Consider the following 57,671-nt stretch of genomic DNA (forward strand, 5'->3'; position numbering starts at 1 on the left):
TTTAAATCGTTTACTTCGTTGAAATAATTGATTTTGTCTTTCTTCAAGACTTTTATAAGTTTATCATTTCTTTTATATTTTGTCAAGAACTTTTTTATAATTTCTTAACATTTGATATTTCGAAATGTTCGATTGTTCGTCTTCTTCTTGAGAAGACTTTTACTATTCTATCATCTGTTTTAATTTATGTCAATAAATTTTTTAAAAAATCTGAGGAAAAGATTAACTCTTCCTCAGATATACATTACATTTCTATTTGCTTTATTTTCTTAGTAGTGAAATATTTAATTCTAATAGTTGCTCTAGATCTACTGGTGATGGTGCTTGAGTCATTGGATCTGCTGCATTCGCAGTTTTAGGGAACGCAATTGTATCACGTAAGTTGTCACGGCCAGCTAATAACATAACGAATCTATCTAATCCCAGAGCACAACCTCCGTGAGGTGGTACACCATATTCAAATGCATCTAATAAGAATCCAAATTGTTCTTGAGCTTGTTCTTGTGTGAATCCTAATGCTTTAAACATAGAAGATTGAACTTCTTTATCGTAAATACGGATACTTCCTCCACCTAACTCATATCCATTAAGTACTATATCATAAGCTTGTGCATATGCTTTTTCTGGTGCTGTTTCTAATAGTTCAACATCTTCTACTTTTGGCATTGTGAATGGGTGGTGAGCTGCACTGTAACGACCTTTTTCTTCATCATACTCTAATAAAGGCCAGTTTACTACCCATAGATAGTTGTATTTATCTTTACCGATTAGGTCTAAATCAGCTGCTAATTTTTGACGTAATGCACCTAATGATGCGTAACATACTTTCTTACTGTCTGCAGCAAATAAGATAATATCTCCAACTTCTGCATCTACACGAGCTACTAATTCTTGAGCTACTTCATCTGTAAAGAATTTAGCAATTGCTCCATTTAATCCTTCTTCTGTTACTTTAACCCACGCTAATCCTTTAGCTCCATAGTTCGCAACATATTTACCTAAAGCGTCGATATCTTTACGAGAATATTGCTCTGCACATCCTTTAGCTACGATACATTTTACTGCTCCACCTTGTTCTACTGCATTTGAGAATACTTTAAAGTCTAAGTTTTTAACAAGATCACTAACATCTTTTAATTCCATTCCAAAACGAGTATCTGGTTTATCACTACCAAATCTTTCCATTGCTTCTTCGTAATCAAGGCGTGGGAATGGTAATACTACATCAATTCCTTTTACTTCTTTCATTACGTGTGCAATTAAACCTTCTATCATAGTAAGAATTTCTTCTTGTGACATAAAGCTCATTTCCATATCAATTTGTGTAAAGTCTGGTTGTCTGTCTGCACGTAAGTCTTCATCACGGAAACAACGAGCTACTTGATAGTATCTGTCAAATCCAGCTACCATTAGTAATTGTTTAAATAATTGTGGTGACTGTGGTAATGCATAGAATTCACCTGGATGAACCCTACTTGGTACTAAGTAGTCTCGCGCTCCTTCTGGAGTAGACTTAGTTAAAATTGGTGTTTCAACATCAACAAACATGTTGTTATCTAAATAATCTCTAGTTGCTTTAGTGATTTTTGAACGTAAGTGTAACACTTCAGCAAGTTCTGTTCTTCTTAAATCTAGGTAACGGTATTTAAGACGTAACTCTTCACTTGATAAACTTGCATCATCTAATACGAATGGTAATGTTTTTGCTTTTGATAAAATTTCTAATTTATCAGCGATAACTTCTACTTTACCTGATGCGATTTTCTCGTTTACAGTAGATTCATTTCTTAATACTACTTCTCCTTCAATAGAAACTACAAATTCGTTTCTTAAAGTTCCTGCTAGTTCATGTAATTCTGCATTTTTTTCTCCTGAGAATACACATTGAACTACACCCATTCTATCTCTAACATCGATAAAAATTAAATTACCAAGGTCACGACGTTTACTAACCCAACCTTTTAATGTTACTTTTTTTCCTACATATTTTTCATCTATACGACCAGCGTATTCTGTTCTTCCGTATGCACTCATTATTTTTCTCCTCTCAATTTCTCTTGTAAATAATCAACAATGTTGTCTAAGTTAATTATTTCTTGTTCAAATGATTTCATATCTTTTACGACAAGTGTTCCATTTTCAAGTTCACTTTGTCCGATTATTATAGAATATTTTGCATTATATCTATCTGCAATCTTCATTTGAGCTTTCATTTTTTTATCAAAATAATCATTTTGTACACTATATCCAGCTAATCTTAAATCATTAGTAAGTTTTACTCCAGCATTTGAAGCTTCTTCTCCCATAGCAACTACAAATACATCAATTGTATCATCTATAGGTAATTCTATATTTTCACTTTCTAGAGCTAATAATAATCTCTCAATACTTAGAGCAAAACCAATACCTTTTTTATCTTCCGGTCCATCTAACAATTTAATTAAACCATTATAACGACCACCTCCACAAAGTGTTTTTAATTCCACTTCAGGATTATCTATCATAATCTCAAACGCAGTATGAGTATAGTAATCTAGCCCACGAACTAAATTATGATCGATTTCATATTTTACACCTAATGCGTCTAAGTGTCTTAGAACTTCTGCGAAATATTGCTTAGACTCTTCACCTAAGTAATCTAATAGTTTTGGTGCTGATTTAATAAGTTCATGTCTTGCATCAACTTTACAATCTAAAATTCTCATAGGGTTTTTGTAAAGTCTATTATTACAATCCTCACAAAACTCGTTTATTCTAGGTTCAAAATGTTTTACTAACGCTTCATTATAAGCTTGTCTTTCTTCGGGATTTCCTAAAGAGTTAATACTCACTTTGATATTTTCTATACCAAACATTCTGTAAATATTATATGCTAAGCTTATTACCTCTGCATCAATCTTTGGACTTTCTTCTCCAATAACTTCAACTCCATATTGAACGAATTGACGATAACGTCCTTTTTGTTTTCTTTCATATCTAAACATCGGACCAACATAATATAATTTTTGTGGTTGAATTGTTTTAGCGAATAGTTTATTTTCTATATATGAACGAACTGTTCCAGCAGTTCCCTCAGGTCTTAGTGTTAAAGATCTATTTCCTTTATCTTGGAAAGTATACATCTCTTTTTGAACTATGTCAGTAGTATCTCCAACACCTCTACTGAATAATTCTGTTGATTCAAACATCGGTGTTCTAATTTCTTCATAGCAAAAGTTCTTGCTAATTTCTCTTAGTTTCCCTTCAATATACTGCCATTTAATACTTTCTTCAGGTAGTATATCTTGAGTTCCTCTCGGCATGCTAATTACCATTTCATTCTCCTTTCAATGATTTATCTACAAATTTTACTTCAATATAAATTAAAATCGCCCCATATAGCCTATACTATATGGGACGATAACTAAATTCGTGGTGCCACCCTAATTCATATCGAAATATCGATACCTTATTTTTCAAATTATTAAGTTTTACAAAAAGTGTTACTTATTTTAATCATTAATATTTAATCTTTCAGCCTAGGGATTAAGTTCTCTTTAATTAAAACATAAAATAAAATTCTTTTTACTTTTTTTGTCACGTTTCTTTTAAATATATTATACCAAACTACTGTCATTGTCAAGAAATTATTACATTTTTTAAATTTAATTTCTTTAAATTTTCACTTATCCCATATTACTTTATAAGATTATTTTTCTAGACAATTCAATATTAATAAGAACTATTTTTTTCACCATAATAAATAATATTTTACCGGTATAGTAGCTAACTTACGTATTTTATTTAATTACTTATCACTTAATTTACTTGATTTTTTTTTCTTAACATTATACAATAAATTATAGTTAAAGACATTAAAGAAAGGAGTATAGCCCTTTATGAAAAAAATAATCTCTGTTTTAATGCCTATATTAGCAATATTTTTCTTAGTAGGTGGTACTTACTACTACCTAAATGCAGGAAATAAAAATTTTAAAGAAGAACATTCAAAATATATATCATTAATTAATGATTCATATGATTTTAAAAATGGCTTGAATGGCCTTGAAACATTAACTACAGAAAAAGCTAAAGAAACGTTAAGAAATATAGATAATGAAATTAATACCGCTAGTGAATTAGTAAGAATTGATACTGCACTAAACAATGCAGATATCGAAAAAGCACATGATCACTTAAAACAAGCTAAAAAATTAGATGTTAATCATACTTTCTCTAAAGCAATTTCATATTTAGATGAGCAATTAGACCATTATGACAATGCTCTTACCGAGATTTTAGAATTAGACATTAGCTCAGCAACTTATGCAAATCAAATTCAAACTATTTTAGCTAAGTACGACTTCAAATATGAAGCTTTAAAAGAAAAACTGTTAAATTCTGAAACCTCAGAATTAGAACAAGATCATAAAACTAGCGTAACTAAAAAAGAGGAAACAAAAAAAGAACTAGGCAATAGAGAAAGTTCTAAAAAAGATACTACTTCTTCAAATAAAAATTCTAATAGTACTAAAAATAATTCTTATGATACTAAAAAAGTTTCATCTATTCCTAATACACAAAATCACCCACAAATTGTAGGACAACAAGTACCTGAAACATATAATACTATACGTTACACTCAAGAGGGTAGCACTAGTAGAAATATCATTGAAAATGAACTAAAAGGTGATATCTCTAACTTCACGAACGAAGAAATAAATGCTGCAATCGCAAATTATAACGCAAAAAATCAAGGATAGCTAACTTGCCATCCTTGATTCTTTATTTTTCTACAGCTATCACTTCTATTTCTATGTTCCCACCTAGTGGCAATGCAGCCACTTGAAAAGCTGATCTAGCAGGAAGTACATCATTGAATTGTTCTGCATATACTTTATTCACTTCAGCAAAGTCTGCAATATCTTTTAAAAGCACTAATGATTTTACAACATGATTCATAGAACTTCCAGCTTCTTCTAAAACTGCTTCAATATTTTTAAAAACTTGTTTTGCTTCTTCGATAACTCCACCTTCAACAATTTTCCCTGTTTCCGGGTTAATCCCTAATTGACCAGAACAAAAAATAAGATTTCCTACTTTATTTGCTTGCACATATGGTCCTACTGCTTTTGGTGCTTTTGGTGTATTTACTTCTGTAATTTTCATTTTATAAATCTCCTTTTTCTTGCATATTTTGATGCTTAAGAATAGAAAATACCTTTAACAGTACTCTAAAATTCGAGTTCAGTAATATCGGATTTATCCATTCCGTTATGTACTATACTATTATTGATATTACATATCTTTTCATATAATTATAGTTTATATACACTTATTTTTCAATAAAATCGTATTCGTTTTCATAATTAAATTTAAAAACTTACTTCCAATTGCAAATTAGAAAGAATTAATGGAATTTTCAATACCAATGATATAAAACAAATTTATATCTCCTCCCTATTTTTCTAAATCAACCATACTTGACAAAGAGCCATTATACATTAAACAACAAAAAAGCTATAACTAGATTCTAAATCTAGCTATAGCTTTCTTACATTTCTAATTAAAGAACAACTACGTTAGCTGCTTGTGGTCCACGAGCACCGTCTTCAACTTCAAATTCAACTTTATCGCCTTCTTTTAAAGTTTTGAATCCATCTTTTTTAATACTTGAGAAGTGAACAAAGATATCTTTTTCTCCTGCTACTTCGATAAATCCGAATCCTTTTTCCTCGTTAAACCATTTTACTGTACCTTGTTTCATAAGTTACAATCTCCTTTTTATTTTATATTTTATTATCAATAATCAATCGTATTCTTGCCGTTAAAGATAATAAATAAAATAAATGTGACATTGTGTTATTCACTTAAAAAACTTAGAACCTGTATTACAATTTTTACTATATGTTTTATTGACTTTCTCTATTATACTTCATATTAATATAATTTGCAAGTAAAAACTCAAAAAAATGGGCTGACCCAAAAAGTCTTAAGTTTTAACAAAGTGTATATGAGAACTCATAGACACAGTGGTTTATTGACATCTAAATTCGCTTTATAAAAGCTTTTTAGATATCTAATAAACTGTGCGGGGATGACTCTAAAAAATCGATTTCTCCGAAATCACGATTTTTGAGTCACTCCCATTAAAACTCTTCATCTTCAGTTGCAATGTTGAATTTTGATACAATACCCTCATTATCAAAATCAAAGACATCTTCACTCTCTTCTATATCTTCTTCTTCGATTAGAGCATCAACTTCATCATGGATATCTTCTTGTTCTTCTTCACCAAGTTCTTCAATGTCATCTTCATCGTCGATTTCAAATTTTTGTACACTTGGTTCAACAAAGTTTTTAATATCTTCTACAAATAAACTATCTCTTAATTTCCAACTACCATCTTCTACACAAACAAAACGTCCATCTAAATTTAAATCTGTGTAGAAATATGCAGCTTGTGCAGTAAATTCTTCCTCATCAACATTTCTTAATGGTTTAATATAATCTAGGAAATCATAAATATTTAATTTTTCAATCCCTTCTTCTACCATATATGCATAACATAAATCTATTAGTGACATTTCCTTAATTTTTTCTGCGCTTAAATCTTTTAACTTTACCATTTATATTAGATTCCCTTCTTTTTTATTTATTACATTTTTTCTGGAGCTGATACTCCGATTAAGTCTAAAGCATTTCTTAAAGTTATCTTAACAGCAGTGATTAATGAAAGGTAACTTTGAGTTTGTTCTTTATTTTCAGTTATTACTTTGTTATTATTATAGAATTTGTGGAATGAACTTGCAAGACTTTGTAAATAATTACAAATTCTGTGTGGTTCATAATTTTTAGCTGCTTGTGCAACTATTTCTGGATAATACGCTAAGTTTTTCAGTAAATCTACTGAGTACTCATCTGTCAATAATTCATAATCACAGTTATTAACATCATACTCACCTTGCTCAGCTGCTTGACGTAAGATTGAACAAATTCTAGCATGAGCATATTGAACATAGTATAGTGGGTTATCACTTGATTGTTCTTTCGCTACTGCAAAGTCAAAATCTAAATGACTATCTGCACTTCTCATTACTAAGAAGTAACGTGCTGCATCAGCACCTACTTCATCTATTAAGTCTCGAAGTGTAATTGCCTTACCTGTTCTCTTACTCATTTTCACAACTTCCCCATTATTTAGAAGTTGTACCATTTGCATTATTAACGCTTCTAATTGATCTGCTTTATACCCCATAGCTACTACACTAGCTTTAAGTCTAGCTACATAACCATGATGATCTGCACCAAGAACATCTAATAATAAATCAAATCCACGATCTAATTTATTTTTATGATACGCTATATCACTTGTTAAATAAGTTAATGAACCATCTGCCTTAATTAATACACGGTCTTTATCATCCCCAGTTCCTAACGCAGTTGTTTCTAGCCACAAAGCTCCATCTTTTTCATATACGAAACCTTGTTCTCTTAAAGATTCTAAAGCTTTATCTACTAGACCATTTTCATATAATGACTTTTCACTGAAGAATACATCATATTCTAATCCAAAGTCACCTAAATCTTTTTTAATATTTTCCATTTCATATGCTACTGCATACTCACGAATAAACTCATTTAAGTCTTCTCTTTCTAATAATGATTCACCAAATTCATCTTTTAGTTTTTGACCTAGAACTTTAATATCTTCACCGTGGTAAGCATCCTCTGGCATTTCAGCATCCATGCCTAGAGCCTGTTTATACCTAGTAATCGCTGAAATTACAAGATTATTAATTTGATTACCAGCATCATTGATATAGTATTCACGAGATAAATCATATCCAGATTTTTTCATAATTCTTGCTAATGAATCAGAATATGCAGCATTTCTAGCATGCCCCACGTGTAATGTTCCAGTTGGGTTGGCTGATACATACTCTAAAAGTACTTTTTTCCCTTGCCCAATGTTGTTTTCACCATATTTAAAATCATCTTCTAAGATTTTTCCAACAACACTTCCAAGGCTTGATTTTTTAACGAAAAAGTTAATAAATCCTGGTCCAGCTATTTCAATTTTTTCTACCGCTTCATCTTCTTCTATATTACTAATTATTTCCTCAGCAATAACTCTAGGGTTTTTACGTAAAACTCTTGTTAATTGCATCGCCACATTTGAAGAAAAATCACCATTTTCCGTGTTTTTTGGAGTTTCTACATGAATATCTACTCCATCAATTTCCAATTTGGTTAAAGAATTTTGTAATAATTCTACTATTTTATTTTTCACAAAAAATTCCTCCTAATTACCTACTATATATTTTTCACTAATATTTTCAATTTATTTTGCTGTTTATCATTTTTTCCGAAATATATATTGTACACTATCTCAAATAAAGTAAAATTATTTTTTCCTATCTTACTCATTTTCACAAGTTGTGTTTCCAATTTCATTTGACCATATTGCGTACTGTAATCATTACTTGTTTTCGTATATGCTAAGTACATTTTTGAATCGTCTTTTTCTATACTAACACTTTCTTTTATTTTGTCAATAAAAATCTCTATTTTTTTGTTATTTTTATCATTATAAATTATTTTCTGGCTATCTAGTTGTTCAATATATCTTCCTATACAAGATTCTTCATGTACTTTTTCAGCATCAACATAAGTCGTTATTTTAATTTTACTATCCATTAATACTCTCTAATTCCTCTTCAATTTCTAACCAAGAATCGTTTAAACCTTCTAGTTCAATTGTTAATTGTTTTAACTGTTCATTAAATTCTTGAGTTTTTAGCATATCAGTATAAACTTTCTCTTTGGCAAGTTCATTATTTACAGCTTGTATTTTTTCTTCTAAAGTTTCAATTTTATTCATCAATTCATCACGAGTTCTCTCTAATTTTCGAACACGTCTTTTTGCTTCTTTATCTAGAGTATAGTTATTTACTTCTTTTTCAACAACAACTTCTTCACTCTGTTTAGTTAGTTGCTGAGCTATTTTCTCTTGTTCTCTTTTTTCCAGATAGTAATCATAATTTCCTAAGTACATATTATAACCATTGTCAGTAATATCTAGCACCTTATTAGCAATCTTATTAATGAAGTACCTATCGTGACTGACAAAAAGAATAGTTCCCTCGTAGTTTTTCAACGCTTCTTCTAATACTTGCTTACTCGTAATATCGAGGTGGTTAGTCGGTTCATCTAATATAAGGAGATTGTTTTTTTCTAGCATCAATTTTGAAAGTTGCAATCTTGCCTTTTCTCCACCTGAAAGATCTCTTACTATCTTAAGAACATCATCACCTCTAAATAAGAATCTACCAAGCACTGTTCTTACTTCCGCCTCTTTCATTAAAGGATATTCGTCCCATAATTCATTTAATATTGTTTTTGAAGATTCGAATTCCGCTTGTTTTTGATCATAGTATCCTAATGACACTTTACTACCATATTGAACAGAACCAGAAATTTCTTTTTGTCTCTTCGCTATTGTCTTTATTAAAGTCGATTTTCCTATACCATTTCTTCCAACAACAGCTATTCTATCACCTTTATAAACAGAAAGATTATAACTTCGACCTACTTTCGTTCCATTATAACCTACCTCCAAGTCACTGATAGTCAGAACATCACGACCACTTTGCTCCTTAATTAGGAACTCTATACCTGCTGCTTTATCATCTTTTTTCGGATTATCAATAAGCTCCATTTTATCTAATACTTTTTGACGACTCTTAGCCATTTTACTAGTAGATGCTCTGGCAATATTTTTCTGAACAAATTCTTCTAATTTTTTAATATCCTTCTGTTGACTTGTATACTCTTTTAGTTGCTTTTCAAAATCTTCTTCGTATTGTACTAAAAACTTAGAATAATTACCTACGTATTTTTTTAACTTTCCAAATTCTAGATTATATACAACATTTACTACTTTATCTAAAAAATATCTATCATGACTGACTATAACAATCGCTCCATTATATGATGATAGATAATTCTCTAACCACGCTACATTTTCCATATCAAGGTGGTTAGTCGGTTCATCTAAAACTAGCAAATCCGGCTCACTTAATAGTAGTTTAGCCATTGATAATCTCGTCTTCTCTCCACCAGAGAAAGTACTTATTTTTTTATCAAAAACTTCTTTTGTAAAATCTAATCCATACAGAACACTTTCTATCTTACTTTTATAATGATAATCTTTGTGAGTTAAAACTTCATTTTGTAATCTATCGAATTTATTAAGTAGCACTGGATTATTCTCGATATTTTCTGGAGTCAATTCAAATGAAAGTTTTTCTAATTCTGCTTCTAACGTAATAATTTCATCAAAGCATGTAATCATCTCTTCATATATTGATAAATCTTCTCTTACAATAAATTCTTGAGATAAATATCCTACCGTTGTATTCTTAGAAATAGTTCTTTCTCCACTATCGAAACTAATAGCACCTGATATTATTTTTAATAACGTACTCTTCCCTGCACCATTTCTACCTACTATTGCAACACGGTCTTTGTCGTTAATTTCTAGTTTTACATTTGAAAATATTTCATTTACAACAAAATTCTTTGTTATATTATTTAATTGAATTAACATTTTTGCTCCTTTCTCTAATTTCTTAGCTTACTTTCATAAAACCCTATTAATTTCATATATAACTGGAATATTATATCACATTTCTTGTTTTTTCGCTAATAATTATAATGATCAATTTAATATAAACTACATCTATCGATAGTTGATAACAACTATCAATAAATAATATTTTATTCATTCTTAGTCTTATAATCTAGAATATAAAATTTTTATTAAATTATTTACTCACTATATATTTCTGTTTTATTATTTTTGTACATGCTGTATATTTAAAATAAAATAATATTTTCCATCGATTAAATGTACTTTTGCTTTACTATTAATTAAATTTATATAATATTTTATATAGATTATTGTTACCTTTTTATATAAATGTTATAATACAATTATATAAGAAATTTATTAATAAGGGGGATTCATTACATGAAACCAAAAAAAATATTATCAGTCCTTATGGCTGCTGGATTAGCATTTACTGCAGTTGGGTGTAGTAGTTCGTCTAATTCAACTTCGCAAAATTCAAATCAACCTGCAGACTACGTAGCAGGTGTATCATTAGATAAACCACTAAAAGTAGATAAAGAAGCAGGTACTGTAACAGTACTTACAAAAATCAATGGTAAATACTTCGGTGAAGCGACAAGACATAATTCTGTAGAACAAAGCGGTACAAATGGGGCTAAATCAATATTTACTGCATTTGCTAAACCCGATGAATTCTACAATGCTCTAATTGAGATTGGTGCAAAACCAGGAGAAAATATGAATCCAAATAATGCAACTACTACGCATGTTGAAGGAACTCCAATTAAAGCTGAAATCACTTGGAATGGAGCTGACAAAAAATACGACATTAACGAAGTAGTAAAAGATAGTAACGGTAAACAAATTGATTTCCGCTTCGGTGGTAACTTAAAACGTGCCATTGATAAAAACACAGGATGCTTATCTTGTTTAGATAGCTGCCCTGTTGGTATTATCTCAAATACTACTTACACTTATGGAGCTGTTGAAACTCGTAAAGAGGTTAAATTCACTGGTAACGAAGATATTCTTCCAGAAGATGGAACATATGCAGCTGTTATTTATAGCATTAAAAAATAATAGCTAATCACAAGGAGAGATTAAATGAATCGATTAAGACTTTTATTTTATTTTACGAGTGTTGGTATAGCAGTTGGTTACTTCTTCGCTTTCCTTCTGTTCTTCTTTACACAGTTCGAAATGTTAGCTGACCAGAGTCTTGTGATTTTTGTTTGGACTGTTTACGGTATAATGACAGGATTATATTTCAAGCGTATTAATCGCAAGTACACATTCTTTATAATTGAAGCGATAATACTTTTAATGGCTATTTTTTCAGGTAAAACTAAAACTTTACTATATATAGCTCGTGAAGTACTGCATGCTGGAACACTTAATCAAATTAAGGTTCCATTTATAGTTGGTGTTATTATCGTTAACTTAATAAATCTTTATATTATTTTCACACTCTCTAAATACCAAAAAGTTTACACTAAAGATGAACTTAAAGCATTAAAAGAAAAAGAAGTAAAACTTAGTGATTTAAGAGAAGTTGATCCTGAAGAGGAGAAAAAATTAAAAGCACAACGTAGAAAAGTAAGATATATTACACTTATTTGTTTTACAATCTTCTTTGCAATATACTTTACAGTGCCTAGTTTTAAAAATGGAATTAATACAGCCTTCGCAACACTGTCTCAATTCGATACAAATGCAGTAATCGAATATTTACGAGGATGGGGTGCTTGGGCTGCAGTTGTCTCTGGAGTACTAATGGTACTTCAATCAATAGCTGCGCCTATTCCAGCATTTTTAATCACGCTATCTAACGCTGCTATCTTCGGTTGGGTATTAGGAGCTGTATTATCTTGGTCTACAGCAATGATAGGAGCTGCAGTATGCTTCTATATCGCTCGTGGGCTAGGACGAGACGTAGTAGAAAAACTTACAAGTAAGGGTGCAATGGCAAGTATTGATGTATTCTTCGAACGATACGGAGATAAAGCTATTCTTATTTGTAGATTATTACCGTTCGTATCTTTCGACTTCGTTAGTTACGCTGCTGGTCTTACTAATATGAGTTTCTGGCGATTCTTTATCGCTACAGGAATCGGGCAACTACCAGCAACAATAGTTTACTCATACGTTGGTGGAACACTTTCTGGTGGGGTCAGAAACCTATTCATCGGACTAATGTGTTTATTCGCACTATCAATCGTAATTGGTATTATGAAAAAAATCTACAATGATAAACATAAAAAAGAAGAAGAGCTTATTGCATCTTCTAACTAATAAACAAAACAACTAGAAATGATACTTTTCATCTCTAGTTGTTTTGTTTATTTATAAAGCGGTGATCCCTACCTGGTTAAAATATTTCATAAATAGGAATTTTTCTACACCTATTTCTACCTTTTCTCCTATATTTAATCTATAGTCGATATAAACATCTATTCCATCAACTACATATTTTGAATATAATTCTTTATCAAATTTGCTTGCTATCGAAACCCCGATAACTTTATTTACTCTACCACCTCAACAAGCTTGCTGAAATAGTGATACTAATATATAGTTTTTATTTTTATCTTTTAATAATTTTTTCGCTTCGTCATTTATTATAATTGCCATTCTTTTCTCCTATTCTACTCTATTGCCTTAAGAGCTTCTACCATGTTTACTTTTTTAAGTTTTTTATGCATTACTATCATTACGACTATAGTAATCAATATTGTTATACCCGATGCTAATAAATAAACTACTAAAGGTACTTTACTACTAAACATCATATCTCTACCCGCGAGTTCTAGTATTATTTTCAAATACATTTTATAGCCTAGATAATTACCTAAAATAATACCTACCCCACTTAAGTAAAAGATTTCTCTAAATACATAAATAGTTACCTCGCTTGGATAAAAACCAAGAACTTTTATCGTTGATAATTCTCTAATACGCTCAGATACATTAACATTTATTAAATTATATAATACAACAAGCGCTAATGTAACTGAACAAATCACCATAACTGCCACTATAATATCTATTCCTTTAATAAAATTATCAAGTATTTCTTGTATTTTAGAATTATCACTTATGTTTACTATATCGCTATTGTTATTTAAATTACTTACAACACTCTCAACAACTTCCTTACCACCTGTAGTTTGTATTAAAAATGTATTGTCCTTATATTGTTTTTTAAATACTGATTCATAATAATCTTTATTTATATAAATTGTATGTCCAAAGTAATTTTTATTTATTTCACCAACAGTAAATGTGTATTCTTTATTATTTACAACTACATTAAAGCTATCTCCTACCTGTAACTTATGAAGATATGCGAGTTTTTCACTAATAACAGCCGAACCATTTGACAAGTTAATACTTTTGGCATTATTATCCACTAATGTAATATAGTCCTTATAATTTTCTTTATCCACCGTTATTAATTGTACAGAATCTATAATTTCATTATTACTCTCGAAAGTAGCAAGTTGAATATTTATTTTGGTACTAGCTTTGACTTTCTTATTATTATCAATCTCTTTTTGAAGTTTTTCTACACTTTCATTATCTATATAAGGATTATAAGTAGCTGCGATATCAACCTTATTAATAACTTTGAATTGTTCATTAGAAATATTTATTACTCCATAACGAATACCAAAACCTATAAACATAAGAGTCAGACATCCTGCAACTCCAAATATCGTCATTAACATTCTAATTTTGTAGCGGAAAATATTTCTAAAGGTTACCTTCCTTAAAAAGCTAAGTCTTGACCAAATAAACGGTATTCTTTCTAAAAATATTCTACTTCCCCTACTAGGAGCCTTAGGTCGCAATAAGTACGCACTCTTTTCTCTTAAGTTTTTTCTAAGCGGTATATGAATCGCTAAACTTATACATCCTAATGAAATAACAAAAGCTGCGATAAGTATACTTGGAGTGTATACAATCTCCGGTGTGTTAAAAGTAAAGAACCTTGCATAAGAATTATATATTATCGGTACAATCACCAAATATGCTCCAATAATCCCTAATATTGTACCTACTAAGGTAGATAATCCACCATATACAAAATATTTCTTAGAAATTTGATAATTACTGTATCCTAGTGATTTAAGAGTACCTATGTTTATCCTATTTTCGTCTATCATTCTAGTCAAAGTAGTAAGTGAAACTAAAATCGATACAACGAATAAAAATACTGAAAAAACATTAGCAACAAAAGTTAAACCACTCGCAGAATCTATAAATTGAGCATAGTTTTTTAAACCTCTAATATTTTCTACCGAGAATCTAGGATAACTTTCTTCTGAAAGACTAGTTTTCCCAATATTTAGTTGCTTTTTATTATCATCAATCTCTTTTTGAGCTTTATTCAATTTTTCTGCTTGTTCATTGTAACTCTTACTATCAACATTTTTTAATAATTCAAGTTTTTCTTTAACACTATTAAGTTGTTCTTGTGCTTGATTTATTACTTTTTCATTTTCGTTTAATTTTTTATTATTTTTTTCTAAATAATTTTTTTCGTCGATTTTTTGCTGAGTTTTTAATTTTTCTATCAGGCTATCTCTAGTCTTATTAACTTCCGTAATATAATCTTTATCACTATATTTATAGTTAATATCTTTAAGTTTTATATTTACTCCACTTACATTTTCAAATTTAAAAACGTCTCTTTTTACATACCCAAAATAGTCCTTATTAGCTAGATTATTATTAGATACCTCTATATGATCTGCTCCTTGAACGAAACCAACTACTTTAAACTTATATTGTTTTAAAGTATTACTTTCACTCTTATCTGAAATAAAAGAAATCTCATCACCAATTTTATAACTACTTTGCAGTGATTCAACTAAAGCTATTTCTTGATCATTATTGGGTAAAGCACCTTCAGTTAACTCAGGTAAAACTAATTTTTCAGGTAAAGATTCAATATTTACAAACTCATTACTATTAGTTATCTGAAGTTTTTTTATAAAATAACTCTCACTTAAATCAATATTGTCTAGAGCTTTTATAATTTTCATATCTTCTTCATTGATTCCAAAATTATGACTCACTCGCAAATCATACATCTTATGGCGTTCTATATACTTATTATAGGTATTCACCATAGCGGGTGATGTTTCTTTTAGACCTACAAAGATAAAAACTCCCAGAAACATTATTATCATTATCGATATAAACTTCGACTTTGTTTTTAATATTTCTCTTAATATATCTCTATTTATTGCTTTCATAACACTACCACTCTATTTCATCAATACTTTTTGGATTAATATTTTGTGTTACTTTTTTCACCTTAGCATCGTAAATTTCTATTACCTTGTCTGCAGCTTCAGCTATAGAACTATTGTGAGTGATAATAACTACAGTTTTTTTCTCATCTACACTATAGTTTTTTAGGATATTTAAGATATTTTTTCCCGTCTTATAATCTAACGCCCCAGTTGGTTCATCACAAAGTAATAGTTTTGGATTTTTAGCTATTGCCCTCGCTATAGCAACACGCTGTTGTTCTCCACCAGAGATTTGCGAAGGGAAATTATCCATTCTATGTTCTAACCCTACTAACTTTAAGATATCTGTTGCTTTTTTCGGTTGTTTTACAATTTGTCCAGCTAATTCTACATTTTCTAAAACTGTTAGGTTTGGAATTAAATTATAGAATTGAAAAACGAAACCTATATCTTCTCTTCTATATCTGGTTAGTTCTGCTTCACTTAAACCGACAATCTCTTTTCCAAAAATATTAATAGATCCCTTACTTGCATTATCCATTCCACCAATAATATTAAGAAGTGTACTCTTCCCAGCTCCACTTGGACCTAAAATTACAACAAATTCCCCTTCATCAATATCAAAACTAATGGCATCATTCGCTATAACTTTATTACTATTTTCTCCATATATTTTAGAAACATCTTTTACAATTATCTTTTGCATAGTATTTCTCCTTTATTCCTATAAATCAATTATATCACATCTTATCTATTCAATTAATCTAAACGCTTTTCATATACACTATATTCTAAACAGATTTCTTTACACTAATAAAAATAAATATTATAATATCAATAATTATTTAGAATTTATAAAAAATTATTGAGGAGATTATATGCTAACTATTTATGAATACCCAACATGCTCTACATGTAGAAAAGCAAAAAAACTTTTAACTGAAAATTATATTGAAGCAACATACTTCAATGTAAAAGAAAAAACACCAACTGTAGCAGAATTTAAAAAAATCATCGAAACATTCGATTTACCTTTAAAAAAATTATTTAATACTAGTGGACTTGTTTATAAAGAACTTGGCTTAAAAGACAAGTTAGAAACTTTATCACTTGATGAAGCTTTAACACTACTACATGAAAATGGTATGTTAATCAAACGTCCTTTAGCTTTTGACTTTAAGAATGATATCCTACTACTTGGATTCAAAGAAGAAACTTGGGAAAAAGCTCTTTTATAATAAATTTTATTAAGTTTTCTATTGATATTTACTTTGAATAATGTTATAATAGTCAAGATGTGAAAACATTAAATTACGATGTTCCTCTGTTAATCAAGCATTAGTAATGAACATTTTGTAAAAAAAGGAGAAAGAATAATGAGCAAAATCATTGAAGCGATTACTAAATCGCAATTAAGATCAGACATTCCTGAATTTAAAGCTGGGGATACAGTAAGAGTACACGTTCGTATCGTTGAAGGTGGACGTGAGCGTATCCAACAATTCGAAGGAGTAGTTATCAAACGTCGTGGTGGAGGAATCTCTGCTACTTATACTGTACGTAAAATTTCAAACGGTGTTGGTGTTGAAAGAACATTCCCTGTTCACACTCCAAAAGTTGAAAAAATTGAAGTTGTACGTAAAGGTAAAGTTAGACGTGCTAAATTATACTACCTACGTAACCTACGTGGTAAAGCTGCTCGTATTAAAGAAGTACGTTAATAAGAAGAAGCTTAAAAGCCCTATTACATCAGTAACAGGGCTTCTTTTTTTATTTTCAATGTCATATACATGGGAGTATCTTAACAAAATCCACAAAATCTTATTTCTCTGAAATTACGATTTTCTACTCACTCCCTATAAATGTAAAAAAGAACTAACTATATTTTTCTATAGCTAGTTCTTTTGTTTTTATAGATCTAATTTGTAATCTTCAGCTTTCACAAAGCCTTTTTTCTCCATGTAGTAATATACTCCATATGAAATAATCGCAGGTAATATAAAGTGTAATAACAAGATCTCTATTAACAACACTGAGTGAGTTGTATAAGATGACATTGTTTGCCATGTCATAAGTTGCCCCACTAGTCCTGATGTTCCCATACCTCCTCCAGCGGGATTATTTTCCATTCTAAAAATAATGGTTGCTATAGGCCCCAGTATAGCACTTGCAATAATAGGAGGGATCCAAATTACTGGTTTTCTCATAATATTAGGAACTTGCAACATAGACGTTCCTAACCCTTGAGCAAGTAATCCATTCCAACGATTAGCTTTAAAACTTATTACTGCAAAGCCAACCATTTGAGCTGCACATCCAACAGTAGATGCACCTGCAGCGATGCCCGATAATCCAAGTATAATAGATAATGCCGCTGAACTTATAGGTAATGTTAAAATTATCCCCATAACAACAGAAACAACTACCCCCATAATAAACGGCTGTAATTCAGTTGCATCTCTTATAAATGTACCAAGAATTTTCATCCCTTTTATTAAATATGGTCCTGTTAAATAAGAAACTATTCCTCCAATGATTATTGTGACAAATGGAGTGATAATAATATCTATTTTAGTTTTTCCGGAAATAAGTCTACCTATTTCCGCAGCTATAACTACCGCTATAAAAGCTCCTAACGGATCACCAGAACCACTAATTATCAATTTACCATGATCTAGCAAATTATTAGTACCTAGATTTGATCCAAACGCACCTAAAAATCCTACTACACCCGATGCTAAGATTACTAATTTAGGAGCTTTAAGCGCATGCGCAACACCAATACCAATAACTGGACCTGTTAATACCATTGCGATACTCGCTATAACAAGTAAGAAACTCGATAAACTTCCACTCAAGCTTATAGCAATCTGCTTAATAATCAATCCAATAATTAGAGTACAGAACAACCCTAAGGCCATTCCATTCAAAGCAACAATAAAATACCTATGAAATAATTTAGATAAAACATTATTTTTATTCATACAATACTCTCCGTATTTAGTAAATATTATTTTACACTAATGTATATTTATTTTATATTATAACTTAATATTTTCTAATATTCTCTAGATATGCTCTAGAAATAAAAAAAGGCTTAAGAATAACACTTAAGCCTTTTTATCATTTTTTCTAACTTATTATGCTGAAGCTCCACTTGTTGCATCCGCTGCTGGCGCTGCCGCTGCTGGTGCTGGTGCTGCTCCACCATGACCAGCGTCAGAAGCTCCACTTGTTGCATCTGCCGCTGCTGGTGCTGCTGCATATCCGTGACCTACAGGTACTCCATTTTTAACTAATGATTGACCTGTTTGTTTTAAGTACCAATCTACGATTGGTTTGAAGTCTAAGATGTACTCGTTGATACCTGCGTATTTACCATTTTTGTCGTACATAGCTTGGTAGTTGTGCACAACATATTTATCTGGTCCGTGAGTTGGTACGTGTGTACGGAATACATCAATTTGTCCTGAACGTAGTAATCCTACTAACCAGTTTACACTCTTATGTATTCTCTCTGGGTGCTCTGGGTGAACATTTGCTAATGAACATCCAACTTGTTCTGGACGACGTTTTGCAAGCATTTCGTAATCTTCTTTGTGGTAGTTGTAGTATAAGAATTGGTTATTGCTGTCTGCATAAGTTAATTCCATTGGCATAGAGTTTAAGAAGTAGTTAAGTTGGTCTACTGTTAAGATACCACGATCAAGTTTAACATATGTATCTCCAGATACAGCGTTAACTTTTTCAGCTGCTTTTTCATACCAGTCATCAGCATTTCCATCAACACCTTCGATTGTTGTATCACATTTTCCACTAGCTGTTAAGTCTTCTGGCGGTGTTGGTTTTCTTTCTGCTAATGATTGAGCTACTGTAGCAAATTTAACGAATTTAGTTAAGCACATACGTAAGTATCCTACTGTACGATCGTCAACTAAGTTACCTTCAGCATCAAAAGCTTCTTTAGCTTTACCTAAAAGGAACTCATGTCCTGGGAATACAATCGCGTTTACACCTGGAGCGTCTAAGATTTGACGTAAGTGTAATTGAGCACGAGATGATCCTTGATCATAGTATGAAGCTCCAAGTACCATTACTGGTTTGTTTTCAAGTGGGTGTAATTCGAATGATAACCACTCTAATGCACTCTTAAGTGATGCAGTAATTGTGTGGTTGTGCTCAGGTGTAGCGATGATAACACCATCAGCTTGTAAAATTTTACGGTTCATTACTAATAAATCTTTGTTTTCTCTTGAATGATCTTCATCTTGGTTAAACATTGGTAAGTTAGTAATGTCTAATAATTCTAAAGTGAATAAATCTTTATATTCTTTTGCTATAAATTCCATTAATTTGCGGTTATAAGAAATTTCCGCGTTTGAACCTACGATTCCTACTAATTTCATGTGTCTACACTCCTATCCTATTTTAAATCTTCCCAAGAGAAGTTTTCAATTTCTTTTTCAGCTAATTTATGTGCATTAATTAATTTTTCAGTAATTTTGATGAATAATAAGAAATCAGCAAATAAACTATCTAATTTAGCAACTGTTTCTGGGTTAGAAATATCTCCAGCTTCGTCAAAAGCTTGTAAAGAATGCCCTAATAAGAACTCAGAACTTGGCATTACACGTGCTTTAACTTCTGGTGAATCCATCATTTGACGTAAGTGCGCTTGCGCACGAGATGAACCAAGAGTTCCGTATGAAGCTCCTGTTAACATTACTGGTTTATCTAGTAATGGGTGAATTCCATAAGATAACCAAGCGATTGCACTCATTAATGATGCAGGTACTGCATGGTCATATTCAGGTGAACTGATGATAACCCCGTCAGCTGCTTCAATTTTAGCTGCAATTTCCTTAACTCCTTCAGGTAATTCTTTATTAGCTGGTTTGTTAAATAAAGGAAGATCTTTAATTTCAACTAATTCGATGTCAGCTTTACCTGCAAAATGTTTTTTAATATATTGTAAAAGTTGGCGGTTTGTAGATTTTTTAGAGTTTGTACCAACTAGACCAATTAATTTTACCATGTTTTTGTTTCCTCTCTCTTTTTTTGTACTATCTACTTTATTTGTATCTAGATTTTCTTGTTTTGCTTTTTTAACATTTTTTTTGTTTTTTACTTCAGCCACTTTAATAGAGCCTCCTTAAATTAATAGTATATTCAGTATTCTTCAAGATATTTTTATTTAACATATTATTTTATCTAGCACTCTGCTTGTATAATAGACTTTACCTTCAGTTGTTACAATAACACATTCTATATCAGGTAAGTTGTTCACTTCTTCTAAAATATCTTTGATATCTTTTCCAAACAATCTTGTAGTCCAGATTTCTCCATCTACTGACTTTCTAGAGATTATCGATAATCCTGCTACACTTGTTTCAACGGGATAACCAGTCTTCGGATTTAATATATGATGATACATTTTACCATTTTCTGTATGATTTCGTTCATATATCCCTGATGTTACTACCGATTGATTTCTTATCCCTATAGTAAATAAATGATTTCCTCTTGTTTCTACTGGATTTTGTATACCTATGCGCCACATTAAATCTTGATTATGCTTGGCATCACCAAAAGCTAATACATTACCACCTAAATTAATTAATCCAGCATCTACGCCTCTTTTCTTCAAATATTCAATCATAAGATCAGCAATATATCCTTTTGCTAAAGCACCTAAATTAATAGCCATACCCTTTCTTGCAAGATAGACAGATTGCTCTTCTTCATTTAAAATTATTTGATTAGGATCAGTTATTTCTAATAAATTATCAATTTCTTGTTTAGTAGGAACTTTTACATCTTTAAACCCTATTCTCCATGTCTGTACAATTGGCCCAATAGCAATATTTAAAAAGCTATTAGGAGCACAACTATGAACTTTCCCTATCTTTATCAAATCAAATAAATCTGGATGAACTTTGACTGCTTCGATACCTGCATTATGATTAACTTCCATTAATTCAGAACTGTCATCATTTGCACTAAATCTATGTTCATACATTTTTAGCATTTCCACAGCATCATCTAAAATATTCTCAGCATCAACGCTATCAAAAATAAGAATATCTATATGAGAACCCATTAATTTTAAGGTCTTTCTTCTTAATTCCATTTTTTTACACCTTACAATAAAAAATTTATTTGCTTAAGATAACTAAATATGTTATATACATCTACAAGAAACCTGTTATTAAAAGACAAAGTAATAATAGATGATTAATACTTTAATTACATTATATAACAGAAATCTCTTCAAATCAATAAAATATTTAACTCATAAAGGCGATACAGTATGTCGTTTTCATTAAAAAACACAATAATAAGTAATCTACTAATTTTAATTATACATAAAAAAACAAAAAAAAACAGCTTACATTTAAACTTCATCATCTGAAAATATTAATTTATCAACACTTTACATATTTTAAGTTTTTTTAAAATTTATCAAAATATATTTATTCTAAAATTCTAAAAATACAAATATAAACTATAAAAAAACAAAAATGTAATAATACCATACTAATTTTCATTGATATTCACTTTCATTTAGAAACATATAATGTTGTATGTATATATTTTCATAAAAAAAGCTATTAACCAGTTTAAGACAAAATAACTATTCGTCTTCAAACTAATTAATAGCTTTATCATTAATTTTTTAGCTTTATTCTAATTTTCCTAATCGTAAATATTAATAAATTCATTATAATGCTCGAAAAGACTATCGGCATATATACGTTAAGCACTGAGGCTCCTACTTCTTGACCTTCTATCAATTTATAGTATATTCCTACGAACAACACTATCAATGCAAGTGCATTTATTAATAATGGTGAAAGCCATAATCTCTTAAATGCTATATTTAAAATATGTGTGATAAACCACGATCCTAATATATACCATTTACTATAGGTATACCAATATGCCAATAAAACTATTAAACTCATTATCTCAACTCACTTAAAAATCTTGTTGTAATTTCTTGAGGTCTTGTAATCGCTCCCCCAACAACTATACAATGTGCACCAGCTTCTAAAGCTTGTTTCGCTTGTTGTGGTGTATGAATTTTACCTTCCGCTATAACCGGAATTTTTATATTTTCTACGATTTCTGTTACTAAACCCGGATTAAATTGTTTTGAATCTGCTGTGTACGGCGTATAACCATTCATAGTAGTTCCTACAAAATCAACTCCTGCTTTTTCAGCTTCAATCGCTTCTTCTAAATTAGAAATATCTGCCATCAATAATACATTTGGATATTTTTCTTTAATTTCTCTTACAAATTCGCTTGGAGTTTTACCATCACCACGTTCTCTATTCGTACAATCCAATGCTATTATATCAGATCCAGCTTCTACTAATTTATCCACCTCATCCATTGTAGCTGTTATGTATGTAGCATAACCTTCATATGATTTTTTTATTATACCAATTACTGGTAAATTTGTCTGTTCTTTTATTTGTTTAATATCTATAACACCTTGAGCTCTAATAGCTTTTACACCTGCATTTTTTGCAGCTTGTGCCATCAAACACATTACTCCACCGTCTTCTTTATATAAAGCTTCTCCTGGTAACGCTTGACAAGAAACTATCATTTCTCCTTTTAGATATTCTATTAATTGTTGTTTATTCATAAACTTATCCTTTCACGGCCCCTAAAGTAACACCTTGAGTAAAGTAATTTTGGAAACAAATGAACACGATTATCATCGGTAATGACGCTAATGAGGCCCCTGCCATTAGTAATCCATAGTCATTAGAGAACTCTTGACCTTGTGCTAATGCTGCCAAACCTAAAGGTAAAGTAGACATGTCTGGTGTATTAGAGAAGATTAATTGTGAGAAATAATCATTCCAGCTAGCGATGAATGTAAAAATCGCTAACGCACCAATACCAGGTTTAATAATTGGTAATGCAATGTTCATAAATGTTCTCACTTCTCCACAACCATCAATTCTCGCTGATTCAAGCAACTCTGTTGGAATAGCTTGAGAGAATTGTCTCATTAAGAATACCCCAAATGGCCATCCTACTGCAGGTAAGATTAACGCATAGTATGTATTCATTAAGTTAAATTCAGTAATTAAGTTTAATAAAGGTATTAAAATTACCTGTTTTGGTAATGCCATTGCTGCTACAAACACCATGAATATTATCTTAACACCTGGGAAGTTTTTCTTAGCTAATGCATATCCTGCTAATGCTGATGTTGCACAAACTAAGAATGTTGTCATTACTGAAATAAATACTGAGTTAAAGAACCATCTTAAAGTGTTCGATGTGAATAACTTCTCGTAGTTTTCCAATGTTGGAGTCGATGGCCACCACTCTGGTGGAATTGTTATCGCTACATCTTGTAATTTAAATGATCCTGATGCAATCCAATAAAATGGAAAAATAAAGAATATAGTTAACCCAAGTAATATTATCATTGATACTATTTTAAAAATACTTATATTTTTCATTCTAAATCCTCCTAATCATTATCTGTAGATAGGAACTTGAATTGTAAAATCGAAATTATTCCGATAATTACAGCAAGGATAATTCCCATCGCACTAGCTACACCATGATTTCCGTTTTTAATTGCTGCTTCATATACTAGGTACATGATTGTACTTGTTCCGTAGTTCGGTCCACCAGCTGTTAATAATTGGATAAGTGCGAAAATTTGGAACGAGTTAATTGTTGTTACTACTACAATATATAATGTTGTAGGCTTGATTAATGGCCAAGTTATTTTTGTAAATACTTGCCATTTTGTTGCTCCATCAATCTCTGAAGCTTCTAATAATTCTTTTGGCACGTTACCTAAAGCCGCAACATAAAGGATTATCGGTTGACCTAATGAAGTAGTAATCAAAATAGTGATAATCGCATATAATGCTGTACTTGGATTTCCTAACCAGTCAACATTATCATTAATTAAGTGCATTGATTTAAATACATAGTTTAAGATTCCGTATTCTGGGTGATAAATCCAAGCCCATACTACAGTAACAGATACTACAGAAGATATAGCTGGAATGTAGAATACACCACGGAAGAATGATCTTACGACAGCACTCTTATTATAAATAGTTACAGCGACAAATATTGAAACTAATACAACTATAGGTACTGCTACAACAGTTACTACGATTGTGTTAATTAATGACTTCATAAATGGTTCGTGGATCGTCGCTCCATTTCCACTGAACATTAAGTCTGAGTAATGTTTTAATCCAACAAATACTGGATTTTTCTTAGCAAAACTATATAATGATAACTGAAGTCCACGTAACATTGGGACTAATACGAATGTTATGAAAAATAAACTAACTGGCAAAATAAAAAGATATGCACTAAAGTCTATTTTTTTTCTTTTCTTAGTAGTTTTCATAGAACCTCCTAAAAAGTTTATATTTTATCTAAAAAAGGGAGTGACTCAAAAATCGTGATTTCGGAGAAACAAGATTTTGTCGAGTCACCCCCGCACAGTTTATTAGATAGCTAAAAAGCTTTTATAAAGCAAATTTGGATATCAATAAACCACTGCGTCTATGAGTTCTCATATGAACTTTGTTAAATTTCAGGACTTTTGGATCAGCCCCTTCATACGTCAAATTACAATGCTTCTTTTATTGTTTTATTTGCATCTTCTACAAATTTATCTAATCCTTCTTTAGGTGAAGTTTTTCCATTTAACACACCTTGCACCATATTGAACCATAGAGGTCTCATTTTAGCGAATCCTGGAATAGTATTGTAGTAAGTAGCATATTGTCCAGTTAATCCTTCAGCAAATTTAAGTTCTTCTGAATCGTATAATCCTGTTTCACCTTTTTTAGCTGAGAAGTTACCAGATGCTAATAGAGTACGTTTACCCCAATCTTTATCATTAACCATGAAGTCAACGAATTTTTTAGCTGCCGCTGCTTTATCTGCATCACCGTTATCGAAGATAGCTGGCCCTGCAACTAAGTAGTCGTATTTAGCTTTTCCACCATTGTTAGGGAATGGAAGGAATTTGTAGTTAAATCCTGATGCATGTGAAGCTGCAATACCAGGAGAGAATAAGATTGTAGTTGCTGCACGTCCTGATTTGAACGCTTCAAGAGCATCTTTAGCTTCTAAAGCAACCCCTTGTCCTAATAAACCGTCATCGTAAGCTTTTTTAACCCACTCTAATCCTTTAACACCATTTGCGTCGTTAATAGTGTATTTGCTGTTTGCATCATCTGTAATCCAAGAGTTGTATAAGTTTGCTACAAATGCTCTTGGTCCTTGGTCTCCTGCTTGTGATTTAGTGTAGAATAAAGCTGGAGTAATACTAGAATCTTTTTGTTTAACTGCTTTTAAGAATTTTTCATATTCTTCTACAGTCCAACTTCTATCTTGTTTGTTTAATGGTAAAAGATCAGTAACACCTAATTTATCTGTTAAATCTTTGTTAACACCCATTAAGAATGGTGCTACACCTTGTGGATATAGGTAAAGCTTATCTTTGTAACTAGATGCTTTAACCGCTGCATCGTTTAGTTTAGATTTATCAATGTCATCTAAAGGTACTAACAAGTCTTTTGCTGCCCAAGCAATTACACGACCTGGAGCATCGTAGAGTACATCTGGAGCTGTTTTTGACTGAATAGCTGTTTCAATTTTAGCTGGTCCATCTGTAAATTCAATTTTTTGATAGTTAACTTTAATGTTAGGATTTTTTGCTTCGAAAGCTTTAATTAACGCTGCATCGAAATCCTCAGTTTTTTTGAATTCTTTATCTTTTGTAAATTGTGGGAAATCCCAATATGTAATTTCTACTTTTTTATTCGGGTCTGCTTGTTTTTGCTCTTTCTTACCACCAACACATCCTGTAAGTACAAGCGCTGTAGTTGCTGCTACCGCAAGCAGTTTATTTAATTTTCTCATAATATGAGCCTCCTTGTTTTATATATATTTTAAAAATTTGACGTCTTATCTAAATTATTCTAAGATACTAAGTTCTGTATCTACATCAAAGTAATGTGCTCTATTCATATCTAAAGCAAATGTTAGTTCATCACCCATTTTAATATTTTGTCTTGAGTGTACAATCGCTTTGATACTTTCTCCGCTTAAATCAGTGTGAACTATATATTCAGAACCTAATAGCTCTGCTACTATTACTTTTGATGTAATTTTCGCATGTGAATAAGTTTCTAATACTAATGGATCATTTGAAATATTTTCAGGTCTAATTCCTAAAACAACTTCTTTTCCTTCATATCCCAGTTCTTTTAATTTTTCATAATGACCCAGAGGAATTTCTATATTTCCTCCATCTTTTGTAATAAAGTTACCTTCTACAACTTTACCTCTCATGAAGTTCATTGTAGGTGCCCCGATAAATCCAGCTACAAATAAGTTTTGTGGGTGATCGTAAATTTCCTTTGGACTACCAACTTGTTGAACCACACCTTTTTTCATTACTACAATTCTATCAGCCATTGTCATAGCTTCTGTTTGGTCATGCGTTACATAGATTGTTGTAGCTCCTAATGTGTTATGAATTTTTATAATTTCCGCTCTCATATTACTTCTTAATTTTGCATCTAAGTTTGATAACGGTTCATCCATAAGGAAAACTTTTGGACTTCTTACGATTGCTCTTCCTAATGCAACCCTTTGTCTTTGACCTCCAGATAACGCTTTAGGTTTTCTATCTAATAACTCTTCTAGTCCAAGTATTTTAGCAGCTTCTTCAACTTTTTGTTTGATTTCTTCTTTTGGAACTTTTCTTAATTTCAAAGCGAAAGCCATGTTATCAAAGACTGTCATGTGAGGGTATAATGCATAACTTTGGAATACCATGGCGATATCTCTATCTTTTGGTTCAACATCATTAACTAATCTATCACCTATGTAGAATTCACCTTCTGTTATATCTTCCAATCCTGCAATCATCCTAAGCGTAGTAGATTTACCGCATCCAGATGGACCGACGAAAACAACGAATTCTTTATCCGCTACTTCTAAATTAAAATCTGTTACTGCACAAAAGCCATTATCATATTTTTTATATATTTTTTTTAATGATAAACTTGCCATATTAACCTCCTACAAATTCATATATTTATCTTGTCAAAGAAATATTATCACATATGAAACCGTTTGTAAAGAATTATTTTTTAATATTTAATGTTCTAACCTTCCTAAATTCACATTATTTTTTTATTTTAATTAAACATTTATCAAACTACTTGTGGTCTATAATAAGATATTTAAAGCTAAAACGAACATTATTTGCTTTTATTCGAACATTAACAAACTATATTCTTTAATGTTATTTCTATATTTTATATCATTAAAATTTAACGCATTAACACCTATAAAAGTATTACTAGTTATTTAAATTAGGGATGTTCAATAGTTTTCAAAAATTATAATAGCTTTTATATTAAATGTAAGAGTTTACATTCTTTTATTTTCAACTTCTTAAAGCAGTTGATAGAGTATTAATATAAATTAAAACAGTATATTTCTTAATTAAAATAAATATTTCATTATTTTTTAATCTTTATAATTATAATTTTATAAACAAAAAAAAGGCAAAAGCCTTAGACTTTTACCTTCTTTTATTTATCTTATTCTAAAATTATCGTTTGATGTTGTAGAATGCAAGTTCACCTGGATATACAGCAGTTGCATCTAATTCATCTTCAATACGTAATAATTGGTTGTATTTAGCAATACGGTCTGTACGGCTAAGAGAACCTGTTTTAATTTGTCCTGCGTTAGTAGCAACTGCGATATCTGAGATTGTTGAATCTTCAGTCTCTCCTGAACGGTGAGAAATAACAGCCGTGTAACGAGCACGTTTAGCCATTTCGATAGCGTTTAGAGTTTCAGTTAAAGTACCGATTTGGTTAACTTTAATTAGGATTGAGTTACCAACACCTTGTGCGATACCTTGTGATAATTTTTTAGTATTAGTTACGAATAAATCGTCCCCTACTAATTGTACACGGTCACCGATACGGTCTGTAAGTAATTTCCATCCTTCCCAGTCGTTTTCATCCATACCATCTTCGATAGTGATGATTGGGTATTTATTTACTAATTCTTCTAAGTAATCAACTTGCTCTGCTGAAGTACGAACTGCTCCACCTTCACCTTCGAATTTAGCGTAGTTGTATACTCCGTTTTCGTAGAACTCAGATGACGCACAGTCGAATCCTAAGAATACATCTTTACCTGGTTCTAATCCAGCAGCTTTAATTGCAGAAAGAATAGTTTCAACTGCATCTTCTGTTCCTTCGAATGTTGGAGCGAATCCACCTTCATCACCTACTGCAGTAGATAAACCACGGTTGTGTAATAATTTAGCTAAGTTGTGGAATACTTCAGCTCCCCAACGTAAAGCTTCTTTAAATGTAGGTGCTCCTACTGGTAAAATCATGAACTCTTGGAATGCGATTGGAGCATCTGAGTGAGATCCACCGTTTACGATGTTCATCATTGGAGTTGGTAATTCTTTAGAGTTAGTTCCTCCTAAGTATCTGTATAGAGGTACTCCTAAAGAATCAGCTGCAGCGTGTGCTACTGCTAAAGATACACCTAAGATAGCATTAGCTCCTAGACGTCCTTTGTTTTCAGTTCCATCTAATTCGATCATAGCGTAGTCAATTCCTACTTGATCAAATACGTCGAATTTACCTTCTAATAATGGTGCAATTTCTTCATTAACGTTAGTTACAGCTTTAGTTACACCTTTACCTAAGTAACGACCTTTGTCTCCATCACGTAATTCAACTGCTTCATATTGTCCAGTTGATGCTCCTGATGGTACTAGTGCGCGTCCAAACGCTCCTGATTCAGTTGTTACTTCAACTTCTACAGTTGGGTTACCACGTGAATCTAAAACTTCTCTTGCATATACTTCTGCGATAATATCAAATGTTTTTGCTAACATTAATTTTCTCCTTGTTGTTTAATTTATATTTCTATTATACTACAATTTTTAAAAAATTGCTAAACCTAATCTAATTTTCCGCCTTCTAAAAGAGCTAAGAATGATTCTGGTTGTAAAGCAGCTCCACCTACTAATGCTCCATCTACGTCTGGGCATGATAGGTATTCTTTTACGTTTTCAGGTTTTACTGAACCACCATATTGGATACGAACTTTTTCAGCAACTTCTTTTCCGTATAGTCCTTCAACTACATCACGAACAGCTTTACACATTTTTTGTGCATCTTCTTTAGTAGCTGATTTTCCAGTTCCGATAGCCCAAATTGGTTCATAAGCGATAACTGATAATGCTACTTGTTCAGCCGTTAAATTAGCTAAAGCTCCTTTTACTTGAGCTCCTACGAATTCAGCAGCTTTACCTGCTTCATAAGTTTCAAGTGTTTCACCACAGCAGATGATTGGTAATAATCCATTTGCAAAAATAGCTTTTGCTTTTTTATTAATATCTTCATCTGTTTCGTGGAAATATTCACGACGTTCTGAGTGACCGATTACTACATAATTAACTCCCATTTCAGCTAATACTTTTGGTGAAGTTTCACCTGTATAAGCTCCAGAATTTTCGAAGTAACAGTTTTGAGCTGCAACTTTTAATCCTGTTCCTTCAGCAGCACTAAGTAATGCACTTAAGTCCACAGCTGGAGCTGCAATACCAGCTTCAACTTTATCTGCTGATGGTAATTTCCCAGCGATTGCTTCAACAAAAGCTTTAGTTTCTTCTGGGTTTTTGTTCATTTTCCAGTTTCCTGCGATAAATGGTAATCTTGACATAATGTTACTCTCCTTGAGTTTTAAAAATTATTTGTTTGATAATGAATCAATTCCTGGTAATACTTTTCCTTCTAGGTATTCTAGAGAAGCTCCCCCACCTGTAGAAATGTGTGAGAATTTTTCTGCATATCCTAAAGAAATAGCTGCTGTTGCACTATCTCCACCACCAATAATAGTAGTAGCTCCTTCTAAGTGAGCGATAGCTTCACATACACCAATTGTACCTTTTGCGAAGTTTGGCATTTCGAACACACCCATTGGTCCGTTCCAAATTACAGTTTTTGCTCCCTCAAGAGTGTTTTTGAATAATTCAACAGATTTAGGACCGATATCTAATCCTTCTTCATCAGGTTGAATATCACCTTCAGAAACACGGCTAGGTGCATCATTTGAGAACTCTTTAGCTACAACTGTATCGATTGGTAATACTAATTTATCACCAGCTTTTGCCATAAGTTCACGAGCGTATTCAACTTTATCATCTTCACAAAGTGAAATTCCGATTTCTTTACCTTGTGCTTTCATGAAAGTATAAGCCATACCTCCACCGATGATTACTTTATCAGCTTTATCTAATAAGTTTTCAATTACTGCAATTTTATCAGAAACTTTTGCTCCACCTAAGATTGCAACAAGTGGTCTTTCTGGGTTATCAACTGCTCCACCGATAAATTTAATTTCTTTATCTACTAGGAATCCAGAAGCAGAGTTTCCTTCACCAATGTTAGATGCAATACCTACGTTTGAAGCATGAGCACGGTGAGCTGTACCGAATGCATCATTTACATATACATCACCTAAAGAAGCCCAATATTTAGCAAGTTCTGGATCATTTTTAGATTCTTTTTTACCATCTACATCTTCGAAACGAGTGTTTTCGAACATTAAGATTTCACCTTCATTTAACCCTTTAACCGCTGCTTCTAATTCAGCTCCGCGAGTTTCAGCTACGAATTTCACTTCTTTACCTAATAGTTCTGATAATCTTTTAGCAACTGGCGCTAAACTTTTTGAAGCTTTATCAGCTTCTTCTTTAACACGTCCTAAGTGAGAGAACGCTACTACTTTAGCTCCTTGATTTAAAGCATACTCAATAGTTGGTAATGCTGCAGTAATACGATTATCGTTTGTAATTACACCATCTTTTAAAGGCACGTTGAAATCAACACGCATTAAGACAGTTTTCCCTTGTAAGTTACCTAAGTCTTTAATAGATTTCTTCATGGAAAGCTCCTTTTAAATATTTTTGGAATATATGAGACAAGATATAAGTCAAAATCAACTTATATCTTATCTACTCTTATTTATTACCTAATTAGATTATTTGATTAATCCTGCAAAGTATTTTAATGTTCTTACTAATTGAGCAGTGTAAGACATTTCGTTGTCGTACCAAGATACAACTTTAACTAATTGTTTGTCACCAACAGTGATAACTTTTGTTTGAGTTGCATCGAATAATGATCCGTAAGAAATTCCTACGATATCAGAAGATACGATTGGGTCTACGTTGTAACCGAATGATTCGTTAGAAGCAGCTTCCATAGCAGCGTTAACTTCTTCAGCTGTAACAGTTTTTTCTACTACTGCTACTAATTCAGTTAATGATCCTGTTGGTACAGGTACACGTTGAGCAGCACCATCTAATTTACCGCTTAATTCTGGGATTACTAATCCGATTGCTTTAGCAGCACCAGTTGTGTTAGGTACGATGTTAGCAGCTGCAGCACGAGCACGACGTAAGTCTCCTTTAGGGTGTGGAGCATCTAGTGTATTTTGGTCACCAGTGTATCCGTGGATAGTTGTCATTAATCCTTCAACTACTGTGAAGTTATCGTGTAATGCTTTAGCCATTGGTGCTAAACAGTTAGTAGTACATGAAGCACCAGAGATAACTGTTTCAGTTCCATCTAAGATTTCGTGGTTTACGTTGTAAACTACAGTTTTAACGTCGTTTCCACCTGGAGCAGAGATTACAACTTTTTTAGCTCCTGCTTTAATGTGAGCTTCAGCTTTTTCTTTAGAAGTGAAGAAACCAGTACATTCTAATACTACGTCTACTCCTAATTCTCCCCATGGTAATTCAGCTGGGTTTGGATTAGCGAAAGCTTTAATTTCTTTACCGTTTACTACGATGCTTCCTTCTGCTGCAGATACTTCTCCGTCAAAACGACCTTGAGTTGTGTCGTATTTTAATAAGTGAACTAGTTGAGCAACTGGTGTTAAGTCGTTAATTGCTACTACTTCGATCCCTTCTACGTTTTGGATTCTTCTTAATGCTAGACGTCCAATACGTCCAAATCCGTTAATTGCTACTTTTACTGTCATTTTTTAGTTCCTCCTAAAAATTTTTATTAACTTTTTTTATTATTTTTTTGCAAATAGCCTCGTCAATAATCAGTGTTGCATTCGCTGGATTAGTATTTAAGTAACTGTATACCGCATCAGCTTTTGCCTCTCCACCAACTATCGTAAAGACATTATCAATGCCATTAACATCTTTAAAACTCATACCTATAGTAGAGGTTTTAAATATCTCACTGCCGTTCTCATCGAAATAACTTCCAAACGATTCACTAACAGCTTTTTTCTCATTTAACACTTCTAAAACTTCTTTAGACGACTTACGTCTTTCTGCCATTTCAAAAGCATTTCCTATACTATGGATAATCATGGATGTTTTTTCTATAACATCAAGTGCATTTTTTACAACAGGTTCTTTTACAAGTTCCTCTAATGCTTTTTGTCCTATATTATCTGGCGCATGTAACAATTGATATGCATGACCTGAATTTTTAGCCATTTTAGAAGCTATATCATTTGCTTGATACTCAGTATCTACGACAGATAGGCCACCTCTTATAGGTGTTATAGTAACATTTTTCCCATAACCAAATGTTGCATTAGCTTTGCCGGCTATGTAGTACATTGTACTTCCTCCGCTGACTCCAATTACGCAATCTTTAGTTATTTTAGCATTAACCTTATCCAACAGCAGGCTTGTCATTTCTTCTCTAGTAGCTTCATTATTCACGAAGTCACCAGCTACTATATGAACTTGTTTTAATGAAAAATGATTTTTTATAAAACTTCTTTCTTTTGCAAAGACATCGTTTATAACCGCTTCTTTTATCTCTAAAAGAAGGATTTCTCCTTTTTCAGTAACACTCATTCCTGTAGCATTTTTTGTAATTAGCCCTAACTTGGATAAAACTTCACATTCTGTACGTAATTGCCTTTCTGTCATATTGATAAAATTCAATAATGTTTTTCGACCAACAGGTTGATTAACTTTAATTGTAACCAACAGTTCATATCTATTATTAAATTTCATAAACATTTCAGGTACGAGTCTACTTTGCATATGTAACAAATGTAAAATATCCATCTTAAGTTTCCCCTATAGAATTGAAAATTTATTTGTGGACACCTTTTGTCCGGTTAGGTCGTTTTTCGACCATCTTGTTTTAAAAAAATAAACTTTCTGATTAAAATTATAGCAAAGACTTAACAAAAAATCAAGTCCTTACAGAAAGATTTTAATCAAAAAATTCATTTTTTATTTTAAGATTGTTAGTAATTCAATTTGGATTATGAAATAAAATACAAATATCATTTCATATTCTTTGTAATCTATTGGTAATTCAGAGATGTATTGACTAGGATAATTTACTTCAATATCCTTTTTCAAGTCAGCGACGTTAATATTATCAAAATTGTATCTAGCAAGTAAGCTCTCTAATTCACTATCACTATAATAGAAGATTTTCTTAACTTTCGAAGAAAATAAACTATCAGCAAGTGTAATATTCTCTAATACAGACAATACTGATTGTAGATCGTGAGCTGCTTTATTAGAATTTTCCGAAATAATGCTGTATAACTTTTCCAATAAAAGGCTCGGGATTTTGTACTTTAATTCTAAAACTTCAAAGTCTATTTCTTCTATTTTTTCCTTATTTTTTTGTTCTTTTATTGATTTTGACTTAGCTTCTTGACTATCATTCTTATCAACAAAGACTACTAACTTATCATCTATATCTAATATTTCATTTTTATTAAACTCAGACTTAGCACCTAAGTTTTTTAATGTTTTCTCTTGATTTAATTTTTGGTATGGTCGTTTAAATTTTTTATCATCAAGTAGATAAAAACCACGATACGACTTGTGATATTTAAATTTCAATTTTACACCTCTATCCTAATTTTAATCTTTTAATATACTACCATAATTGCAAAAAATATTCAACCTTCTACGCATATTGGTATCTATTCTAAAAATTACTAAAACAACTCTCGTAACCTATAAAACGGAATACCCGCCTCTAATAAAATCATTAATTTTATTCTAGCTTTTTGACCACTCAGTCCTGTTGTAAAAATAACTCCATCTTGTTGAAATCTTTTCCCTCCACCCTCATAGTCATAAACATCTTGAGTTACTCCATTAAAGGCGCGCGAAACAAAAACTACAGGTATATTCATTTCAATACAGTTTCTAATAGCTGGAACAGTTTTTGGTGGTAGATTTCCTGCTCCTAAAGCCTCAATAACTAATCCATCTGCTCCTAATTTAGTTACTGCATTAATTAACTCCCCATCCATTCCAGCGTATGCTTTTAGTAAATATACTCTTTTTTTTGTGCTAGTAACCTGATAATGTTCCTCTTTAATTAATTTTTGGAAATATATAACATTATTTTTCGAAACAAGGCCTATCGGACCAAATGTTGGTGTTTGAAATGTGGCAACATTAGTTGTATGCGTTTTTGTAACATACGTCGCTGTATGAACTTCATCATTCATTACTACTAAAACACCTTTATCACTACTTTCATCATCAGTAGCAACTACTAACGAACTTCTAAGATTTGCTAATCCATCTGCACCTATTTCGTTACTTGAACGCATAGCTCCAGTTACAACTATTGGAATATTTACATCTAGAGTTAACTCTAGATAATATGCTGTTTCTTCAAGAGTATCTGTTCCGTGCGTTACCACTACACCGTCATAACCTTCTTGAACAGCTTTTTCTATTCTATTTTTTATACCTAACATTTCATTTTGAGTTATTTGCGGTGACGCTAGATGATACAAGTCTTCAACGTGCAAATCTCCAATATAAGAAAATATATTTCCACCAGCACCTATAGGATTACTATCAGTCGGAGCAACCTTACCAGTTTTCTGATCTTCACTCATAGAGATTGTGCCGCCTGTATTTAGTATTAATATTTTTTTCAACTTGAATCCCCCCTATTTTCTTAAATTATCATAGCCATTAACTACTAATTCTACTTTTCCATTTTCGGGATTAATAACTAACCCATGAACAGGTACATCTTTTGGAATCAATGGATGTTTCGTTATCATATTTACGTCATGAGCTACACTTTCATTAACATCATCAAAACCATGTAACCACGAACTCAAATCAAGTCCTGAATACTGCAAAATATCTAAAGTTTCCTTACCTACACCTCTACTCTGCATTTTTTCCATAATTAAACTTGTATCAATATTTTGCATACCACAATCGTGATGTCCCATAACGATAATTTCATCAGCCTTTAGCATATAGACAGCTATTATTAAACTCCTCATAATAGAACCATATGGATGAGTTAATATTGCCCCAGCGTTTTTTACTACTTTTACATCTCCAGAAGACAAGTTTAAAGATTTTGTTGAAAGTTCAACTAATCTCGTATCCATGCATGTAAACATTACAACTCTTTTAGCAGGGTATTTATCTTCAGTTTTATATTTTTGATATTCCTCAAATTTCACAAAATATTCGTTATATTCTAACATTGAATCTAAAAGTCTCATTTTATTGCTCCTTTTCAAACTCTCTATTTTTATTCATCTTTTCATTATACTACACTTATTTGATATCGTAAACTTTGCAATTTCATCAAACGATATTTATCCTAGTATTATCAAATTTTTATGATGTAAATACACACTAAATAACATTCTAATTTTAAAAATTTTTTAGCAAAAAATCAACTCTACTTTCATAGATAATTCAAGCCCTCTTAAGATTTCATCTTTAAAATAGCAAAAATGTATTGCATGATTTTACTCACACAATACATTTAATTATCTATTTAACCCAATTAACAAGTTCGTCAGCCTCTTCAGGACCTTTTGAACCTTGTTCATAAGTATATAATGGAGAACCTTGTTCTTCATATTTAGCAATTAGTTCATTAACAAATGTCCAAGAAGCTACGATTTGGTTCCATTGCGAGAATAATGCTCTATCTTCTCTGAAGCAAGCAGCCAATAATCTTTCATACGCTTCTGGAGTATTTATTATATTTTCTAAAATACAACTTTGACAGAAGTCTAATGAAATAGGTTGTAATTCTTGTTCAGTTCCTGGCTTTTTAGCATTAAATTGGAAATACACACCTTCTTCAGGTTGAATTTTTATTATTAATACATTACCTGGAGAAGATCCAACAGCTTTAAATTGAACAACTACTTGAGTTTCTCTTTTTTCTAGTTTTTTACCAGTTCTTATAAAGAATGGAACACCTTGCCAACGCTCATTATCTACAAATAATTTTAGCGCTACATAAGTTTCTGTCTTAGAATCAGCTGGGATATTCTCCTCTTGAAGATACCCTTCATATTGTCCCATTACTAAACTTTCATGAACATCTTCAATCGGTTTAAGTGAAGCAAGAAGGTTATATTGACTTTCATGAATACCACGGCTTCCTGGTTCTTTAGGTTCTTCCATCGCTACTAGCGATAACACTTGTAATAAATGGTTTTGAACCATATCTTTTAAAGCCCCACTCTTATCGTAGTAACTCGCTCTTGTTCCAACCCCAACTGTTTCTGCCGCTGTAATTTGAACATTTTCAACAAAATCTTTATTCCAAATACCTTTAAAGATAATATTTTCAAAACGTAAAGAAAGAATGTTTTGAATCATTTCTTTACCTAAATAATGGTCAATATGATAAATTTCATTTTCATCGAAGAATTTGGCTAGCTCATCATTTAGTAATCCAGCTTTTTCTAAATCTTCTCCGAATGGTTTCTCAATAATAACCTTTGCATTATTTTCAGAACAATGTTTTTTAAGTCCATTCGTAATAGTTATAAAGAACGAAGGTGCTACTGCGAAGTAATATACATGATTTTGAATACCTTGTTCAGTATAGAACTTTTGTAACATTTCATAATCATCTTCGTTTGTCATATCCATTTTGAAATAAATAATTCTCTTAGCATATGCATCGAATTGTTCATCATCAAATTTTGTACGAGCGTATTCTTTAACCCAAGTACGAGCAATATCAATATAATCTGATTGTGTGTATGCTCTACGACCTATCACAACAATCTTAAAATCATCGGCTAATTTACCTAATGCATTTAAGTTATATAATGCAGGTAACAGTTTTCTATACGTTAAGTCTCCTGTACCCCCAAAAAGTGTTATAGCTGTCTTATTTTCCATTGTTTCCAACCCAGTCATAGTGATAACTTCCCTCTTTATCAGTTCTTTCAAAAGTATGTGCTCCAAAATAGTCACGTTGCGCTTGAATTAAGTTAGCACCACTGTTCGCTGTAGTGTAGATATCTAAGTATGAAATAGCAGATGTCATAGCACTTAGTGGTAATCTGTTAGTAATTGCTAATGCCGCAACTTCACGTAAACTATCTTGTCTTGTTTCGATTACTTCTTTGAAGAATGGATCAAAAATTAAGTTTTCTAATTTTGGATTATTTTGGTATGCTTCGATAATGTTTTGTAAGATTTTCGCTTGAATAATACATCCACCGCGGAAAATTTTAGCAATTTGTGAATAATCAAAAGTCCAGCTATATTCTTTTTCAGCAGCTTGTAATAATTTGAATCCTTGTGCATAAGATACAATTTTCGAAATAAATAATGCATCTTTCACAATATTTTTTAATCTTTCTTTATCTTCTACAACCGTATAAGGTTTACGAGTGAATTCTTGTTCAGCACGAACACGTTCTTCTTTAAGATTAGACATATATCTTCCATTTAAGGCAGCTGTAATTACTGATACATCAATTCCTAAATCAATAGCCTGTTCGTTAGTCCATTTACCTGTACCTTTTTGTTGAGATTTATCTAAGATTTTATCTACTAAGTAGCTTCCATCTTCTTCTTTAACTTTGAAGATATTTGCAGTAATTTCAATTAGATAAGATTCTAACTCACCTTTATTCCACTCTTCAAAAGTTTCTTGTAATTCTTCATTAGTAAATCCACCTAAGTGCTTAAGAACTTTGTAAGCTTCAGAGATTAATTGCATATCTCCGTACTCAATTCCATTGTGAACCATTTTCACATAGTGACCTGCTCCTCCAGTTGAAGTGTAGCTACAGCATGGAACATCGTTCACTTTAGCAGCAATAGCTTCTAAAATTGGACGAATTTCTTCATACGCCTTCTCATCTCCACCAGGCATTAAAGCAGGACCAAATCTTGCACCTTCTTCTCCTCCTGATACACCTACACCGAAGTAGTTGATTCCTTTTTCTAATAATAAGTCGTATCTTCTTTGAGTATCTTTGAAGAATGAGTTTCCTCCATCGATAATAATATCACCTTTTTCTAATAGAGGTGTTAATTGTTCTATTAAACTGTCAACAGCAAACCCTGCTTTAACCATTAAAACGACTTTTCTAGGTTTTTCTAGACCGTCAATTAGTTCTTGCAGTGAGTATCTTCCTACTACATTTTTGTGCGGGTGCTCCTCTAGCATTTTATCAACAACTGTTGTTGTTCTGTTAAATACCGCAACTTTAAATCCATTGTCCGCGATATTTAAGGCTAAGTTACTTCCCATTACTGATAATCCAATAACTCCTATGTTCTGTTTCATTGATGAACCTCCTAATTGTTTCTTACATAAGATTATACCACTAAATATATTGAATATGGAAATAATTTTGCTTGAAAAAATTTTTTACTATTATTTACTTTAATTACTTAATGCATTAAATAAACAATTTATCACAAATCTGTGATAAATAAAAATTTTTTCTCCCATATATTCAACTATTATTAATTTATAATGTATGCGTTTTATTTGCTATATTACAGATTATTATGATGATTTATTTTTTTGAAACTTCCTGAAATTACTACTTCACATTAAAATTGTATATACATAATTTTTTTAATAAAAATCAAGAATACTATGTTTAAATATACAAATATATATCAAAAAATACAAATAAAACACTTGATTTACTCTTCCCAATAATATATAATGATAAAAAAGTAATGATAGCGTTTACTTTAGAAAAAACAGAAAAAGGAGTTTTATACTATGAGTGAAGTTAAAGTTTTAAAAAATTTTATCAATGGAGAATTTGAAAATATTTCGAATTATGATTATCTTGATGTGCTAAATCCATCAACTGAAGAAGTAATCGCAAAAGTACCTTCTTCAACTAGAGAAGATGTAGACCGTGCAATTGATATCGCAGAAGTTGCACAACGCGACTGGGAAAAATTACCAGCAGTTGAAAGAGGCGCATACCTAAGAAAAATTGCAGAGCGTATTCGTGAACGTGAACCTGAAATTACTCAAACTATCGTTAACGAAGGTGGTAAAACTTTTGATTTAGCAAAAGTAGAAGTACTATTTACTGCTGATTACTTAGATTATATGGCTGAATGGGCTAGAAGATATGAAGGAGAAATTATCCAAAGTGATAGAAAAGACGAGCATATCTTCCTATTCAAACGCCCTCACGGAGTAACTACTGGTATCTTACCATGGAACTTCCCATTCTTCTTAATTGCTAGAAAAGCAGCACCTGCTCTATTAACTGGTAACTCAATTGTTATTAAACCTAGTCAATTAACACCAATTAATGCTGACATTTTTTGTCAAATTTGTATAGAGGTGGGGCTACCTAAAGGAATACTTAATATAGTTCACGGATTAGGAGCTACAGTAGGTAATAGATTAGCTTCTAACCCTAAAGTTGGTTTAGTAAGTTTAACAGGAAGCTTAACTGCTGGACAAGAAGTTATGAAAGCTGCTGCCGAAAACATTACCAATGTATCTCTAGAACTTGGAGGAAAAGCACCAGCTATCGTATTTAAAGATGCAGATCTAAATCTTGCTGCTAAAGCAATCGTTGCTTCTCGTGTAATTAACTCTGGTCAAGTATGTAACTGTGCGGAAAGAGTTTATGTACACGAAGATGTTAAAGCTGAATTCGAAAAATTATTATTCTCTGAACTTGATAAAGTTAAATTCGGTGATCCAAATAAAGAAGGTGGCGTAGATTACGGACCACTTATCGAAAAACGTGCTGTAGACGCTGTTGCTGAAAAAGTTGCTTATGCAGTAAAACAAGGTGCAACTCTATCTTATGGTGGAACTCGCGATGAAAACCAAGTTGGATATTTCTATGGACCTACTGTTTTAACTGATGTAACAAATGATATGAATATCATGAGAGAAGAAACATTTGGACCTGTAATTCCAATCGCTACATTCAAAACTTTAGAAGAAGTATTAGAATACGCTAATGATTCAGAATATGGATTAACTTCATCAGTATATACTACTAATCTTAACACTGCATTTAAAGCAGTTAACGGTCTAAAATTTGGTGAAACATACATCAACCGTGAAAACTTCGAAGCAATGCAAGGATTCCACGCTGGACGTCGTAAATCTGGTATCGGTGGAGCGGACGGTAAACACGGTTTAGAAGAATACTTAACAACTCAAGTTGTTTACATGCAATTAGATAACGAATAAAAATTGAAAAAACAGATTCTAGATTTCTAGAGTCTGTTTTTTATGTAATAAAGAATATCAAAAGAAAATAGATATAATCCAAAATCAAGGATTACATCTATTATATATATTAATATCCTTACTCGAATAATCTAGGATCGAATGTTCCAGGGTCCATTGTTCGCGGTGTAGTAGAATGCTCAGTTTTAACTGGCCCCGTTTTTATTACAGGTTTCGGCGCTGGTTGTGCTGGTGCAAGTGCATCTACTGGTTTTTCTGGATTTGGTGTTGCCCCCGGCTTATCACTTGATGCCGGAGCTGGTACTGATACATCTCCTCCCCCTTTGTTTCCTGCTTTATCTCCAGGAACTTCAGGTTTAACAACTGCTTTACCATCATCGTATTTGTAAGAAACTGTTGCTCTTACTAAGTGAGAGTTGATAGTTTTTGAGATTGTTACGTTCTCTGTTACTGCAGCAGTTTTTGGTAATGCTTTTGGAGCAAATCCGTTTCCTACTTTAGCATCTACATTGAAAGGTACAAATTTAGTTTCATTTTTTTTAAGATCTCCAACGTTCACTGTGTATTGGCCTTTTCCATCAACTGAAATTGTAACTTTTGCAGCTTGTACATATTGAGTTGCAGTAACTTGTACGAAGTTACCTTTTTCATTTTGTACAAATTTAACTGAAACGTGTTTTGATTGAGCTTGTTCAGCAGCTTGTACTACTGGTGCAGTTGTTTGAGCTGCTACTGGTGCTACTGCTAATCCAACAACTACTGTAGCTGCTACTACCTTTTTAATATTTTTGTTCATTATTAAACTTCCTCCTATATATGTAATAATAAAAACTAAAAAAATGTTAAAAAACTTATTTTTCAAATTCATTTTTTAAAGTTTTATTAAAGTTATTATATCAAAAAAAAAAAACGCAAGCTTTTTTTACATGAGATATAGTAAAATATATATGTTTTTTTCTATATCTTTTATGCACTTAATTATACAATGTACCTTTTATTTTTTTTCATAAAGATAACAAAAAACAATTGACATATTTTCAGATAAATGTTAAAATTTTAATTACAATTAATAAAGGAGCTACTCAATAATGAAAACTAAAATTTTAACTAGTAAAAGAGAATACTTTTTCGTGCCATTTTAGCAGCACTTATATCTCATAGCATTGTAGATATAAGTGCAACGATGTCTACAATGGCTAGTTAAACATGTTTTCAGGCCATTGGTAAAAATACTAAATGGCCTTGAGTATAGTATTATATATATTTTAAAAGCTATTTAGTATTTTCTAAATAGCTTTTATTTATTATCAATTAACAGGAGGAAAAATTTTATGTCAGAAAATTCAAAATGGAGTTCTAAAATAGGTTTCATACTTGCTTCAGCGGGATCTGCGATAGGTCTTGGGGCTGTATGGAAATTCCCATACATGACCGCAGCAAATGGTGGAGGTGGATTCTTACTAGTCTTCCTTATCTTCACTCTTTTAATTGGACTACCACTACTTCTTGCTGAATTCGTACTTGGTCGTGGGGCTGGAGTTTCAGCCATTAGAACTTTTGGTAAACTAGGAAAAAATAAAAATTATAATATTATTGGTTATATAGGTGGATTCGCCCTATTCATCTTACTATCATTCTATAGTGTTATCGGTGGATGGATTTTAGTATACTTAGGTATTTCAGTTGCCGATGCTCTTGGGCTTCATGCTACTGGCGATCACACTGCCTTATTCACGAGTGTTATCTCAAATACTTGGATTGCATTAGGAGCTCAGGCTTTATTCATCTTGTTGAATATTCTTATAGTATCTCGTGGTGTTCAAAAAGGTATTGAAAAAGCATCAAAAATCATGATGCCACTATTATTCATTATATTCTTAGTAATTATCGCAAGATCATTAACATTACCAAATGCAATGGCTGGAGTTACTTACTTCCTAAAACCTGATTTTTCTAAAATCACTAGTTCTGGTATTTTATTCGCACTAGGACAATCATTCTTCGCATTGTCAATCGGAGTTACAGCTATGCTTACATATGCTTCTTACCTTGACAGAAGAACTAACCTAGTTCAGTCTGGTATCTCTGTTGTATTAATGAACATTGCAGTTTCTGTAATGGCTGGATTGGCAATCTTTCCTACGATGAGTTCATTCGGTATGGAATCTGAAGGTGGTCCGAGTTTATTATTCATAGTATTACCACAGTTATTCAACAATATGGCATTCGGTAAAATCTTCTACATCTTATTCTTAATATTATTCTTATTTGCTACTATTACTTCATCAGTAGTAATGTTAGAAATTAATGTAGGAAATATAACTAATCAAAGAAATACTAACCGTACTAAATTCAGTGTAATTATCGGAATCTTAACTTTTATCGTTGGAATTCCTTCTGCTCTATCTTACGGATCACTGTCTAATACATTAATATTTGGAAAAACAATTTTCGATTTAATGGATTTCTTAGTATCTAATATTCTAATGCCACTTGGTTGTCTTGCTTTATCAATATTCACTGGATATGTACTTGATAAAAAAGTAGCTCTAGAACAATTACACATAGATGAAAATAAAAAATCTAGCTTAGTATTATTCAAAGTGTGGCTATTCTTACTAAGATATATACTTCCAGTTATTATCCTTATCGTTTGTTTAGCACAATTCTTATAATAAATCAAATAAAACTATCACATCATATATTTCATATTTTGTGATAGTTTTTATTTTTTATCATTGACAATCGCTTTCATTAGTGTTAATATTAAATCATGAATTAAATATTTCTTCGGGGTCGGGTGTAAGTCCCAACCGGCGGTGACTAGTTTACTAGAAGTCCGTGAGCGCAAGCTGATCTGGTGAAATTCCAGAACCGACAGTATAGTCTGGATGGGAGAAGAAATTAGTAATATTAGGATAAAAATACCTAATACTTATTGAGAATATTTTTATAGCCTATAGTACATCTAAAAGTTCTAAGGTCTATTAATCGAATATAAAACTAACCATCAATCCCGATTAAATTTGAAATTCAAATGCAATTGGGATTTTTATTATTTTGAAAGGAGTTGATATTATGCATGAATATTTTATGAACCTTGCTCTACTTGAAGCAAAGCGTGGAACTAAATATACACATACTAATCCTCTAGTCGGAGCAGTTATAGTAAAAGATAATGAAATTATCGCAAGGGGTTCGCATCTTCGTTACGGCTGTGAACATGCCGAAAAAAATGCAATTTCTACTTGCAAAACTCCTGAAAAATTATTTAATTCAACACTTTATGTCACTTTAGAACCTTGTAATCATAAAGGTAAACAACCCCCTTGCACAGATGCTATCTTAAAAATGGGTATCTCTAAGGTAGTCATTGCTCAATTAGATCCTAATCCTATCGTTAGCGGAAAAGGTATCAAATATTTGCAAGATAATGGTATAGAAGTAATAACTGGTGTTCTTGAAAGAGAAGCTTATAATTTAAACTATGCTTATAATCTATTTCATACAGAAAAAAGACCTTATGTAGTTTTAAAGCAAGCTACTAGTCTCGATGGAAAACTAGCTTTTAACAACGAAAAAACTCAAATTACCGGTAAAGAAGTTTATGATTTCGTCAGAAGTGAAAGAGATAATTATCAAGCAATTCTAGTAGGAGCAAAAACTGTTTTAATAGACAATCCTAAGTTAACTGGCGCTAATACATCATTGTTCCCGCCAAAAAGAATTATCCTAGATGCCAAAGGTTCTATCTTTGAAAAAAGTAATCTTAATCTATTTAAAGATAGTTCATCTGAAGTTATAGTTTTTTCAAAATTTAATCATAAAAATCTACCTTCTCATGTAACAGTTATAACACCAAAAGAATTTAGTATAAATGAAATAGTCGCTGAAATAGCGAAACTTGGTATTCAATCAGTTTATGTTGAAGGAGGTCCTTCTATTCATGATCAATTCCTTGCTAGCGGTTGTTGGGATGAAGTCATAACATATATCTCTCCTATTCTTTTAGGAGGGAACAATACTTCATCTTTCACTAGCAATAGGCTAACAAATGAAAAAATACAACTTCAAGATACTAAAGTTACAAAACTCGGTAATGATATAAGAATCTCAGGAAGGAGAGTATCTCAATGTTTACAGGATTAATAAAAGAACAAGGAAAAATAGTAAAAATTATTAAATCTAGTCATAGTATAAAACTGACTATTCAAGCAAGTAAGAATTTACTAGAAACGTACAAAATTGGTGATAGTATGGCGGTAAACGGTGTATGTTTAACATGTGTTCAAAAAAGTTCATCACAGTTTACTGTAGATATTATGCCAGAGACTTATAAAAGAACCACATTTAAAGATTTAAAAATAAATGATACCGTGAACTTAGAACCTGCAATGGGGCATTCAGACAGATTCGAAGGTCATATAGTTTCTGGACATAGTGATGGTTTAGCACAATTAGCCGCAAGACAAAAAGATGAGAATGCCATTCTACTTACTTTTTCATATCCTAGTAGATTCCAAGGTGAAATAATTAACCAAGGTTCTATTACAATTAACGGAATAAGCTTAACAGTAGTAACTTGTGATAACAACAAATTTACTGTGTCGCTGATTCCACATACAGCTAAACATACAAATTTAGAAAAATTAAAAATCGGTGATAGTGTAAATATAGAAACAGATATATTAGCAAAATACATTAAAGCTCAATTAAAACTATTTGGAGGAAAGTTTAATGATTAATAACGTAAGACAAGCAATAGAAGATTTGAAAGCTGGAAAATTAATCGTTCTTATTGATGATGATGACAGAGAAGCTGAAGGAGATTTAGTAGGAATAGCGGAACTAGTTACTGGTGAAACTGTTAACTTTATGGCAAAACATGCACGTGGTTTAATTTGCGCACCAGTTTCAACTGAGATTGCAAAAAGATTAAATCTACACTCTATGCTAGATAAAAACACAGACCCTCATGAGACGGCTTTTACTGTAAGTGTAGACTACAAAACATCAACTACAGGAATATCAGCTTTTGAAAGAGCAACAACTATAAAAGAATTAGCAAATCCAAATTCTAAACCAGAGGATTTCAATAGACCTGGTCATATGTTCCCACTTATTGGTCGTGATGGTGGAATTAAAGTTCGTCGCGGACACACAGAAGCAAGTTTAGATTTAGCTAGACTAGCTGGTTGTTCTGAAGCAACATATATCTGTGAAATTATGAATGAAGATGGAACTATGGCTAGAAGAGATGACTTGTATGAATTCGCTAAAAAATGGAATTTAACAGTCGTGGATTTAGATGAGTTAACACGTTTTTTGTCATTTAACGACAGCGTAAAAGTAAAATTACCAACAGAATTTGGGGATTTTGATTTGCAGCTGTTCGAAGATGAATTTAATAAAGAACACCTAATTATTAGTAAAGGTGATTTAACTTCTGAAGAACCATTATTAATACGAGTTCACTCAGAGTGTTTAACTGGAGATGTCTTCACTTCTCATAGATGTGATTGCGGTGAACAACTACATGCAGCACTTCAAAAAATTTCCGACTTAGGTCGTGGTGCAGTTCTTTATCTACGACAAGAAGGACGAGGAATAGGATTACGTAATAAACTTCTTGCCTATCAACTGCAAGAGCAAGGGGTTGATACTTACGAAGCTAATGTTCAACTAGGTTTTGCTCCAGATGAAAGAGACTATACTATAGCAGTAGACATGCTTGATTACTTAGGTATTAAATCAGTAAAACTTCTTACTAATAATCCAGATAAAGTAGAACAGCTAAGTTCTTTAGGAATAAATGTAGTAGACCGTGTTCCAATAAACATAAAACCACAAAAAGAAAATAAATACTATTTACAAACAAAAAAAATTAAATTTAATCATTTATTAGATATATAAGGAGAATATTATTATGACAACATTTGAAGGAAAATTTATAGGAAAAGATATTAAAGTAGCGATTGTAGTAGCTCGTTTTAACGAATTTATTACTTCTAAATTATTAGGTGGATCTAAAGACACACTTATTAGAAATGAAGTAAAAGAAGAAAATATCGATGTATACTGGGTACCAGGGGCATTTGAAATTCCATTTATTACTAAAAAATTAGTGGCTACAAATAAATACGATGGTATTATTACATTAGGAAGCGTTATTCGTGGAAGTACTAGTCACTATGACCTAGTTTGTAATGAAGTTGCAAAAGGTGTTGGTCACATTAGTCTTAATAGTGATATCCCTGTTATGTTCGGAGTAATAACTACTGAAGATATCGATCAAGCTATCGAAAGAGCGGGATCAAAAGCAGGAAACAAAGGTAGCGATTGTGCGCAAGGTCTTCTTGAGATGATAGATTTAACTAAACAAATCTAAGAAATACTACACTTGATCTGACTTTCAAAAAATTTATTATACATAATAAATACAGGGAATGAAAAACAATTTCTTCCCTGTATTATTTTTTAGTATAAATAAAGAGGGATTACTCCCTCTTAATATCTGTTCGTATAAATATTAATTATTATTTAAAGTAAAGTATTTAAATAATATTATTTTACAGCTGATGTTTTTGGTAAAACTTTTTGTCCATTTTGAGCTTTAGCTGGTGCTTGCCCTTTTCTTGGACCGAAAGTATCGTTAGATCCTTGTGTTGGTAATTTGAACTCAGGTTTTGTGTGTACTTCTGGTGCTACTAATGAAGTTCCATAAGGTTTAACGCCGTGAACTGCTCCAGGACCATTTACTCCTTCGTATGCATGAAGTTTTCCATCTTCTCCTAAGTACACTCTATCTTTATTTAACGCTTCAGGTGCAACTAATTTTTCACCGTAGTCTGGCTTTTCATTTACTAATCCAGGCCCGTTTACTCCACCTTTGAATTCTGGTACATCGTGCACTACTGGTCCTTCAGCATGTGCTACTGATAATGGTAATACTGTAGCTGCTACAGCTACTGCTAAAAATTTATTTAATTTCATAAAATATAAAATCTCCTTTTTCTTAATATGTTTACATCTATTATATATATATATATATATTGTCAATAGAAAAATGAGATATTTTTTAATTATTTAAAATAAACTAACCGTAAGCTTAAACATGTAGTTATTTTGAATTTTTTGAGAATAAACTGAACCAAAATAAGCAAAATCTTCTAAAGATTAATAAGAAAACTAAACAACTTATTAATTTTTTCTATACCCAATTTCACAAAAAAGCTAGGAACTTGAATTTCAAGTTCCTACCTTCTTTATTATCCATATTATTTAGAGTAGTTTGGACTTTCTTTTGTGATTTGAACATCGTGTGGGTGAGATTCGATTAATCCAGCACCTGTCATACGAACAAATTGTGAGTTTTCACGAAGTGCACGTAAATCACGTGAACCTGTATAACCCATACCTGCACGTAATCCACCGATAATTTGATAAATTGTTTCAGAAACGGCACCTTTATAAGGTGTACGTCCTTCGATTCCTTCTGGAACTAATTTTTTACCGTCTTCTTGGAAGTAACGGTCTTTAGATCCTTTTTCCATTGCGGAAATTGATCCCATTCCACGGTATGCTTTAAATGTTCTACCTTGGAAGATTTCTAATTCACCTGGTGATTCTTCACATCCAGCAAGCATAGAACCTAACATTACTGCATGACCACCAGCTGCAATAGCTTTTACTACATCACCTGTGTATTTAATTCCACCATCGGCGATAATTGTTTTTCCTAATTCACGAGCTACTGTCGCACAATCATAGATAGCAGTTATTTGTGGTACTCCTACCCCTGCAACTACACGTGTAGTACAAATTGATCCTGGTCCAATACCAACTTTAACAACATCAGCCCCAGCTTCGAATAAATCACGAGCAGCTTCTCCTGTTGCAACATTCCCTGCAATAATATCTAATTCTGAATAGTTAGTTCTTAATGTTTTAACTGCATCTAATACCCCTTTAGAATGTCCGTGAGCAGTATCTACTACGATAGCGTCTACCCCTGCAGATACCAAAGCATCAACACGTTCAACCGTATCATTTGTAATTCCTACAGACGCTGCAACTAAAAGACGTCCTTTAGCATCTTTTGCTGAGTTAGGGTATTTAGCTAATTTTTCAATATCTTTAATAGTAATTAATCCTGTTAATTTACCTTCTTCATTAGTTAAAATTAACTTCTCAATTTTGTGACCACGTAGAATTTCACTAGCCTCTTCTAAAGTAGTTTTCTCCGGAGCAGTAATAAGGTGCTCTTTAGTCATAACTTCGCTAATCTTAATATCGAAATCTGTTAAGAATCTCATATCACGGTTAGTAATAATTCCTACTACTTTCATGTCTTTTTCATTGTTTACAATAGGTACACCTGAGATTTTATATTGTTGCATTAAGTTTTCTGCTTCATATACTACACTATCCGGTGTAAGGAAGAAAGGATCTGTTATAACTCCACTTTCTGAACGTTTAACTTTTCTTACTTCTTCAGCTTGCTCTTCTATACTCATGTTTTTGTGAATAACACCAAGACCACCTTCACGTGCCATTGCAATCGCCATTTTGTGCTCTGTTACTGTGTCCATTGCAGCAGAAATAACAGGTACTGATAATTTGATTTTCTCTGTTAAACTAACTTTTAAATCAACCTTCTTAGGTAAGATATCACTTTTTGCTGGTACTAAAAGTACGTCATCAAATGTTAAACCTTCTTTTTGAAATTTATTTTCCCACATTTTATTAAAATCCTTTCTTATTTTTCATCATCAGATATATTAAATTTAACTTCATTATTCTCAAGAGAAGCAATTCTACATAAAGAACAAACATTGACATTCTTTTCGTCTAATAATTTTCTACCATCTTGGAAACTTTTCTCAACTAGGATACCAACACCTACAGTTTCAGCCCCAGCTTGTTCTACTATTTCCATAAGCCCTAGAGTAGCTTGCCCATTAGCAAGGAAATCATCGACTATAAGAACTTTATCATCTTTATTAATGAATTTTTCAGAAACTACTATAGTATTAGTTATATTCTTAGTATAGCTATGAACCTTTGCAGTGTAAATATCGTTGTTTTTTAAAGTAGATGGCTTACTCTTTTTAGCAAACACCATTAGCACCTTAAATAAATTAGCAACCATAATTGCCGGTGCAATACCACTTGCCTCAATCGTCAAAATCTTCGTTATCTTCTCTTTTTTAAAATACTCATAAAAAGATTCTGCCATTTTCATCATTAAACCTGCATCAATTTGATGGTTTAAAAAAGAATCAACCTTTAGGACATTATTATCATAAACTTTACCATCGGTAATAACCATTTCTCTTAGTAATTCCATAACTTCTCCTATATAAACTTTGAGTAATTTTACTTATGATACCAAACTTTCATTAAAAATTCAAGAGCCTAATGAAATGTTATTCATTAAGGCTCTTTATTCATAATATTATTTTAAATTGTCTAATAAGTCAGTTATTTCATTTTGAGAAAAATGATATTTTTCTTTACAAAATGCACAAACTAATTCTGTTGTCTCTTGTTTAGCGATATCTTCCAACTCTTCTTTACCTAATGTTACTAAAGCATCTGCATAGCGTTCTTTAGAACAAGTACATTTAAACATAACATCATTTTTATGTAAAATACGATAATTCTCTTCACCACCAAAAATAATATTTGCAATTTCCTCAGGTGTTTTTCCTTCATGAATAAGTGTAGAAATAGGTTTAATATTACTAATTGCTTTTTCAATCTTTGTTATTGTATTATTAGTTGCATTTGGAAGTACTTGTAAAATAAATCCACCTGCAGCTATAACAGAATTATCAGTTTCTACTAATACTCCTAAAGATACTGCAGAAGGTACTTGTTCACTAGCTGCGAAGTAGTATGTGAAGTCTTCAGCGATTTCTCCAGATACGATTGGAGACGTAGTAGTATATTTCTCATTTAATCCTAAATCACGCACTACTGTAATATTACCACCACCTACTACACCTTTTACATCAAGTTTCCCTTGTGTATTACTCGGGATATGAACTTGCATATTTTTTGCATATGCTGTAGTTTCTCCAATTTCATTTGATGAAGCGTATATTGTCCCCGCAGGACCATCTCCACGCACAGCAACATCAATTTTATCACCACTCTTAAGCATAGCTCCCATCATAGTAGTAACCGTAGCAGTACGTCCTACTGCTGCAATCGCCGTTGGATACGCATCATGTCTTTGTCTAATTTCTTCTACTAAATCTGTAGTTTTTGTTACAAAAAATCTAATTTCATCATTAAAGGCTAGGCCTCTAATTAAATAATCTTTCATTAAAATTAATTCCTTTCAAATTTTTATACTTCTAAAAATTTCTTACGATTTTCTATTATACATTTAATTTTTATTATTGTCTATATATTTATGGAAGTGACTAAAAAATCGTGATTTCGAAGAAATTGGTTGTCACCCCCGTACAGTTTATTAGATATCTAAAAAGCTTTTATAAAGTGATTTTAGATATCAATAAACCACTACGTCTATGAGTTCTCATATACACTTTTTTAAAATTTAGGACTTTTTGGTCAATCTCGCTAACATAACTACTTCTTCTCTTATTTATTTGTATAACTTACGATAAACTCTTGCATTTCAGCTATACTATCAGTAAATAATGTTTTTTCTCTATCATCTATAGTTAAAAATCCTTCTTCAACCATCTTATCAAAATATTGTTCTAGAAAATCATAGTATCCATCAACATTCATTAAAATACATGGTGCATCTTTTTTACCTACTCGAACCAATGAAATCACCTGTGATATTTCTTCTAATGTTCCAGGACCACCTGGTAAAGCGACAAATACATCGCCTAAATCAACCAGTTTATCCTTCCTTACAGACATGTCGTCAACAATAATAAACTCAGTAATACCAGTGTGACTAATTTCTCTATCTACTAAAAATTGAGGCATTATACCGATAACTTCACTATTATTTTCTAATACAGTATCAGCTATAACACCCATTAGACCTACTTTACCTCCACCGTAAACTAGCGTGTGATTGTTATCAGCAATCCATTTACCCAGTTCAATAGCATTTTCTTTATACGCTTCATTTCCACCATTATTAGCTCCACAAAAAACTGTAATTTTCATTGTTACTAGCCTCCTTTTAAATATCTGATGAGTTATCTTTATTTATTTCACGTAAAAGATTTACCTCCCAAAATAGAGTGGTAAATCTTTAGTATATAGAAAGTATTAATAATTATTATTTTTCTTTATTCATTTTATATAATTCAATAATACCTTTTAGCGTTAACTCTTCATCAACTACGTCAACTACATCACTATATTTGGCTATAAATTTAGATAAACCACCTGTTAATACAACTTTATAATCTTTATCTAAATCTTGTTTCAGATGCTTAATGATATTTTCAAATTGTCCCAAGAAGCCATAAAATAATCCCGCTTGCATTTGGCTAGTTGTATCTAAACCTAACGAACTACTTACAGCTTCAAATTCTACTCTTGGTAACTTAGCTGCTCTTGAATATAGAGCTTCTGCACTAATATTCATACCTGGGCAAATAACTCCACCACAGTAATTCATATCTTCATCTACACAATCAAAAGTCGTCGCTGTTCCAAAATCTACTACAATAGCAGGTAAATATGAACTAACTTTCGCGCCAACGATATCAACAACACGATCCGCCCCTAGCTTACTACTATAAGGTTCCGGAACTTTTATTCCGGTATTAATTTCCGCTGAAACAATAACCGGTTCTTTTTCAAAATATTTTTTACTCAGTAGTTCTAGAGCAAACATCATCTTTGGAACAACACTTGAGATAACTACGCCATCAAAATCTTCAAACTTTATCCCTTTATCAATGAAGAAATTTCGAATAATAACATAAAGTTCATCTTCAGTTTTGGTATTATCTGTGGCGATGCGCCAAGAATGAAGCATCTTATAATTACTACCAAATACCCCTAGTACAATATTCGTATTTCCAACATCTAATGCAAAAATCATCTACAATCTCCTATGATTAACTTATTTTAAGAATGATTATATTATACCACAATTATTCTAATGCAAATAGTAAAATACAAATATATTAGAGTCAATAAATTAAACTACTAGCAAAATTAAAAAAGATTGTTGACTACCCTTTTAGCCAACAATCTTTCTTTCTATTATCTTCTTGATAACGACTCTCTATATTTAAGTGGTGTCATTTTCACTAGAGTTTTGAATATTCTAATGAAGTAACTTGTATCAAAATATCCAATATAATCAGCTACTTCTGAAATTGAAAAATCAGTATTCGCTAATAAATAACAAGCGTTAGAAATACGTTTATCATGAATATAATCTACAATACTAATCCCCATATCTTTGTTAAAGATTGAAGATAGATAACTCTTATTCACACCTAGATAATCACTTACATTATCTAAACTTATTTTCTCTGAAATACGATCATTAATATATGCTATACAGTTACGTACTACAGCCTGTTTGTCTTTATATTTATTTCTATCTACAAGTAAGCAATAGCTTCTAATAACGTCTTCTGATAAATCATAGTTATCAAGTTTATTTTTAATCTTAACCCATAATTCTTCAATACCTAAATAATCATCATTATGTTGTTCTAAAGCATAGCGTAATAAATCATTCATATTATATGATTTTCTACGACGAACATTAACACCTTGTTCAATATGATTTTCTTCTACCCCGTGATTTCTTTGACGAAGATCGAACAGCATATTTACACGAGAAATATTCCCATCTACTACAGCTTCTAAGATTTCATGTTTAAACTTAACCTCACTCTCTAAAATTCCGTTTAAATATGTATTTTTTCTAGAAGCCGTTCTTCTTACATTTTTTACACTTGAATCTTCTATTAAGACAATTGCATCTAAGAAGTCTACATCTTCACTTTCTACTAATAATTCTATTAAATAGTTGAATTTCTTTCTTGGTGTGATTGGCAATGAAAAATACACATCACGAATTAATTCACTAATACTTGCACCATACTTAGTTAGTGATTCTTGGAATAATTTTGTTGGTATTAAATACTCTAAAAATGGAGTAATTAAGTAAAACTCTTCTTCATTTTCACTCGGTATGAATAAACAAGAAATTCCCAATCCACTTTGACATTTTACTAATTTGCCTGCATGTAACCCTTCTTTAATTTTTGGTAAATTTCTCTTAATAAATCTACTGAAAATACTACTTAATTGCTCTTCTCCTAAGTTAAAACGTATTTCTTCATCAGTATATTTATAAGTCAATACATCTCCATTTAAATCTAAAATATCCTTAATTCGCTCAATTTTTTTGAATGAACTTCTCATTTTACCTACCTCCTAACGACTTTTAATTTTAATCTATTGTAATATCACGTCTTGCATTTACAATGTATGAAATTGTAAAGAATACAACACTATATGCTACTAGCATGATAATTAATGCATTTGCATTATCAAACTTAAATACTTCCCTTACAGCATTTCGAGCTGCTTCATTTTTATAGTAATCACTAAATAATGGAACATCAAACATATGGTATTTTGCCCATGAATATTTTGAAACAGCAAAAACTGTTAGACCTTGTATTAATCCAGTTCCTAAAAGTGACAGCATTACTAATACTAGTGATAAAATTTGTGTTTTAAACACTACACAAACTAATACAACCATAGCAACAAAGAAGATAAACACCGCTAAATCTGCTAAATTTGTAATGATTAGTTGTTTAGCAACTGTTCTACCAAAATATCCTTCTTCTATAGTATCCTTCAAGTGGTTTAAACCTACTTTTCTATCAAAAAACACATAGTATTTTGTTAAAAAGTCAAATACTGTTCCTACTACTAAGAAAATAATGTAGTTGATAAACGCTAAAACTATTTTCGCAGTAAGTATTGCAGAACGTGATTTTGGTTTTGTGTATAAGAATTTAATAGTTCCTTTTGAATACTCTTGAGATAGATTATTAGCTAACATAATTAATGAGAATACCAAAGCAAGTGCAGCTGAAACTACTGTTATTCCGCTTAATATTTTCACCGCATCGATACCATCTTCAAATTGTTTTTTTGTAAAATAACTATTTAGTAAAATAATCCCAAATGACAGCAAGAAATATAGCCACGTAGTTTTCTTTTTATAATCTTTTATAAATTCATTTATTAATAATTTCATTATTTTCTCTCCCCTCCTGTAATTTGTAGGAATCGATCCTCTAATGATGTATGTAATTCGCGAATTGTATCTAATTCTACATTATTATTAACTAGATATGTAATAATACGAGCTTTTTCCTCACGGTTAAGATTTTCAAATACAAAGCCATCTTTAGTTAACTCATATTTAACACCTAGTTCTCTTACTAATCTTTCCGTTTTTTCTACATCGTAAGTTTTTATTAATGTTTTAATAACTTCATCTGCCACAAGATTTTCTAATTTATCATCTGCAATAATTTTACCTTTTTCAATTACGATAACTCTATCACAAACTTTTTCGATTTCATCTAATAAATGAGATGAAATTAAAATTGAAACTCCTGTTGCTGCAATTTCTTTAAGTTTATTACGGAAGTCTTGCACTCCTTGCGGATCTAAACCATTTACTGGTTCGTCAAGAATTAAAATTTTAGGATCATTAAGTAACGCTTGAGCTAATCCTAAACGTTGGCGCATACCTAGCGAATAAGTTTTAACTTTTTTTCTTATAACTTTTTTCAGCCCAACGAATTCTACTAACTCTTTCATTCGCGCTCTTGTAACTTTTTTACCACAAACACGAGCATTTTGTTTTAAGTTAGACCATCCAGACATATAGTTATAAAACTCAGGTGTTTCAATCATCGCTCCAACTTCTTTAAGCATAGTAGTCTTACCCAAACCTAAAGGCTTCTCAAAGCAATAAACATCTCCTTTGGATACTTTAGTTAATCCAACCATCATTCTCATTATTGTAGTTTTACCGCTACCGTTAGGACCTAATAGTCCAATAATCTCTCCTTCACGCATATCAAAAGTGATATCCTCAACAATTGTTTTTAAGCCAATACGTTTTTTTAACCCTAAAACTTCAAGAACTACTGGACTTTCTTCCACTTCTTTCTTTACTTCTCTTACTTGTTCTTTTTCAACAGCATGTACTAGCTCATTTCTATCTAATACTACTGTTTCCGCATGAACATCAACTTTTTCTTTAACTACAGGCATTATTACCGTCTCTTCACGGTTTTCCTGCACATCACTTGTCTTTCTAGTGTATATAGAAGAATTTTCTATGTCTACTTGTTTTCTAATTTTTTCAAGTAAACTTGCATAATCTTCAGATTTTTTACTATTTATTCTCAATTCTTCATTACTTAATATATCTTTATTTTTTTCTGAATTTGTCATTATTTGTAGAAGATTCCTTTCTCATAAATTTTCTTTTATATTATATCATATTTATACTATTATTTCCATTAAATAATGAATAATTATTTTTTATTTTACTACTTTCTTTCTTTACATATTACAAACTCTAATTTAAGATTTTTCTATTTATATATTTTTCTTTTTCTTATGAAAATTGGAAATCCTTATATAGCAACACCCATAACATTTTCATTCATTTATATTTTCTTAAAATTTTGATTATACTTGTACATACATTATTATAAAAATTCTAAAAATTAATATATAACATTTATGATTTCATTATAAGTTTAATTGTTGCTAAAATCTATATTTGTTTTTATATTAGCCTTTGGAAATGCTAAACTATAAAATTTATTATTACAGATATAATGTACTTTTTTTCATTTACATAACCTTATTAATAACCTACACTATAATCAAATCTAAATTACATTTAAATTTATGATATAATATAAATTGAGGTGAAATTATTATGAAAAAAGAACTTAGAAAAAAATTTATTATAGAACGAAATAATCTAACAGAGAGATATAGAAATGATGCATCATCTAAAATTTTTTCAAATCTTGAAAAAAATAAATTATTTGAATCTGCTGAGAAAGTATTTATCTTCGTTGGTTTTGGCAGCGAAATCGCAACCTTACCATTTATAAAAAAATGGATAAATAAAAAACAAATTTTTGTACCAAAAATTGATAACAAAACAATGAATCTAGTACATATTACATCTATAGATGATTT

The 57,671-nt window shown here is 31.4% G+C and carries 52 protein-coding genes and 1 riboswitch (1 of these 53 running past the window's edge); of the genes, 12 read left to right on the forward strand and 40 right to left on the reverse strand.

Going from position 1 to position 57,671, the window contains the following annotated elements:
* Positions 1–261: 261 nt before the first annotated feature.
* Both aspS and hisS read right to left on the reverse strand, forming a co-directional pair.
* Entirely contained in the window at positions 262–2,034 is a 1,773-nt protein-coding gene (gene aspS, locus RWQ74_RS01930; protein ID WP_314396276.1) for an aspartate--tRNA ligase, read from the reverse strand.
* Positions 2,034–3,314, reverse strand: coding sequence for a histidine--tRNA ligase (gene hisS / locus RWQ74_RS01935; RefSeq protein ID WP_314396278.1), 1,281 nt, complete (start codon positions 3,312–3,314; stop codon positions 2,034–2,036). The genes aspS and hisS overlap by 1 nt, the downstream gene beginning before the upstream one ends.
* A 564-nt stretch (positions 3,315–3,878) precedes the next feature.
* On the opposite strand from hisS, the gene RWQ74_RS01940 reads away from it, so the two are divergent.
* Positions 3,879–4,742: a hypothetical protein gene (locus tag RWQ74_RS01940; RefSeq protein WP_314396280.1), complete on the forward strand. Its 864-nt coding sequence runs from the start codon at positions 3,879–3,881 to the stop codon at positions 4,740–4,742.
* A gap of 22 nt (positions 4,743–4,764) precedes the next feature.
* Here the strand turns inward: RWQ74_RS01940 and RWQ74_RS01945 are convergent, their stop codons facing one another.
* The 6 genes from RWQ74_RS01945 to RWQ74_RS01970 form a co-directional block, all read right to left on the reverse strand.
* A complete protein-coding gene (locus tag RWQ74_RS01945) occupies positions 4,765–5,148 on the reverse strand; it encodes a RidA family protein (RefSeq protein WP_003147859.1) in 384 nt (127 codons plus the stop codon).
* Positions 5,149–5,545: 397 nt separating this feature from the next.
* Entirely contained in the window at positions 5,546–5,746 is a 201-nt protein-coding gene (locus RWQ74_RS01950) for a cold-shock protein (RefSeq protein ID WP_003144740.1), read from the reverse strand.
* Between the two features lie 382 nt (positions 5,747–6,128).
* On the reverse strand, positions 6,129–6,608 hold the full coding sequence (rpoE, locus tag RWQ74_RS01955) for a DNA-directed RNA polymerase subunit delta (RefSeq protein ID WP_314396283.1): 480 nt from the start codon (positions 6,606–6,608) through the stop codon (positions 6,129–6,131).
* Between the two features lie 29 nt (positions 6,609–6,637).
* Entirely contained in the window at positions 6,638–8,272 is a 1,635-nt protein-coding gene (gene argS, locus RWQ74_RS01960; RefSeq protein ID WP_314396285.1) for an arginine--tRNA ligase, read from the reverse strand.
* Positions 8,273–8,295: 23 nt separating this feature from the next.
* On the reverse strand, positions 8,296–8,679 hold the full coding sequence (locus tag RWQ74_RS01965) for a hypothetical protein (RefSeq protein WP_314396287.1): 384 nt from the start codon (positions 8,677–8,679) through the stop codon (positions 8,296–8,298).
* Positions 8,672–10,591: an ATP-binding cassette domain-containing protein gene (locus RWQ74_RS01970; protein ID WP_314396289.1), complete on the reverse strand. Its 1,920-nt coding sequence runs from the start codon at positions 10,589–10,591 to the stop codon at positions 8,672–8,674. Before RWQ74_RS01970 ends, RWQ74_RS01965 begins: the two co-directional genes overlap by 8 nt.
* 423 nt (positions 10,592–11,014) lie before the next feature.
* Between RWQ74_RS01970 and RWQ74_RS01975 the strand changes: the two genes are divergently transcribed.
* Positions 11,015–11,695, forward strand: a complete 681-nt coding sequence (locus tag RWQ74_RS01975; RefSeq protein WP_314396291.1) for a YdjY domain-containing protein — start codon at positions 11,015–11,017, stop codon at positions 11,693–11,695.
* 24 nt (positions 11,696–11,719) lie between these two features.
* Positions 11,720–12,907, forward strand: a complete 1,188-nt coding sequence (locus RWQ74_RS01980) for a TVP38/TMEM64 family protein (RefSeq protein WP_314396293.1) — start codon at positions 11,720–11,722, stop codon at positions 12,905–12,907.
* A gap of 353 nt (positions 12,908–13,260) precedes the next feature.
* Here RWQ74_RS01980 and RWQ74_RS01985 read toward each other — a convergent pair whose 3' ends face one another.
* Positions 13,261–15,876 (reverse strand): FtsX-like permease family protein, encoded by a 2,616-nt coding sequence (locus RWQ74_RS01985; RefSeq protein WP_314396295.1) that lies wholly within the window; start codon positions 15,874–15,876, stop codon positions 13,261–13,263.
* A gap of 4 nt (positions 15,877–15,880) precedes the next feature.
* The gene (locus RWQ74_RS01990; RefSeq protein ID WP_314396297.1) at positions 15,881–16,582 is read right to left on the reverse strand and encodes an ABC transporter ATP-binding protein; all 702 of its coding nucleotides are present in this window, start codon (positions 16,580–16,582) and stop codon (positions 15,881–15,883) included.
* Positions 16,583–16,754: 172 nt separating this feature from the next.
* On the opposite strand from RWQ74_RS01990, the gene RWQ74_RS01995 reads away from it, so the two are divergent.
* Positions 16,755–17,114 (forward strand): Spx/MgsR family RNA polymerase-binding regulatory protein, encoded by a 360-nt coding sequence (locus RWQ74_RS01995; protein ID WP_314396299.1) that lies wholly within the window; start codon positions 16,755–16,757, stop codon positions 17,112–17,114.
* Positions 17,115–17,252: 138 nt separating this feature from the next.
* Positions 17,253–17,597, forward strand: coding sequence for a 50S ribosomal protein L19 (gene rplS / locus RWQ74_RS02000; RefSeq protein ID WP_004263065.1), 345 nt, complete (start codon positions 17,253–17,255; stop codon positions 17,595–17,597).
* A 189-nt stretch (positions 17,598–17,786) separates the two neighbouring features.
* Here rplS and RWQ74_RS02005 read toward each other — a convergent pair whose 3' ends face one another.
* The 20 genes from RWQ74_RS02005 to gnd all read right to left on the reverse strand — a co-directional run bounded on the left by RWQ74_RS02005 (position 17,787) and on the right by gnd (position 39,548).
* Positions 17,787–18,860: a PTS sugar transporter subunit IIC gene (locus RWQ74_RS02005; RefSeq protein WP_314396300.1), complete on the reverse strand. Its 1,074-nt coding sequence runs from the start codon at positions 18,858–18,860 to the stop codon at positions 17,787–17,789.
* Positions 18,861–19,016: 156 nt separating this feature from the next.
* Positions 19,017–20,282: an NAD(P)H-dependent oxidoreductase gene (locus RWQ74_RS02010; protein WP_314396302.1), complete on the reverse strand. Its 1,266-nt coding sequence runs from the start codon at positions 20,280–20,282 to the stop codon at positions 19,017–19,019.
* 17 nt (positions 20,283–20,299) lie between these two features.
* Entirely contained in the window at positions 20,300–21,013 is a 714-nt protein-coding gene (locus RWQ74_RS02015; protein WP_399540723.1) for an NADPH-dependent FMN reductase, read from the reverse strand.
* Positions 21,014–21,070: 57 nt separating this feature from the next.
* Positions 21,071–22,006: an FAD:protein FMN transferase gene (locus RWQ74_RS02020; protein ID WP_314396304.1), complete on the reverse strand. Its 936-nt coding sequence runs from the start codon at positions 22,004–22,006 to the stop codon at positions 21,071–21,073.
* A 538-nt stretch (positions 22,007–22,544) separates the two neighbouring features.
* Positions 22,545–22,841: a hypothetical protein gene (locus RWQ74_RS02025; protein WP_314396306.1), complete on the reverse strand. Its 297-nt coding sequence runs from the start codon at positions 22,839–22,841 to the stop codon at positions 22,545–22,547.
* Positions 22,841–23,533: an N-acetylmannosamine-6-phosphate 2-epimerase gene (locus RWQ74_RS02030; protein ID WP_314396308.1), complete on the reverse strand. Its 693-nt coding sequence runs from the start codon at positions 23,531–23,533 to the stop codon at positions 22,841–22,843. Before RWQ74_RS02030 ends, RWQ74_RS02025 begins: the two co-directional genes overlap by 1 nt.
* A gap of 4 nt (positions 23,534–23,537) precedes the next feature.
* On the reverse strand, positions 23,538–24,365 hold the full coding sequence (locus RWQ74_RS02035; protein ID WP_314396310.1) for a carbohydrate ABC transporter permease: 828 nt from the start codon (positions 24,363–24,365) through the stop codon (positions 23,538–23,540).
* A gap of 11 nt (positions 24,366–24,376) precedes the next feature.
* Positions 24,377–25,282, reverse strand: coding sequence for a sugar ABC transporter permease (locus tag RWQ74_RS02040; protein WP_314396312.1), 906 nt, complete (start codon positions 25,280–25,282; stop codon positions 24,377–24,379).
* A gap of 224 nt (positions 25,283–25,506) precedes the next feature.
* Positions 25,507–26,808 (reverse strand): extracellular solute-binding protein, encoded by a 1,302-nt coding sequence (locus RWQ74_RS02045; RefSeq protein WP_314396314.1) that lies wholly within the window; start codon positions 26,806–26,808, stop codon positions 25,507–25,509.
* A 54-nt stretch (positions 26,809–26,862) separates the two neighbouring features.
* Complete coding sequence (locus RWQ74_RS02050; protein WP_314396316.1) at positions 26,863–27,966, reverse strand: sn-glycerol-3-phosphate ABC transporter ATP-binding protein UgpC; 1,104 nt, start codon at positions 27,964–27,966, stop codon at positions 26,863–26,865.
* 547 nt (positions 27,967–28,513) lie between these two features.
* Positions 28,514–29,830, reverse strand: a complete 1,317-nt coding sequence (gene eno, locus RWQ74_RS02055; RefSeq protein ID WP_314396319.1) for a phosphopyruvate hydratase — start codon at positions 29,828–29,830, stop codon at positions 28,514–28,516.
* A 65-nt stretch (positions 29,831–29,895) separates the two neighbouring features.
* Complete coding sequence (gene tpiA, locus RWQ74_RS02060; protein ID WP_314396321.1) at positions 29,896–30,660, reverse strand: triose-phosphate isomerase; 765 nt, start codon at positions 30,658–30,660, stop codon at positions 29,896–29,898.
* Between the two features lie 27 nt (positions 30,661–30,687).
* A complete protein-coding gene (locus RWQ74_RS02065; RefSeq protein WP_314396323.1) occupies positions 30,688–31,884 on the reverse strand; it encodes a phosphoglycerate kinase in 1,197 nt (398 codons plus the stop codon).
* Positions 31,885–31,980: 96 nt separating this feature from the next.
* Positions 31,981–32,988, reverse strand: a complete 1,008-nt coding sequence (gene gap / locus RWQ74_RS02070; RefSeq protein WP_060913578.1) for a type I glyceraldehyde-3-phosphate dehydrogenase — start codon at positions 32,986–32,988, stop codon at positions 31,981–31,983.
* A 13-nt stretch (positions 32,989–33,001) separates the two neighbouring features.
* Complete coding sequence (locus RWQ74_RS02075; RefSeq protein ID WP_314396326.1) at positions 33,002–34,048, reverse strand: sugar-binding domain-containing protein; 1,047 nt, start codon at positions 34,046–34,048, stop codon at positions 33,002–33,004.
* A 171-nt stretch (positions 34,049–34,219) separates the two neighbouring features.
* Positions 34,220–34,846 (reverse strand): exonuclease SbcC, encoded by a 627-nt coding sequence (locus RWQ74_RS02080; RefSeq protein ID WP_314396328.1) that lies wholly within the window; start codon positions 34,844–34,846, stop codon positions 34,220–34,222.
* Positions 34,847–34,944: 98 nt separating this feature from the next.
* Complete coding sequence (locus tag RWQ74_RS02085) at positions 34,945–35,907, reverse strand: asparaginase (protein WP_314396330.1); 963 nt, start codon at positions 35,905–35,907, stop codon at positions 34,945–34,947.
* 12 nt (positions 35,908–35,919) lie between these two features.
* The gene (locus RWQ74_RS02090; protein ID WP_314396332.1) at positions 35,920–36,495 is read right to left on the reverse strand and encodes a carbonic anhydrase; all 576 of its coding nucleotides are present in this window, start codon (positions 36,493–36,495) and stop codon (positions 35,920–35,922) included.
* A 277-nt stretch (positions 36,496–36,772) separates the two neighbouring features.
* Positions 36,773–38,146: a glucose-6-phosphate dehydrogenase gene (zwf, locus tag RWQ74_RS02095; protein ID WP_314396334.1), complete on the reverse strand. Its 1,374-nt coding sequence runs from the start codon at positions 38,144–38,146 to the stop codon at positions 36,773–36,775.
* Positions 38,136–39,548 (reverse strand): decarboxylating NADP(+)-dependent phosphogluconate dehydrogenase, encoded by a 1,413-nt coding sequence (gene gnd / locus RWQ74_RS02100; RefSeq protein WP_314396336.1) that lies wholly within the window; start codon positions 39,546–39,548, stop codon positions 38,136–38,138. Before gnd ends, zwf begins: the two co-directional genes overlap by 11 nt.
* A gap of 450 nt (positions 39,549–39,998) precedes the next feature.
* On the opposite strand from gnd, the gene aldA reads away from it, so the two are divergent.
* A complete protein-coding gene (aldA, locus tag RWQ74_RS02105; RefSeq protein WP_314396338.1) occupies positions 39,999–41,450 on the forward strand; it encodes an aldehyde dehydrogenase in 1,452 nt (483 codons plus the stop codon).
* Positions 41,451–41,568: 118 nt separating this feature from the next.
* On the opposite strand, the gene RWQ74_RS02110 is transcribed toward aldA, so the two are convergent.
* Entirely contained in the window at positions 41,569–42,246 is a 678-nt protein-coding gene (locus RWQ74_RS02110; RefSeq protein ID WP_314396340.1) for a hypothetical protein, read from the reverse strand.
* A gap of 535 nt (positions 42,247–42,781) precedes the next feature.
* Between RWQ74_RS02110 and RWQ74_RS02115 the strand changes: the two genes are divergently transcribed.
* From RWQ74_RS02115 to ribE, 5 genes are all read left to right on the forward strand, one after another.
* Positions 42,782–44,125, forward strand: a complete 1,344-nt coding sequence (locus RWQ74_RS02115) for a sodium-dependent transporter (RefSeq protein WP_314396342.1) — start codon at positions 42,782–42,784, stop codon at positions 44,123–44,125.
* A gap of 107 nt (positions 44,126–44,232) precedes the next feature.
* Positions 44,233–44,357: riboswitch (FMN riboswitch) on the forward strand.
* A gap of 171 nt (positions 44,358–44,528) precedes the next feature.
* Positions 44,529–45,599, forward strand: a complete 1,071-nt coding sequence (gene ribD / locus RWQ74_RS02120) for a bifunctional diaminohydroxyphosphoribosylaminopyrimidine deaminase/5-amino-6-(5-phosphoribosylamino)uracil reductase RibD (RefSeq protein ID WP_314396344.1) — start codon at positions 44,529–44,531, stop codon at positions 45,597–45,599.
* Positions 45,584–46,195: a riboflavin synthase gene (locus tag RWQ74_RS02125; RefSeq protein ID WP_314396346.1), complete on the forward strand. Its 612-nt coding sequence runs from the start codon at positions 45,584–45,586 to the stop codon at positions 46,193–46,195. The genes ribD and RWQ74_RS02125 overlap by 16 nt, the downstream gene beginning before the upstream one ends.
* Complete coding sequence (gene ribA, locus RWQ74_RS02130) at positions 46,188–47,363, forward strand: GTP cyclohydrolase II (RefSeq protein ID WP_314396348.1); 1,176 nt, start codon at positions 46,188–46,190, stop codon at positions 47,361–47,363. Before RWQ74_RS02125 ends, ribA begins: the two co-directional genes overlap by 8 nt.
* A 13-nt stretch (positions 47,364–47,376) precedes the next feature.
* Positions 47,377–47,838, forward strand: coding sequence for a 6,7-dimethyl-8-ribityllumazine synthase (gene ribE, locus RWQ74_RS02135; protein ID WP_314396350.1), 462 nt, complete (start codon positions 47,377–47,379; stop codon positions 47,836–47,838).
* Between the two features lie 176 nt (positions 47,839–48,014).
* Here ribE and RWQ74_RS02140 read toward each other — a convergent pair whose 3' ends face one another.
* From RWQ74_RS02140 to RWQ74_RS02180, 9 genes are all read right to left on the reverse strand, one after another.
* Positions 48,015–48,443 carry an SIALI-17 repeat-containing surface protein gene (locus RWQ74_RS02140; RefSeq protein WP_314396352.1) on the reverse strand — a complete coding sequence of 143 codons (429 nt, stop codon included), beginning with the start codon at positions 48,441–48,443 and terminating at the stop codon, positions 48,015–48,017.
* 284 nt (positions 48,444–48,727) lie between these two features.
* Entirely contained in the window at positions 48,728–50,191 is a 1,464-nt protein-coding gene (gene guaB / locus RWQ74_RS02145) for an IMP dehydrogenase (protein WP_314396354.1), read from the reverse strand.
* A gap of 17 nt (positions 50,192–50,208) precedes the next feature.
* Positions 50,209–50,799: a xanthine phosphoribosyltransferase gene (locus tag RWQ74_RS02150; RefSeq protein ID WP_314396356.1), complete on the reverse strand. Its 591-nt coding sequence runs from the start codon at positions 50,797–50,799 to the stop codon at positions 50,209–50,211.
* 108 nt (positions 50,800–50,907) lie between these two features.
* Positions 50,908–51,783 carry an Hsp33 family molecular chaperone HslO gene (gene hslO / locus RWQ74_RS02155; protein ID WP_314396358.1) on the reverse strand — a complete coding sequence of 292 codons (876 nt, stop codon included), beginning with the start codon at positions 51,781–51,783 and terminating at the stop codon, positions 50,908–50,910.
* Between the two features lie 281 nt (positions 51,784–52,064).
* Positions 52,065–52,610 (reverse strand): TIGR00730 family Rossman fold protein, encoded by a 546-nt coding sequence (locus RWQ74_RS02160; RefSeq protein ID WP_314396360.1) that lies wholly within the window; start codon positions 52,608–52,610, stop codon positions 52,065–52,067.
* Positions 52,611–52,725: 115 nt separating this feature from the next.
* Positions 52,726–53,499, reverse strand: coding sequence for a type III pantothenate kinase (locus RWQ74_RS02165; RefSeq protein ID WP_314396362.1), 774 nt, complete (start codon positions 53,497–53,499; stop codon positions 52,726–52,728).
* A gap of 164 nt (positions 53,500–53,663) precedes the next feature.
* Positions 53,664–54,842, reverse strand: a complete 1,179-nt coding sequence (locus tag RWQ74_RS02170; RefSeq protein ID WP_314396364.1) for an AraC family transcriptional regulator — start codon at positions 54,840–54,842, stop codon at positions 53,664–53,666.
* 28 nt (positions 54,843–54,870) lie between these two features.
* The gene (locus tag RWQ74_RS02175) at positions 54,871–55,692 is read right to left on the reverse strand and encodes an ABC transporter permease subunit (protein ID WP_314396367.1); all 822 of its coding nucleotides are present in this window, start codon (positions 55,690–55,692) and stop codon (positions 54,871–54,873) included.
* Positions 55,692–56,906 (reverse strand): ABC transporter ATP-binding protein, encoded by a 1,215-nt coding sequence (locus RWQ74_RS02180; protein WP_314396369.1) that lies wholly within the window; start codon positions 56,904–56,906, stop codon positions 55,692–55,694. The genes RWQ74_RS02175 and RWQ74_RS02180 overlap by 1 nt, the downstream gene beginning before the upstream one ends.
* Before the next feature lie 496 nt (positions 56,907–57,402).
* On the opposite strand from RWQ74_RS02180, the gene RWQ74_RS02185 reads away from it, so the two are divergent.
* On the forward strand, positions 57,403–57,671 hold the 5' end (the start) of the coding sequence (locus RWQ74_RS02185; RefSeq protein ID WP_314396371.1) for a 5-formyltetrahydrofolate cyclo-ligase. The gene runs 298 nt beyond the window's last position; 269 of the gene's 567 nt are visible here — the first part of the coding sequence; it begins with the start codon at positions 57,403–57,405; its stop codon lies beyond the right edge, outside the window.

This window comes from uncultured Gemella sp. (assembly GCF_963525165.1).
Lineage (GTDB): Bacteria > Bacillota > Bacilli > Staphylococcales > Gemellaceae > Gemella.

Excerpts from the sequence above, each read along its gene's own strand:
- aspS (WP_314396276.1), bottom strand. The coding sequence starts at position 2,034 with ATGAGTGCATACGGAAGAACAGAATACGCTGGTCGTATAGATGAAAAA.
- hisS (WP_314396278.1), bottom strand. The coding sequence starts at position 3,314 with ATGGTAATTAGCATGCCGAGAGGAACTCAAGATATACTACCTGAAGAA.
- RWQ74_RS01940 (WP_314396280.1), top strand. The coding sequence starts at position 3,879 with ATGAAAAAAATAATCTCTGTTTTAATGCCTATATTAGCAATATTTTTC.
- RWQ74_RS01945 (WP_003147859.1), bottom strand. The coding sequence starts at position 5,148 with ATGAAAATTACAGAAGTAAATACACCAAAAGCACCAAAAGCAGTAGGA.
- RWQ74_RS01950 (WP_003144740.1), bottom strand. The coding sequence starts at position 5,746 with ATGAAACAAGGTACAGTAAAATGGTTTAACGAGGAAAAAGGATTCGGA.
- rpoE (WP_314396283.1), bottom strand. The coding sequence starts at position 6,608 with ATGGTAAAGTTAAAAGATTTAAGCGCAGAAAAAATTAAGGAAATGTCA.
- RWQ74_RS01965 (WP_314396287.1), bottom strand. The coding sequence starts at position 8,679 with ATGGATAGTAAAATTAAAATAACGACTTATGTTGATGCTGAAAAAGTA.
- RWQ74_RS01970 (WP_314396289.1), bottom strand. The coding sequence starts at position 10,591 with ATGTTAATTCAATTAAATAATATAACAAAGAATTTTGTTGTAAATGAA.
- RWQ74_RS01975 (WP_314396291.1), top strand. The coding sequence starts at position 11,015 with ATGAAACCAAAAAAAATATTATCAGTCCTTATGGCTGCTGGATTAGCA.
- RWQ74_RS01980 (WP_314396293.1), top strand. The coding sequence starts at position 11,720 with ATGAATCGATTAAGACTTTTATTTTATTTTACGAGTGTTGGTATAGCA.
- RWQ74_RS01985 (WP_314396295.1), bottom strand. The coding sequence starts at position 15,876 with ATGAAAGCAATAAATAGAGATATATTAAGAGAAATATTAAAAACAAAG.
- RWQ74_RS01990 (WP_314396297.1), bottom strand. The coding sequence starts at position 16,582 with ATGCAAAAGATAATTGTAAAAGATGTTTCTAAAATATATGGAGAAAAT.
- RWQ74_RS01995 (WP_314396299.1), top strand. The coding sequence starts at position 16,755 with ATGCTAACTATTTATGAATACCCAACATGCTCTACATGTAGAAAAGCA.
- rplS (WP_004263065.1), top strand. The coding sequence starts at position 17,253 with ATGAGCAAAATCATTGAAGCGATTACTAAATCGCAATTAAGATCAGAC.
- RWQ74_RS02005 (WP_314396300.1), bottom strand. The coding sequence starts at position 18,860 with ATGAATAAAAATAATGTTTTATCTAAATTATTTCATAGGTATTTTATT.
- RWQ74_RS02010 (WP_314396302.1), bottom strand. The coding sequence starts at position 20,282 with ATGAAATTAGTAGGAATCGTAGGTTCAAACGCGGAAATTTCTTATAAC.
- RWQ74_RS02020 (WP_314396304.1), bottom strand. The coding sequence starts at position 22,006 with ATGGAATTAAGAAGAAAGACCTTAAAATTAATGGGTTCTCATATAGAT.
- RWQ74_RS02025 (WP_314396306.1), bottom strand. The coding sequence starts at position 22,841 with ATGAGTTTAATAGTTTTATTGGCATATTGGTATACCTATAGTAAATGG.
- RWQ74_RS02030 (WP_314396308.1), bottom strand. The coding sequence starts at position 23,533 with ATGAATAAACAACAATTAATAGAATATCTAAAAGGAGAAATGATAGTT.
- RWQ74_RS02035 (WP_314396310.1), bottom strand. The coding sequence starts at position 24,365 with ATGAAAAATATAAGTATTTTTAAAATAGTATCAATGATAATATTACTT.
- RWQ74_RS02040 (WP_314396312.1), bottom strand. The coding sequence starts at position 25,282 with ATGAAAACTACTAAGAAAAGAAAAAAAATAGACTTTAGTGCATATCTT.
- RWQ74_RS02045 (WP_314396314.1), bottom strand. The coding sequence starts at position 26,808 with ATGAGAAAATTAAATAAACTGCTTGCGGTAGCAGCAACTACAGCGCTT.
- RWQ74_RS02050 (WP_314396316.1), bottom strand. The coding sequence starts at position 27,966 with ATGGCAAGTTTATCATTAAAAAAAATATATAAAAAATATGATAATGGC.
- eno (WP_314396319.1), bottom strand. The coding sequence starts at position 29,830 with ATGTTAGCAAAAACATTTGATATTATCGCAGAAGTATATGCAAGAGAA.
- tpiA (WP_314396321.1), bottom strand. The coding sequence starts at position 30,660 with ATGTCAAGATTACCATTTATCGCAGGAAACTGGAAAATGAACAAAAAC.
- RWQ74_RS02065 (WP_314396323.1), bottom strand. The coding sequence starts at position 31,884 with ATGAAGAAATCTATTAAAGACTTAGGTAACTTACAAGGGAAAACTGTC.
- gap (WP_060913578.1), bottom strand. The coding sequence starts at position 32,988 with ATGACAGTAAAAGTAGCAATTAACGGATTTGGACGTATTGGACGTCTA.
- RWQ74_RS02075 (WP_314396326.1), bottom strand. The coding sequence starts at position 34,048 with ATGGATATTTTACATTTGTTACATATGCAAAGTAGACTCGTACCTGAA.
- RWQ74_RS02090 (WP_314396332.1), bottom strand. The coding sequence starts at position 36,495 with ATGAGACTTTTAGATTCAATGTTAGAATATAACGAATATTTTGTGAAA.
- zwf (WP_314396334.1), bottom strand. The coding sequence starts at position 38,146 with ATGGAAAATAAGACAGCTATAACACTTTTTGGGGGTACAGGAGACTTA.
- gnd (WP_314396336.1), bottom strand. The coding sequence starts at position 39,548 with ATGAAACAGAACATAGGAGTTATTGGATTATCAGTAATGGGAAGTAAC.
- aldA (WP_314396338.1), top strand. The coding sequence starts at position 39,999 with ATGAGTGAAGTTAAAGTTTTAAAAAATTTTATCAATGGAGAATTTGAA.
- RWQ74_RS02110 (WP_314396340.1), bottom strand. The coding sequence starts at position 42,246 with ATGAACAAAAATATTAAAAAGGTAGTAGCAGCTACAGTAGTTGTTGGA.
- RWQ74_RS02115 (WP_314396342.1), top strand. The coding sequence starts at position 42,782 with ATGTCAGAAAATTCAAAATGGAGTTCTAAAATAGGTTTCATACTTGCT.
- ribD (WP_314396344.1), top strand. The coding sequence starts at position 44,529 with ATGCATGAATATTTTATGAACCTTGCTCTACTTGAAGCAAAGCGTGGA.
- RWQ74_RS02125 (WP_314396346.1), top strand. The coding sequence starts at position 45,584 with ATGTTTACAGGATTAATAAAAGAACAAGGAAAAATAGTAAAAATTATT.
- ribA (WP_314396348.1), top strand. The coding sequence starts at position 46,188 with ATGATTAATAACGTAAGACAAGCAATAGAAGATTTGAAAGCTGGAAAA.
- ribE (WP_314396350.1), top strand. The coding sequence starts at position 47,377 with ATGACAACATTTGAAGGAAAATTTATAGGAAAAGATATTAAAGTAGCG.
- RWQ74_RS02140 (WP_314396352.1), bottom strand. The coding sequence starts at position 48,443 with ATGAAATTAAATAAATTTTTAGCAGTAGCTGTAGCAGCTACAGTATTA.
- guaB (WP_314396354.1), bottom strand. The coding sequence starts at position 50,191 with ATGTGGGAAAATAAATTTCAAAAAGAAGGTTTAACATTTGATGACGTA.
- RWQ74_RS02150 (WP_314396356.1), bottom strand. The coding sequence starts at position 50,799 with ATGGAATTACTAAGAGAAATGGTTATTACCGATGGTAAAGTTTATGAT.
- hslO (WP_314396358.1), bottom strand. The coding sequence starts at position 51,783 with ATGAAAGATTATTTAATTAGAGGCCTAGCCTTTAATGATGAAATTAGA.
- RWQ74_RS02160 (WP_314396360.1), bottom strand. The coding sequence starts at position 52,610 with ATGAAAATTACAGTTTTTTGTGGAGCTAATAATGGTGGAAATGAAGCG.
- RWQ74_RS02165 (WP_314396362.1), bottom strand. The coding sequence starts at position 53,499 with ATGATTTTTGCATTAGATGTTGGAAATACGAATATTGTACTAGGGGTA.
- RWQ74_RS02170 (WP_314396364.1), bottom strand. The coding sequence starts at position 54,842 with ATGAGAAGTTCATTCAAAAAAATTGAGCGAATTAAGGATATTTTAGAT.
- RWQ74_RS02175 (WP_314396367.1), bottom strand. The coding sequence starts at position 55,692 with ATGAAATTATTAATAAATGAATTTATAAAAGATTATAAAAAGAAAACT.
- RWQ74_RS02180 (WP_314396369.1), bottom strand. The coding sequence starts at position 56,906 with ATGACAAATTCAGAAAAAAATAAAGATATATTAAGTAATGAAGAATTG.